Source organism: Kribbella sp. CA-245084, from assembly GCF_050942355.1.
Classification (GTDB): Bacteria; Actinomycetota; Actinomycetes; order Propionibacteriales; family Kribbellaceae; genus Kribbella.
Genome location: NZ_CP192053.1, coordinates 2142378 through 2197753 on the forward strand (window position 1 = coordinate 2142378; position 55376 = coordinate 2197753).

General features: G+C 68.2%; 58 protein-coding genes, 1 tRNA gene and 1 pseudogene (2 of these 60 cut by a window edge). 32 read left to right on the forward strand and 28 right to left on the reverse strand.

What is annotated here, in order from left to right; genetic code table 11:
- On the forward strand, window positions 1–173 hold the end of the coding sequence (locus ACQPYH_RS10455; RefSeq protein ID WP_432889506.1) for a TetR family transcriptional regulator. Its footprint begins 412 nt before the window's first position; only the last 173 of its 585 coding nucleotides appear in the window; its start codon lies off the left edge, out of view; the stop codon is at window positions 171–173.
- Here ACQPYH_RS10455 and ACQPYH_RS10460 read toward each other — a convergent pair whose 3' ends face one another.
- Complete coding sequence (locus ACQPYH_RS10460) at window positions 174–974, reverse strand: SAM hydroxide adenosyltransferase (protein ID WP_432889508.1); 801 nt, start codon at window positions 972–974, stop codon at window positions 174–176.
- A 163-nt stretch (window positions 975–1137) separates the two neighbouring features.
- Entirely contained in the window at window positions 1138–2310 is a 1173-nt protein-coding gene (locus ACQPYH_RS10465) for a Gfo/Idh/MocA family protein (protein ID WP_432889510.1), read from the reverse strand.
- 202 nt (window positions 2311–2512) lie between these two features.
- On the opposite strand from ACQPYH_RS10465, the gene ACQPYH_RS10470 reads away from it, so the two are divergent.
- Genes ACQPYH_RS10470 through ACQPYH_RS10485 form a run of 4 tightly spaced genes read left to right on the forward strand, consistent with a single transcriptional unit; the run spans window position 2513 to window position 5274 of the window.
- On the forward strand, window positions 2513–3352 hold the full coding sequence (locus ACQPYH_RS10470) for an SGNH/GDSL hydrolase family protein (RefSeq protein ID WP_432889512.1): 840 nt from the start codon (window positions 2513–2515) through the stop codon (window positions 3350–3352).
- 10 nt (window positions 3353–3362) lie between these two features.
- Entirely contained in the window at window positions 3363–4079 is a 717-nt protein-coding gene (gene rph / locus ACQPYH_RS10475; RefSeq protein WP_432889514.1) for a ribonuclease PH, read from the forward strand.
- A complete protein-coding gene (rdgB, locus tag ACQPYH_RS10480) occupies window positions 4076–4681 on the forward strand; it encodes an RdgB/HAM1 family non-canonical purine NTP pyrophosphatase (protein WP_432889516.1) in 606 nt (201 codons plus the stop codon). The genes rph and rdgB overlap by 4 nt, the downstream gene beginning before the upstream one ends.
- 2 nt (window positions 4682–4683) lie before the next feature.
- Window positions 4684–5274: a hypothetical protein gene (locus ACQPYH_RS10485; protein WP_432889518.1), complete on the forward strand. Its 591-nt coding sequence runs from the start codon at window positions 4684–4686 to the stop codon at window positions 5272–5274.
- Here the strand turns inward: ACQPYH_RS10485 and ACQPYH_RS10490 are convergent.
- Complete coding sequence (locus ACQPYH_RS10490; protein ID WP_432889520.1) at window positions 5271–5867, reverse strand: transcriptional regulator; 597 nt, start codon at window positions 5865–5867, stop codon at window positions 5271–5273. The two genes, ACQPYH_RS10485 and ACQPYH_RS10490, sit on opposite strands and share 4 nt — an antisense overlap.
- Window positions 5864–6235 (reverse strand): hypothetical protein, encoded by a 372-nt coding sequence (locus ACQPYH_RS10495; RefSeq protein ID WP_432889522.1) that lies wholly within the window; start codon window positions 6233–6235, stop codon window positions 5864–5866. Before ACQPYH_RS10495 ends, ACQPYH_RS10490 begins: the two co-directional genes overlap by 4 nt.
- 71 nt (window positions 6236–6306) lie before the next feature.
- Here ACQPYH_RS10495 and ACQPYH_RS10500 point away from each other — a divergent pair, with 71 nt between their 5' ends.
- Together ACQPYH_RS10500 and ACQPYH_RS10505 are read left to right on the forward strand one after the other, a co-directional pair.
- Window positions 6307–7713, forward strand: coding sequence for a PEP/pyruvate-binding domain-containing protein (locus tag ACQPYH_RS10500; protein ID WP_432889524.1), 1407 nt, complete (start codon window positions 6307–6309; stop codon window positions 7711–7713).
- 127 nt (window positions 7714–7840) lie between these two features.
- The gene (locus tag ACQPYH_RS10505; RefSeq protein ID WP_432889526.1) at window positions 7841–8491 is read left to right on the forward strand and encodes a hypothetical protein; all 651 of its coding nucleotides are present in this window, start codon (window positions 7841–7843) and stop codon (window positions 8489–8491) included.
- Between the two features lie 28 nt (window positions 8492–8519).
- On the opposite strand, the gene ACQPYH_RS10510 is transcribed toward ACQPYH_RS10505, so the two are convergent.
- The 4 genes from ACQPYH_RS10510 to bcp all read right to left on the reverse strand — a co-directional run bounded on the left by ACQPYH_RS10510 (window position 8520) and on the right by bcp (window position 11437).
- Window positions 8520–8849 (reverse strand): nucleoside triphosphate pyrophosphohydrolase family protein, encoded by a 330-nt coding sequence (locus ACQPYH_RS10510; protein WP_432889528.1) that lies wholly within the window; start codon window positions 8847–8849, stop codon window positions 8520–8522.
- Window position 8850: 1 nt separating this feature from the next.
- Window positions 8851–8931: transfer RNA gene (locus ACQPYH_RS10515), tRNA-Leu, on the reverse strand.
- Window positions 8932–8984: 53 nt separating this feature from the next.
- Complete coding sequence (locus ACQPYH_RS10520; RefSeq protein ID WP_432889530.1) at window positions 8985–10619, reverse strand: substrate-binding domain-containing protein; 1635 nt, start codon at window positions 10617–10619, stop codon at window positions 8985–8987.
- 350 nt (window positions 10620–10969) lie between these two features.
- A complete protein-coding gene (gene bcp, locus ACQPYH_RS10525; protein ID WP_432889532.1) occupies window positions 10970–11437 on the reverse strand; it encodes a thioredoxin-dependent thiol peroxidase in 468 nt (155 codons plus the stop codon).
- 54 nt (window positions 11438–11491) lie between these two features.
- Between bcp and ACQPYH_RS10530 the strand changes: the two genes are divergently transcribed.
- From ACQPYH_RS10530 to ACQPYH_RS10555, 6 genes are all read left to right on the forward strand, one after another.
- Entirely contained in the window at window positions 11492–13069 is a 1578-nt protein-coding gene (locus tag ACQPYH_RS10530; RefSeq protein WP_432889534.1) for a circularly permuted type 2 ATP-grasp protein, read from the forward strand.
- A 16-nt stretch (window positions 13070–13085) separates the two neighbouring features.
- Window positions 13086–14030, forward strand: coding sequence for an alpha-E domain-containing protein (locus tag ACQPYH_RS10535; protein WP_432889536.1), 945 nt, complete (start codon window positions 13086–13088; stop codon window positions 14028–14030).
- 47 nt (window positions 14031–14077) lie between these two features.
- The gene (locus ACQPYH_RS10540) at window positions 14078–14902 is read left to right on the forward strand and encodes a transglutaminase family protein (RefSeq protein ID WP_432889538.1); all 825 of its coding nucleotides are present in this window, start codon (window positions 14078–14080) and stop codon (window positions 14900–14902) included.
- 4 nt (window positions 14903–14906) lie between these two features.
- Window positions 14907–15950, forward strand: coding sequence for a glucose 1-dehydrogenase (locus tag ACQPYH_RS10545; RefSeq protein ID WP_432889540.1), 1044 nt, complete (start codon window positions 14907–14909; stop codon window positions 15948–15950).
- A 68-nt stretch (window positions 15951–16018) separates the two neighbouring features.
- Window positions 16019–16282 (forward strand): DUF3618 domain-containing protein, encoded by a 264-nt coding sequence (locus tag ACQPYH_RS10550; protein ID WP_137253290.1) that lies wholly within the window; start codon window positions 16019–16021, stop codon window positions 16280–16282.
- Window positions 16279–16617: a GroES family chaperonin gene (locus ACQPYH_RS10555; protein WP_432889542.1), complete on the forward strand. Its 339-nt coding sequence runs from the start codon at window positions 16279–16281 to the stop codon at window positions 16615–16617. The genes ACQPYH_RS10550 and ACQPYH_RS10555 overlap by 4 nt, the downstream gene beginning before the upstream one ends.
- Here the strand turns inward: ACQPYH_RS10555 and ACQPYH_RS10560 are convergent.
- Together ACQPYH_RS10560 and ACQPYH_RS10565 are read right to left on the reverse strand one after the other, a co-directional pair.
- Window positions 16608–17672: an FAD-dependent oxidoreductase gene (locus ACQPYH_RS10560; protein WP_432889544.1), complete on the reverse strand. Its 1065-nt coding sequence runs from the start codon at window positions 17670–17672 to the stop codon at window positions 16608–16610. The genes ACQPYH_RS10555 and ACQPYH_RS10560 overlap by 10 nt on opposite strands.
- Before the next feature lie 29 nt (window positions 17673–17701).
- Window positions 17702–18079 (reverse strand): DoxX family protein, encoded by a 378-nt coding sequence (locus ACQPYH_RS10565; protein ID WP_432889546.1) that lies wholly within the window; start codon window positions 18077–18079, stop codon window positions 17702–17704.
- Window positions 18080–18165: 86 nt separating this feature from the next.
- Between ACQPYH_RS10565 and ACQPYH_RS10570 the strand changes: the two genes are divergently transcribed.
- The 7 genes from ACQPYH_RS10570 (at window position 18166) to ACQPYH_RS10600 (ending at window position 25271) form a co-directional block, all read left to right on the forward strand.
- On the forward strand, window positions 18166–18636 hold the full coding sequence (locus ACQPYH_RS10570; protein WP_432889548.1) for a MarR family winged helix-turn-helix transcriptional regulator: 471 nt from the start codon (window positions 18166–18168) through the stop codon (window positions 18634–18636).
- A gap of 63 nt (window positions 18637–18699) precedes the next feature.
- Window positions 18700–19800: a succinyldiaminopimelate transaminase gene (gene dapC, locus ACQPYH_RS10575; RefSeq protein WP_432894372.1), complete on the forward strand. Its 1101-nt coding sequence runs from the start codon at window positions 18700–18702 to the stop codon at window positions 19798–19800.
- 84 nt (window positions 19801–19884) lie between these two features.
- Window positions 19885–21240 carry a M15 family metallopeptidase gene (locus ACQPYH_RS10580; protein WP_432889550.1) on the forward strand — a complete coding sequence of 452 codons (1356 nt, stop codon included), beginning with the start codon at window positions 19885–19887 and terminating at the stop codon, window positions 21238–21240.
- A complete protein-coding gene (locus ACQPYH_RS10585; RefSeq protein WP_432889552.1) occupies window positions 21237–22031 on the forward strand; it encodes a hypothetical protein in 795 nt (264 codons plus the stop codon). Before ACQPYH_RS10580 ends, ACQPYH_RS10585 begins: the two co-directional genes overlap by 4 nt.
- 42 nt (window positions 22032–22073) lie before the next feature.
- Window positions 22074–23228 (forward strand): amino acid deaminase/aldolase, encoded by a 1155-nt coding sequence (locus ACQPYH_RS10590; protein WP_432889554.1) that lies wholly within the window; start codon window positions 22074–22076, stop codon window positions 23226–23228.
- Window positions 23225–24523: a D-arabinono-1,4-lactone oxidase gene (locus tag ACQPYH_RS10595; protein WP_432889556.1), complete on the forward strand. Its 1299-nt coding sequence runs from the start codon at window positions 23225–23227 to the stop codon at window positions 24521–24523. Before ACQPYH_RS10590 ends, ACQPYH_RS10595 begins: the two co-directional genes overlap by 4 nt.
- 28 nt (window positions 24524–24551) lie before the next feature.
- Window positions 24552–25271 carry a PIG-L deacetylase family protein gene (locus tag ACQPYH_RS10600; protein ID WP_432889558.1) on the forward strand — a complete coding sequence of 240 codons (720 nt, stop codon included), beginning with the start codon at window positions 24552–24554 and terminating at the stop codon, window positions 25269–25271.
- Here ACQPYH_RS10600 and ACQPYH_RS10605 read toward each other — a convergent pair.
- From ACQPYH_RS10605 to ACQPYH_RS10620, 4 genes are all read right to left on the reverse strand, one after another.
- Entirely contained in the window at window positions 25261–25677 is a 417-nt protein-coding gene (locus ACQPYH_RS10605; protein WP_432889560.1) for a hypothetical protein, read from the reverse strand. The two genes, ACQPYH_RS10600 and ACQPYH_RS10605, sit on opposite strands and share 11 nt — an antisense overlap.
- Before the next feature lie 31 nt (window positions 25678–25708).
- The gene (locus tag ACQPYH_RS10610; protein ID WP_432889562.1) at window positions 25709–26638 is read right to left on the reverse strand and encodes an alpha/beta fold hydrolase; all 930 of its coding nucleotides are present in this window, start codon (window positions 26636–26638) and stop codon (window positions 25709–25711) included.
- 10 nt (window positions 26639–26648) lie between these two features.
- Complete coding sequence (locus tag ACQPYH_RS10615; RefSeq protein ID WP_432889564.1) at window positions 26649–27185, reverse strand: DUF6817 domain-containing protein; 537 nt, start codon at window positions 27183–27185, stop codon at window positions 26649–26651.
- A 353-nt stretch (window positions 27186–27538) separates the two neighbouring features.
- Window positions 27539–28453 carry a LysR family transcriptional regulator gene (locus tag ACQPYH_RS10620; protein WP_432889566.1) on the reverse strand — a complete coding sequence of 305 codons (915 nt, stop codon included), beginning with the start codon at window positions 28451–28453 and terminating at the stop codon, window positions 27539–27541.
- A 130-nt stretch (window positions 28454–28583) separates the two neighbouring features.
- On the opposite strand from ACQPYH_RS10620, the gene ACQPYH_RS10625 reads away from it, so the two are divergent.
- Together ACQPYH_RS10625 and ACQPYH_RS10630 are read left to right on the forward strand one after the other, a co-directional pair.
- Complete coding sequence (locus ACQPYH_RS10625; protein ID WP_432889568.1) at window positions 28584–29327, forward strand: glucose 1-dehydrogenase; 744 nt, start codon at window positions 28584–28586, stop codon at window positions 29325–29327.
- A 188-nt stretch (window positions 29328–29515) separates the two neighbouring features.
- Complete coding sequence (locus ACQPYH_RS10630; protein WP_432889570.1) at window positions 29516–30529, forward strand: alcohol dehydrogenase catalytic domain-containing protein; 1014 nt, start codon at window positions 29516–29518, stop codon at window positions 30527–30529.
- 160 nt (window positions 30530–30689) lie between these two features.
- On the opposite strand, the gene ACQPYH_RS10635 is transcribed toward ACQPYH_RS10630, so the two are convergent.
- Together ACQPYH_RS10635 and ACQPYH_RS10640 are read right to left on the reverse strand one after the other, a co-directional pair.
- Complete coding sequence (locus tag ACQPYH_RS10635; RefSeq protein WP_432889572.1) at window positions 30690–31133, reverse strand: DUF6319 family protein; 444 nt, start codon at window positions 31131–31133, stop codon at window positions 30690–30692.
- Window positions 31134–31174: 41 nt separating this feature from the next.
- Window positions 31175–31792 (reverse strand): TetR/AcrR family transcriptional regulator, encoded by a 618-nt coding sequence (locus ACQPYH_RS10640; RefSeq protein WP_432889574.1) that lies wholly within the window; start codon window positions 31790–31792, stop codon window positions 31175–31177.
- Between the two features lie 70 nt (window positions 31793–31862).
- On the opposite strand from ACQPYH_RS10640, the gene ACQPYH_RS10645 reads away from it, so the two are divergent.
- A complete protein-coding gene (locus tag ACQPYH_RS10645; RefSeq protein ID WP_432889576.1) occupies window positions 31863–33299 on the forward strand; it encodes an MFS transporter in 1437 nt (478 codons plus the stop codon).
- On the opposite strand, the gene gndA is transcribed toward ACQPYH_RS10645, so the two are convergent.
- The gene (gene gndA / locus ACQPYH_RS10650; RefSeq protein ID WP_432889578.1) at window positions 33227–34666 is read right to left on the reverse strand and encodes an NADP-dependent phosphogluconate dehydrogenase; all 1440 of its coding nucleotides are present in this window, start codon (window positions 34664–34666) and stop codon (window positions 33227–33229) included. The genes ACQPYH_RS10645 and gndA overlap by 73 nt on opposite strands.
- Window positions 34667–34821: 155 nt before the next feature.
- Here gndA and ACQPYH_RS10655 point away from each other — a divergent pair, with 155 nt between their 5' ends.
- Complete coding sequence (locus tag ACQPYH_RS10655) at window positions 34822–35343, forward strand: isochorismatase family protein (protein WP_432889580.1); 522 nt, start codon at window positions 34822–34824, stop codon at window positions 35341–35343.
- A 26-nt stretch (window positions 35344–35369) separates the two neighbouring features.
- On the opposite strand, the pseudogene ACQPYH_RS10660 reads toward ACQPYH_RS10655, so the two are convergent.
- From ACQPYH_RS10660 to tyrS, 4 genes and pseudogenes are all read right to left on the reverse strand, one after another.
- Window positions 35370–36212, reverse strand: a pseudogene (locus tag ACQPYH_RS10660) (hypothetical protein); the annotation flags it as partial.
- Between the two features lie 107 nt (window positions 36213–36319).
- Window positions 36320–37141: an NAD(P)H-binding protein gene (locus tag ACQPYH_RS10665; RefSeq protein ID WP_432889582.1), complete on the reverse strand. Its 822-nt coding sequence runs from the start codon at window positions 37139–37141 to the stop codon at window positions 36320–36322.
- The gene (locus tag ACQPYH_RS10670) at window positions 37138–38322 is read right to left on the reverse strand and encodes an aminoglycoside phosphotransferase family protein (protein ID WP_432889584.1); all 1185 of its coding nucleotides are present in this window, start codon (window positions 38320–38322) and stop codon (window positions 37138–37140) included. The genes ACQPYH_RS10665 and ACQPYH_RS10670 overlap by 4 nt, the downstream gene beginning before the upstream one ends.
- A gap of 4 nt (window positions 38323–38326) precedes the next feature.
- Window positions 38327–39520, reverse strand: a complete 1194-nt coding sequence (gene tyrS, locus ACQPYH_RS10675) for a tyrosine--tRNA ligase (protein WP_432889586.1) — start codon at window positions 39518–39520, stop codon at window positions 38327–38329.
- Between the two features lie 368 nt (window positions 39521–39888).
- Between tyrS and idi the strand changes: the two genes are divergently transcribed.
- Complete coding sequence (gene idi / locus ACQPYH_RS10680) at window positions 39889–40446, forward strand: isopentenyl-diphosphate Delta-isomerase (RefSeq protein WP_432889588.1); 558 nt, start codon at window positions 39889–39891, stop codon at window positions 40444–40446.
- On the opposite strand, the gene ACQPYH_RS10685 is transcribed toward idi, so the two are convergent.
- Entirely contained in the window at window positions 40423–41295 is an 873-nt protein-coding gene (locus ACQPYH_RS10685; RefSeq protein WP_432889590.1) for an NAD(P)/FAD-dependent oxidoreductase, read from the reverse strand. The two genes, idi and ACQPYH_RS10685, sit on opposite strands and share 24 nt — an antisense overlap.
- A gap of 80 nt (window positions 41296–41375) precedes the next feature.
- On the opposite strand from ACQPYH_RS10685, the gene ACQPYH_RS10690 reads away from it, so the two are divergent.
- Entirely contained in the window at window positions 41376–42284 is a 909-nt protein-coding gene (locus ACQPYH_RS10690; RefSeq protein WP_432889592.1) for a GNAT family N-acetyltransferase, read from the forward strand.
- Here ACQPYH_RS10690 and ACQPYH_RS10695 read toward each other — a convergent pair.
- The 6 genes from ACQPYH_RS10695 to ACQPYH_RS10720 all read right to left on the reverse strand — a co-directional run bounded on the left by ACQPYH_RS10695 (window position 42249) and on the right by ACQPYH_RS10720 (window position 48902).
- Window positions 42249–43241: a 2-dehydropantoate 2-reductase gene (locus tag ACQPYH_RS10695; protein WP_432889594.1), complete on the reverse strand. Its 993-nt coding sequence runs from the start codon at window positions 43239–43241 to the stop codon at window positions 42249–42251. The genes ACQPYH_RS10690 and ACQPYH_RS10695 overlap by 36 nt on opposite strands.
- Window positions 43242–43386: 145 nt before the next feature.
- Window positions 43387–44346: an ABC transporter permease gene (locus ACQPYH_RS10700; protein WP_432889596.1), complete on the reverse strand. Its 960-nt coding sequence runs from the start codon at window positions 44344–44346 to the stop codon at window positions 43387–43389.
- Window positions 44347–44349: 3 nt separating this feature from the next.
- Window positions 44350–45276, reverse strand: coding sequence for an ABC transporter permease (locus ACQPYH_RS10705; protein ID WP_432889598.1), 927 nt, complete (start codon window positions 45274–45276; stop codon window positions 44350–44352).
- Complete coding sequence (locus tag ACQPYH_RS10710; RefSeq protein WP_432889600.1) at window positions 45273–46289, reverse strand: ABC transporter ATP-binding protein; 1017 nt, start codon at window positions 46287–46289, stop codon at window positions 45273–45275. The genes ACQPYH_RS10705 and ACQPYH_RS10710 overlap by 4 nt, the downstream gene beginning before the upstream one ends.
- On the reverse strand, window positions 46286–47266 hold the full coding sequence (locus ACQPYH_RS10715; RefSeq protein WP_432889602.1) for an ABC transporter ATP-binding protein: 981 nt from the start codon (window positions 47264–47266) through the stop codon (window positions 46286–46288). Before ACQPYH_RS10715 ends, ACQPYH_RS10710 begins: the two co-directional genes overlap by 4 nt.
- A 7-nt stretch (window positions 47267–47273) precedes the next feature.
- Window positions 47274–48902: an ABC transporter substrate-binding protein gene (locus ACQPYH_RS10720; protein ID WP_432889604.1), complete on the reverse strand. Its 1629-nt coding sequence runs from the start codon at window positions 48900–48902 to the stop codon at window positions 47274–47276.
- Between the two features lie 331 nt (window positions 48903–49233).
- Between ACQPYH_RS10720 and ACQPYH_RS10725 the strand changes: the two genes are divergently transcribed.
- From ACQPYH_RS10725 to ACQPYH_RS10750, 6 genes are all read left to right on the forward strand, one after another.
- Window positions 49234–49917 (forward strand): response regulator, encoded by a 684-nt coding sequence (locus tag ACQPYH_RS10725; RefSeq protein ID WP_432889606.1) that lies wholly within the window; start codon window positions 49234–49236, stop codon window positions 49915–49917.
- Window positions 49918–49919: 2 nt separating this feature from the next.
- Window positions 49920–51329 carry a HAMP domain-containing sensor histidine kinase gene (locus ACQPYH_RS10730; protein ID WP_432889608.1) on the forward strand — a complete coding sequence of 470 codons (1410 nt, stop codon included), beginning with the start codon at window positions 49920–49922 and terminating at the stop codon, window positions 51327–51329.
- Window positions 51330–51444: 115 nt separating this feature from the next.
- Window positions 51445–53043 carry an ABC-F family ATP-binding cassette domain-containing protein gene (locus ACQPYH_RS10735; protein WP_432889610.1) on the forward strand — a complete coding sequence of 533 codons (1599 nt, stop codon included), beginning with the start codon at window positions 51445–51447 and terminating at the stop codon, window positions 53041–53043.
- 118 nt (window positions 53044–53161) lie between these two features.
- Window positions 53162–53644: a hypothetical protein gene (locus tag ACQPYH_RS10740; RefSeq protein WP_432889612.1), complete on the forward strand. Its 483-nt coding sequence runs from the start codon at window positions 53162–53164 to the stop codon at window positions 53642–53644.
- 18 nt (window positions 53645–53662) lie between these two features.
- Window positions 53663–54817, forward strand: a complete 1155-nt coding sequence (locus tag ACQPYH_RS10745) for a sensor histidine kinase (RefSeq protein ID WP_432889614.1) — start codon at window positions 53663–53665, stop codon at window positions 54815–54817.
- Window positions 54814–55376: the 5' portion of a response regulator gene (locus tag ACQPYH_RS10750; protein ID WP_432889616.1), read on the forward strand. The gene runs 70 nt beyond the window's last position; 563 of the gene's 633 nt are visible here — the first part of the coding sequence; it begins with the start codon at window positions 54814–54816; its stop codon lies beyond the right edge, outside the window. Before ACQPYH_RS10745 ends, ACQPYH_RS10750 begins: the two co-directional genes overlap by 4 nt.

The following is a 55376-nucleotide window of genomic DNA, read 5'->3' on the forward strand; positions in this document are numbered from 1 at the left end:
AACGCACCGGCCGGGCCCCGGACGACATCGCCGTACGGGCCTGGGCCGGAGCGGTCGTCGGCGTCGTGATGGCGACGTACCGGCAGCTGGAGGTCGACGGGCCGCTCCCGAAGTACCTCGAGACGATGGACCGCGCCTTCGACCAGCTCGGCGGGCTCCGGCTCGCACCGTAGTCAGGCCACCTTCTCGGCGACCTGCACGGACAACGGATCGCCCGGCCGCAGGCCGAAGGCGGCGGCCGCGGAGCCTCCGCGGATCACCAGCTCGGTGAACCCCGTGCCGGAGCTGCCCTGGATGATGCCGGGCGTGTTCCGCGGTACGGCGGTCAGGTGCGGGTAGCAGGTCACGTCCTTGCCCTGGGCAACAGTCACGACCTCGCCGGGGGTGAGCCCGAGATCGCGATCGAGTTTGCAGTTGCCGAAGTTGTCGACGACGGCAACGATCGGATCCTCGTCGAGGGTCTCGGGGATGGCGGTCTCGACCGCGGGTACGGCGCGATCGTCGGCGACCCGTTTCGCCAGCAACGGCAGGTACCACAGGCTGCGGAATTGCGTGCCGGCGATCTTCTCGATCTCGTCCGGCGCGAATCCGGCCGCGGTCACGGCGTCGCGGATATCGGTCACGTAGACGTGGCTGATGCCCAGCTCCCGGCGTACCAAGGAGAGGGCGCGGGCGTTGAAGGTGCTCGCTACCAGGTGCTTGCCGTACCAGAAGAAGCAGAACGGTACGCCGTTCGGCCAGACGCCGTCGCGGGGCGCGATGTTGAGCAGGGTGATGGTCGGGTGGCCGTCCTCGCCGAGGGACTCAGTGGCAAGCAGGCAGTCGAGCAGGGTCAGCGCGGCGAACGACTCCGGATCGGGTCCGTCGGCGGCGACGATGGTCGGCGACTGGCCGAACAGGGCGCCGATCCGGGTGCTGAGTCTGGCGCGAGCGTTACCGTCGTGACAGTCGGTGATGTAGGTGATCGGGTACATGGCAGGCTCCTGGTGGGTTGCAGCTCGTCTGGGAAACGAAAGAGGCCCCCGACATCGGGGGCCTCTCGCTGCAAGCACACGTGCCTACGCCGCTGAAGTCACCCGCATCGAGGGCTCAGCATTCGCATAGCGGCGTACCAGGTCACGTCGAGGATCGTAGCACTCAGCGCGTTTGGCCATTGTCGAAATACGCGACCAGGGTCGGGTCGAGCGGCGGGATGTCCTGCGGTACGCCGTTCGCGCGGAGCGACTGGGTCGCGGCGTAGCCGGCGGCGACCGCGGCGCGGGCGGCGACCGGGGATGTGAGCGTCGCGCCGCCGTCGCGGACGAAGTTCACGAACTCGGCGACCAGGTGCGGGTCGGCGCCGCCGTGGTGGTCGGTCTCGCCGGAGATCTCGACGACCTGGTCGGCGTCCTCGCGGTACCCCGAGCGACGGCTGTTCCAGACCTTCACCACGCCGCCCGCGGTGTCGCCGAAGTTCTCCAGCCGGCCGTGCGTGCCGATGACGGTGTAGTTGCGCCAGTAGTCCGGCGTGTAGTGGCACTGCTCGTAGTTCATCATCACGCCGTTGTCGAGCAGCAGGTTCACCTGCGAAATGTCCTCGACGTCCATCACCGGAGCCAGGCCCTTCTGCTCCAGCGGGGGCCAGTTCTTCTCGCTGACGAACTCCTTGAACCGCTGGTCCGAGCGATCCTGCCGGTCCTCGATCCCGCCGTACAGGCTGAGCGCACCCATCGCGTTCACCCGGGTCGTGTAGCCGCCGGCCAGCCAGTGCATCACGTCGATGTCGTGGGCACCCTTCTGCAGCAGCAGTCCGGTGGTACGGCGACGGTCCGCGTGCCAGTCCTTGAAGTAGAAGTCACCGCCGTGGCCGACGAAGTGCCGGCACCAGATCGCCTTGACGTCGCCGATCGCGCCGTCCTGGATCAGCTTGCGCATCGTCAGTACGACGGACATGTGGCGCATGTTGTGGCCGACGTACAGCCGTGCGCCGGAGTCGTACGCCGCCTGCAGCACGCGATCGCACCCTTCGGTGGTGATCGCCAGCGGCTTCTCCACGAAGACGTTGACCCCGGCCCGGAGGAAGTCGATCGCCGGCCCCTCGTGCAGGTCGTCGGGCGTCGTCAGGAACACACCGTCGAGCTTCTGGTCCAGCAGCTCGGTGTGCTCGGCGTGCGCCGTAGCTTGCGGGTACAACTCGAGCGTCGCGTCCCGCTGGGGTGCGGACGGGTCGGCGACAGCCACGACCTCCGACCCCTCGCCGGGCCGGTGCGCGTACTTCGCGATCCGACTCCGGGCCCCAAGACCCACCACGCCAAACCGAAGATCACTCATACCAGGCACTCCTGCACATAGTTGTTTCCAGAAGCCTAACTCCGAGCAGTTCTGATCCTCAATCACCTGCCTTTGACATGACGTTGCCCCACTCGTCATCCGCCGAACATCACAGTCTCGCTCCGTGCGCCCACCATGGCGGAATGTGAGCCTCCACTACGTGGCACTGGGGGACTCGACCACCGTAGGTGTCGGGGACCCGATGAACGGCAGCAGTACAACCGACCTGTCCGGTGCCGGTGCGCGCCCGGGCGAGGGGTGGCGAGGCTGGGCCTCGCTGCTCGCCGACTCCCTGGCCAGCTCCCACCGTGTGACGTTCTCCAACTTCGCGACCAGCGGCGCCACCGTGCCGATCGTCGCGACCGAGCAACTGCCCGAGACCGGTGATGGTCCGATCGACATCGCCTCCTTGATCGTCGGGGTGAACGACACCCTGCGGTCGACCTTCGACGCCGGCCGGATCCGGGATCACCTGCAGCAGATCGCGGACCAGCTGACCGCCCGCGGCGCGTTGCTGCTGACGGTCCGGTTCCACGACCACGGCAAGGTGTTCGGCCTGCCGAAATGGCTGCGGCGACCGCTGTGGCACCGGATCGAGCAGGTCAACGTGGTGTTCGACGACCTGCACGCGCGGTACGGCGGGATCCGGCTGGACATGGCCGATTACCCCGAGGTGTACCGGCGGGACTTCTGGAGCATCGACCGGCTGCATCCGGGGGAGCGCGGGCATCGCAAGCTCGCCCGCGCGTTCGCCGACGAGTTGGCGATCCGCGGGCTGCCGATCGAGGTACGGCCGGATCTGGACTGTGCCTACCGGCCGCCGAGTCGCTGGGCAGACGCGATGTGGCTGGTACGCGAAGGCGTGCCGTGGGTCGGGCGCCGGGCCAACGACCTGCTGCCGTGGGCGGCCAGGATGGCGGTCACGCAGGTCCGGCCGCTCAGCCGCCCGTCGCTTGTCCTCCCACCGTCGTCCATTGACCTGCCGTCGTCCGTCGCCCTCCCGCCTTCGTCCAATGCGGAGGTCCAGCGTCTGGAGGCATAGGGTCTGATTCATGGCCCGAATTGATGGACGTAACGCTGACGAGCTCCGCCCGGTGACGATCACCAGGAACTGGCTCGACCACGCCGAGGGCTCGGTGCTGGTCGAGTTCGGGCGGACCCGGGTGCTGTGCGCGGCGAGCGTGACCGAGGGCGTGCCGCGCTGGCGCAAGGGGTCGGGCCTCGGCTGGGTCAGCGCGGAGTACGCGATGCTGCCGCGGGCGACCAACACCCGCTCGGACCGCGAGTCGGTGAAGGGCAAGATCGGCGGCCGTACGCACGAGATCTCCCGGCTGATCGGGCGCTCGCTGCGGGCCGTGATCGACTACAAGGCGCTCGGCGAGAACACGATCCTGCTGGACTGCGACGTACTGCAGGCCGACGGCGGGACGCGGACCGCGGCGATCACCGGCGCGTACGTCGCACTGGCGGACGCGGTGTCGTTCCTGCGCGAGAAGAAGCTGCTGAAGAGCGAGCCGCTGACCGGGACGGTGTCGGCGGTGTCGGTCGGGATCATCGACGGGGCGCCGATGCTGGACCTCTGCTACGAAGAGGACGTCCGGGCCGAGACCGACATGAACCTGGTGATCACCGGCGACGGCAAGTTCATCGAGGTGCAGGGCACGGCCGAGGGCGCGCCGTTCGACCGTTTGGAGCTGGACAGCCTGCTCTCGCTCGGTGTGGCAGGCTGTGCTGACCTGGCGAAGCTGCAGCAGGAGGCGCTGGCATGAGTCAGGTGCTGCTCGCGTCGAACAACAAGAAGAAGCTCGAGGAGCTGCGGCGGATCCTGACGCCGATCGTGCCCGGCATCGAGGTGCTCGGGCTCGGCGACGTACCGGCGTACGACGAGCCGGCCGAGACCGAGCCGACGTTCGAGGGGAATGCGCTGCTGAAGGCGCACGCCGCGCTGGCCGCGACCGGGCTGCCGTCGATCGCGGACGACAGCGGCATCTGCGTCGATGCGCTGAACGGGATGCCCGGCGTACTGTCGGCCCGCTGGTCCGGGCCGTTGAAGGACAACCAGGCCAACAACCTGCTGCTGCTCGGTCAGCTGGAGGACGTCCCGGACGAGCGGCGCGGGGCGTCGTTCGTGGCGGCGGTGGCGTTCGTACGCCCGGATGCCGACGACGAGGTCGTGATCGGCGAGATGCGCGGGTCGGTCATCCACTCGCTGCGTGGGACGGGCGGCTTCGGGTACGACGTGCTGTTCCAGGCCGAGGGGTACGACCGGACCACGGCCGAACTGTCCATCGAGGAGAAGGACGCGATCAGCCACCGCGGCAAGGCGCTGCGCGCGCTCGCGCCGCTGGTCGCGAAGGCGTTGGGGAGCTAACGATGTTGTTCGCAGGATCGGATCGGGACGGGGTTGCGGACGGGAAGATCACCGTCGCCTACCGGCGGTGGGCCGAGCCGCGGGTGGTCGAGGGACGGATCTACCGCACGAACGCGGGCCGGATCGAGATCGACAGCATCCGCACGGTCAATCCGGAGTTGATCGCGGACACCGATGCCGAAGTCGCTCTGGCTGACCGCCGCAACGCCAAGGATGTCCGGCGGCGGTTGCGCGGTGACGAGTCGATGCCGACATTCCTGATCCGCTTCCATCTCGTCGAGGGACCGGATCCGCGTGAGGAGCTGGCGGCGCAGACGTCGCTTGGCCTTCAGGATCTGGATGATCTGCGCGCTCGGCTGGCCCAGTTCGACCAGCTGAGCCATCACGGTGCATGGACCACGGAGACGCTCCAGCTGATCCAGTCTCGGCCTGCTACCCGGGCGGCAGATCTTGCAGCCTCGGTCGGGCGGGAGACCGCACCGTTCAAGCTCGACGTCCGCAAGCTCAAGAACCTCGGCCTGACCCACAGCCTCGAGATCGGCTACGAGCTCAGCCCTCGAGGCGCGGCGTATTTGGATGCTCTGGGCAACTAGCGCTTGAGGTTGAGGGTTGCTATCAGGTCCTCGTGGAGTTCGAACCAGACGCGGTGACAGGAGTCGACGTCGGACCGATCGACCCAGGCCGTCTCGCCTGCGGTGGCGCGTTCCAGTGCGGCAGTGAATCTGGTGTCGTAGCCCTGGAAACGGGGCAGGACGCTGGTGAGTCTGGCGGCGATCGGGGCTAGGGCTCTGTCGATCATTTTCAGCTCGTGGAGGATGCCGGCGTCCCAGGCGGGGTCGGTGTGGTCGTTCGCTGCGAGCGGGTCGGTGGGGGTTGGGCGTAGTTGCCAGTCGGTGCAGGCCTGTTGGAGAAGGGCGTTGAGCGGCAGGAAGTCGGCGTACACCGTGCTTATGTCCGCTTTGTCGGCAAGCTCCGCCGCGAGTCGGCGCTCGTTCTCCGCGCGGCCGGCCTCTGTCAGCGACCAGCCAGAGGTGCCGGCGAACGTACTGCGGGTTGTCCAGCCCTGCGCCTCGGAGTCGTTGAGCGCTTCCTCGACTGCTTGCTGCGGGAGGTCGAAACGCTTGGCGATCTGCGGGGTGTCTGCGAATCCCAGCAGCCGTACGGCGTGCAGCACGAGATGCATCATGAGTCCATCCGCGCGGCGAGCCGGTTGAACCGCTGCTGACAGGCCTGCGGCGAACTGAACCCCATCGCGTCGGCCATCTCCGCCCAGGTCAGCCCCGAGCTCCTCGCCAGGAACAGCAGGCCCGACTCGACCTCCTCCACCTCAGCGCGTGCTGCTGGCAGAAGCGCGAGCGCAGCCAACAGGTCGTCGTCAGTCAGGTCAGCTGACCGCCAGGCCGCAAACTGAGTCAGATCCACCGCCGACAACGGCACCGGCGCCGGCCGCCACGGCCGAGCCGCCAACTCCTTCGCACCCCTCGTCAACAGCCGCTCCCGAGCCTCGCGCTGCCGCTCAGCCTGCCCCTGATCCGCATCCTGCTTGCTTCGCATCCACCAACAGTGGATCATCAACAAAACGTTGTCAACATTCCGTTGTCAACGCTCCGTTGATAGGGGAAGCCATGCTGGTCCCGCTGGCAGAAGCGACCGCAGACCAGCACGGCGGCAAGGCCGCCGGCCTAGCCGCCCTAATCCGCGCCGGCCTCCCGATCCCAGCCGGTGTGGTCGTCCCCGCCGACGCTCTCCTGAACGCGCCCACCGACGCTGTCGTGGACCGTGCTGTCGTGCCTCGTGGCGCGGTTGCGGATGAGCTTGGGGAGTGGCTTGAGCGGATGGGTGACCCGCTGGTCGCCGTACGGTCGTCGGCTGCGAACGAAGACACCGCACACACCTCGGCAGCGGGTCAGCACGACAGCTTCCTCGGCGTACGAGGGTTGGCTGCGGTTCTGGACGCCATACAGGCTTGCCGTGCGTCGGTGTGGTCGCCCCGCGCGGTCGCTTACCGCAACGGCTCCGAGGCCCCGCCGATGGCCGTGATCGTCCAGCTCCAACTCGACTCGGACGTCTCCGGCGTCATGTTCACCACTGACGGCACGACGACGATCGAGGCCTCCTGGGGTCTGGGCCCGAGCGTCGTCGAAGGCCGCGTGACCCCCGACAGATACGAGGTGGCCGACGGCAGAGTCACCCGCACGATCGCCGACAAACAAACCACCCTCACCCTGACCGGCACCCACCAGGTCCCCACCACCCGCCGCGGGATCCCCACCCTCTCCGACGCAACCGCCGTACACCTAGCCATCCTCGCCCACCAGGCCGCAACCGCCCTAGGCACCCCCCAAGACCTCGAATGGGCCATCGCCGCCAACACTCCCTGGCTCCTACAATCCCGCCCCATCACCGCCCAGCCCCCACCCACCCCAACGTCCCCACCCACGCCCGCAACCCGCACCCCAGCCCCGCCCACCGGCACCCCAGGCACCCTCACCGTCACCGTCACCGCAGGCACGGGCACCGCTGGCACCGGCACGGGCACCGCTGGCACGGGCACCGCTGGCACCGGTACGGGCACCGCTGGTACCGGCACGGGCAGCGCAGGTACGGGCAGCGCAGGTACGGGCAGCGCAGGTACGGGCGGCGCAGGTACGGGCAGCGCAGGCACCGGCACCGCAGGCACCCTCACCGGCATCCCAGGCACCCTCACCGGCATCCCCGGCACCCTCACCGGCACCCCGGGCAGTCACGGCACTGCGGCCGGCCCCGCGAGAGTCGTCCGTGGTGCGGCCGACTTTCCTCAGGTTCGCGCCGGGGACATCCTCGTCTGTCCCTTTACCGACCCGGCCTGGACGCCACTCCTGTCCATCGCTGCCGGCGTTATCACCGAGCAAGGGGGCGTTCTTTCCCACGCCGCCATCATCGCGAGGGAACGAGGCATCCCGGCCGTGCTGGCCGTCCCGGACGCCACCACCCAGATCCCCGACGACACCCCGCTAACCATCAACGGCACTACCGGCACCATTCACCTGTGACCGAAAGTAACGAATCGACTGACGTTTCGATCTGGAGGCTCTTTCGGTCTAGGCAGCAACTGTTACTCGCCGTTACTGTCTGGCCGTGGATCCCGAGGGGGGCTCGGGGACCGGGGGAGGAATCATCATGTCTCAGCAATACCCGCAGTACACGCACGACCCGAACCAGCAGTTCCCGGCAGGCCACGGAGCCGCCACCCAACCGCCGTTCAATCCGCAGTACCAGCAGCAGTTCCCGCCACAGCAGCAGCCACAGCAGCCGCAGCAGCCGCCGCAGCAACCGCCGCGACCGCCACAGCAGCTGCAGCCGAAGAAGCCGCGACGCTGGGTCCCGTGGGCCGTTGCCGCCGGCACCTTCGTACTCGGGCTGATCATCGGCTCCGCGGGGAGCGGCAACAGCGTGTCACCCTCCGCGAGCGCCGGTGCGCCGCAACCGACGGTGACCAAGACCGTTCCGGGACCGGCCGGCGCCACCGTCCCAGGCCCAACGATCACTCAGACCGTGCCCGGACCGGCGAAGACGGTGACGGCGCCACCGCCCGCACCGAAGGCCGCCATCTCCGAGGACGGCGTGTACCTGGTAGGCGCCGATATCAAGCCTGGCACCTACCGGAACGGCAACGAGGGCGACTGCTACTGGGCCCGCCTCAAGAGCACCAACGGCGATCTCGACGCGATCATCGCCAACGGCAACGGCGGCAACCAGGTCATCACCATCAAGAAGACCGACAAGGCCTTCGAAACCCGCTACTGCGGCTCCTGGACCAAGATCGGCTGACCATCCGCCAGGCCTGAACCCGCAAGGCTCAGCGGTTGTCGCCGCTGCCGCTGAGCATGTTTCGGGCCTGGCGGTCGGCGAGTTTGGTGAGGTTGAGCTGGGCGACTTCTTCGAGTGGTACGTCGAAGAAGTCGGCGAGCACTGCGACGTACCAGAGGGTGTCGCCGAGTTCCTTGGCGAGGTCTTCGGGGTCCCACTGGGTGAAGTCGCTGTCCTGGTCGCGGACGATCTTCTTTGCCTTCTCGGCGAGTTCGCCTGCTTCGCCGACCAGTCCGAGTAGCAGCTGGAAGACCTCGTTGGGCTTGTCCTTCGGGGCGGCGGTCCGGAGGGCGGCCTGCTGGTACTCGTTCAAGTGCATGTGCCAGAGGCGGGAGTTGAACCCGCACGCCCGGGGGCGCCGGCACCTAAAGCCGGTGTGTCTGCCGTTCCACCACTCTGGCTGAAGAGGCGCGGACGCCTCCCCTAGACGAACATCCTAGGGGAGGCGACTGCGTCAGCGGCTCTGCAGGGCGTCGATGAAGACGCTCTTCAGGTCGCTGGGCTGGCGGGCGACGTACGCCTGGCCGCCGGTGGCCTGAGCCAGGGCGCTGAGCTCGTCGGCGTTCACCTCAGGGCCCATACCGAGGGCGATGATGCGGACCGGGCGGCCGGGGTCCTGCAGACCGCGCAGAATGTTGACGGCCTGAGCGAGGGTCGGGCTGCCCGGGTCGTCGTTCTTGCCGTCGGTGAACAGCAGGACCGAGTTCACCGCGCGCTGGTCGTAGCTGGCTCGGACGGTGCGCACCGCGGAGATCGCGGTGTCGTACAGGCCGGTGCCGCCGTTGGCGATCGGGTGCTGGATCTTCAGCTGGTCGACGATCTTCCCGCGCTGCCGCTTCGACAGCGGTGAGATCGGAACCAGCTCCTTGTAGTCGGCCACCCCGTCAGAGCCGATCTTCGTCGAGAACGTCCACAGGCCGAGCGAGGCGCTGTCCGGGAACAGGCTGAGGCCGCCGATCGCCGCCTCGATGGTCAGCTGCATCCGGGTCTTGGAGCCGACCTTGTCGGCCATCGAACCGGATACGTCGATGACGGCCAGCGAGTGCGTCAGCAGCGACAGCCGGGTCCAGTTCTGCAGCGTGGTGTCGATCGCCTCGCTGGTCGGCTTGGTCAGCTGGTTGACGTCGCCGACACCACGCCCGCCGCTGAGCGGGCTCAGCTGGGTGTCGCGGAACCCGGCCTGGTCACGCGCCTGCCCGGCCGAGTCGGTCAGCAGCTCACCGGCCAGCGCCTGGGCGGCGTTGGACGCGGCGTCGGTGTCGGACTTGGTGGTGACCACGATCGGGTAGTCCAGGTACAGCGTGCCGGTGGTCGGCTGGATCGCCTTGAGCTGGGCGTCCGGGTGGTCTTCCTGGTACTTCACGAAGCTCTGCTCGGACGCCGGCACGATGGTCGTGCTGCCGTCCTGGTCCGCCCGGCCGAACAGCGCCTCGGCGTCCGTGTACGGCTTGGCCATCGAACCGAGGCGCTGGGCCAGCGGAACGATCACCTGCGACACCTGGGTCTCCGACGCGGACGTCTTCGCCCGCTCCGCCTGCACCGCGAGCAGCGCGAGCGCGCCGGGCGAGGTGCTGAGCGGGTCGAGCAAGGCCGGCTGGGTCTTGCTCATGATGCGCAGCCACGAGGACGTGTCGGCGAAGTTCGTCCGCCGGCCGACGAGCACCAACGGCGAGGTCGCGATGGACTGGACCGCGATGGTCGGGACGCTCTGGCCGTCGTCGGCCTGGGCGACCCACAGCGAGGAGTCCGGCACCCAGAGGTCAGGCCGGTTGTCGCTGCCATGTGCGACGTCGCGAGCGATCTGGGACGACGGGGCCGCCGTGATGGTGAACTGCAGGCACGGGTTGCCGTCCTTGCCGCCCTTGGCTGCCAGCGACTTGGCCGCGGCTTCGAGCGAGGACTGCATCTCGGGCGTGGTCGCCATCTGGATCTGTGTCGGGTCGTCACACGCCTTGTTGCCGCCGAGGAATCCGTCGGCTCCCGACTCCGATCCGAAGGAGCGGACCACGAACACCGCTCCCAGTGAAAGCACCAACAAGCCGACCGCGGTGATGTACACCGAACGGCGGTTGTTGTTACTTCCCGTCACCGCAGAGGAATGTTTTCCCATCGCGGCAGGTCCCTCCCTCCCAGAGGCTGACTGCGCGCGCAGATTACCCGGTTTCGGCAGGTCAGGGCGAAGGCCGTGACGATTCTTGACACAGCTGTGGTTGAACGCGGGTGGTCCCCGCAGTACCGCTCTTTCACAAGAACGCTGTAAAACTCACCGACCGTATCGGCGCCGTCGCGGTCCGGTGAGATCCTGGTGTGATCCAAATCACATCAACCAGTTTGGTCAAACGACCGTTCCATGGACCATCTCCGTGAAACTGTCGAAGGTTTCCCTCCGGAACAGCCCAGGGCAGGGTGCCTTTTCACACTGCTCTTAACAGCGTGGATTCACAGGCCCAGGTCGCGGCGCAGCTTGGCGACGTGCCCGGTGGCCTTCACGTTGTACTGCGCGACGGCGATCTTGCCGTCCGGGTCGACGACGAACGTGGACCGGATCACGCCGGTCACCTTCTTGCCGTACATCGTCTTCTCGCCGAAGGCGCCGTAGGCCTGCAGGACCTCTTTGTCGGGGTCGCTGAGCAGCGGGAACGTCACGCCGTCGCGCTCGCGGAACTTCGCCAGCTTGGCCGGCTTGTCCGGGGAGACCCCGAGTACGGCGTACCCGTGGGCCTGCAGCGAGTCGAGCGAGTCGCGGAAGTCGCAGGCCTGCTTGGTGCAGCCCGGGGTCATCGCGGCCGGGTAGAAGTAGACGATCACGCTCTTCCCGCGCAGATCCTTCAGCGCCACGTCGTTGCCGTCGGCATCGGGCAGGGTGAAGTCGGGTGCGGTGTCGCCGACGGACAGACGATCGGACATCAGGTCCTCCAGGAATTGATTGAAGTGCCGCAATCGTACGGGCAAGATGCGCCCATGAGTCCCCGCCAACTCTTCGACGGCTATCTGGATCCGCGCCGCCCGCACGCGGGGGCGTACGACGAGATGTTCGACCCGGTCGACGGTGTGCGTACGGCGTACAAGCGGCTGCACGACTCGCTCAAACCGCTGCAACCTGCGGACCTGACTACCCGGTCCGAGGCGCTGGACCGGGCGCTGGTCGACCAGGGGATCACGTTCAGCCTGTCGGGGGAGGAGCGGCCGTTCCCGCTCGACCTGGTGCCGCGCGTGATCACTGCGGCGGAGTGGTCCCGGCTGGAGCGCGGCGTGGTCCAGCGGGTGCGGGCGCTGGAGGCATTCCTCGCTGACATCTACGGCGACCAGCAGATCGTCGCGGACGGGGTCCTGCCTCGCCGGCTGATCACCTCCTGCGAACACTTCCACCGGCAGGCAGCCGGCATCGCACCGCCGAACGGCGTACGCATCCACGTGGCCGGCATCGACGTGGTCCGCGACGAGCAGGGTGACTTCCGCGTGCTCGAGGACAACCTGCGCAGCCCGTCCGGGGTGTCGTACGTGATGGAGAACCGCCGGACGATGGCGAGGGTGTTCCCGGACCTGTTCGCCAAGCACCGGGTGCGCGCGGTCGGCGACTACGCAGTTCACCTGCTCAGGGCCTTACGGGCCGCGGCTCCGACCAGTGCGACCGATCCGAACGTCGTAGTGCTGACACCGGGCGTCTACAACTCGGCGTACTTCGAGCACTCGCTGCTGGCTCGCCAGATGGGGGTGGAGCTGGTCGAGGGGCGCGACCTGTTCGCCCGCAACAACGTCATCTACCTGCGGACCACGGAGGGCGAGCAGCGAGTCGATGTGATCTATCGGCGGATCGACGACGAGTTCCTGGACCCGGTGCACTTCCTGCCCGACTCAGCGCTCGGTGTGGCCGGCCTGGTCAATGCAGCGCGGTCAGGCAACGTCGTGATCGCCAACGCGATCGGCAACGGTGTGGGCGACGACAAGCTGATCTACACGTACCTGCCCGAGATCCTGAAGTACTACCTCGGCGAGACGCCCCTGCTGCCGAACGTCGACACGTACCGGTGCTGGCTGCCCGCGGAGCAGACCGAAGTACTGGACCGTCTCGACGAGCTGGTCACCAAACCGGTGGAGGGCTCTGGTGGGTACGGCATCGTCTTCGGGCCGGATGCCTCGCCGAAGGAGCTCCAGGCGCAGCGGCGTCGGATCAGGGCCAATCCGCGCGGCTGGATCGCGCAGCCCGTCGTACAGCTGTCCACTGTGCCCACGAAGGTGGGTGAACGGCTGCAGCCGCGCCATGTGGACCTACGGCCGTTCGCGGTCAACGACGGCGACGACGTGTTCGTTCTCCCAGGTGGGCTGACCAGAGTGGCGATTCCCGAGGGCAGTCTGATCGTCAACTCGTCACAGGGCGGTGGCTCCAAGGACACGTGGGTCCTGGCGCCCAGAGCGTCCGACGAGGACGCCGAGCTCCGCGGACCCGGTCTTGGTACGGCGACGGTGAAGCAGGACAGCGCATCGACGCCGGAGCGCGGTCCGGAACTGAACGTCGCCCAACAGCAGCAGCAACAGTGATGGGGAGGTGCTGACGATGCTCGCACGCAACGCCGAGTCGCTGTACTGGATCGGCCGGTACGTCGAACGCGCGGACGACACCGCGCGGATCCTCGACGTCTCGGTCCACCAACTGCTCGAGGACGCCACCGTCGACGCGGACACGGCCAGCCGCAGACTGCTCTCGGTCCTCGGCATCACCCCGCCCGACGGCAGCACGCTGGACGTGTGGGGTCTGACCGAGCTGGTCGCGATGTCGCCGGAGACCGGGTCGATCGTGTCCTCGATCGGCAGCGCTCGCGAGAACACCCGCGTCGCGCGCGAGGTGGTGTCCAGCGAGCTGTGGCAGTGCATCAACGCCATGTGGAACGCCGTACCCGAGCGGCAGCGGGCTGCGCGGCGCGTGGGGCCGCATGAGTTCTTCACGTTCGTGGAGAACCGGGCGGCGATGTTCGCGGGGCTGGCCGACTCCACGATGAGCCGCGACGACGGATGGCGGTTCCTCGTGCTCGGTCGCTCGGTGGAGCGCGTGGACATGATCGTCCGGATGCTGATGTCCCGAGTCGGCGACCGCCCGACTTCACCAGGCTGGGTGACCGTACTGCGTTCTGCGGGTGCCCAAGACACCTACTTGCGGACGTACCGCGGGGCACTGGATGCGTCGCGGGTCGTGCAGTTCTTGCTGATGGACCGCCTGTTCCCGCGGTCGGTGTTCCATGCGCTGCAGCAGGCGGAGTCCTGTCTCGACGACCTTGACCGCGGGCCGGCCGCGCGGATCGGTGCTGGTGCGGAGGCAGCCCGGTTGCTGGGCAAGGCCCGGAGCGATCTGGAGTTCCTGCGACCTGCGGACCTGCTGGACAACCTCACCGGCAGACTGCAGGACCTGCAGACCACAGTCCGCGAAGTGGGGGAGGCCGTGTCCCGCCAGTACTTCCATGCGGTGCCGTGGATCGAGTGGAACAACGCGGAGGTGAACCTGTGACCGGGGTGGTGGGGCGGGGAAGGAATCAAGCACAGTGGCGTCTCCGGGTGGTGCATACAACGGGCTACAGGTACGCGACTGCTGTCACGCAGTCGTACAACGAGGCCAGGCTGACCCCGCGTCACGACGATCGGCAGAACCTCATGGTGGCGCGGCTGGAGACAGTCCCCGCGACCCGTGCGTACAAGTACACGGACTACTGGGGTACTGAGGTCAACTCGTTCGACCTGCACACTCCACACACCGAGCTGAAGGTCATCGCAGCCTCCGTAGTCGAGACGACCGACCAGACTGCCCCGTCCATCGACGCAACCTGGTCCCAGCTCAAGTCACCCGAGGTACTGGACGCGTATGCGGAGTACCTGGAGTGGACCAGCTACGTCCCGAAGCACCGTGAGCTCGCTGCGGTTGCGCGCTCGCTACGGAAGGGCCGTACGGCGCAGGCGACCGTGCTTGCTGTGTCGAAGTGGGTGCACGACACGTTGAAGTACCAGCGTGGCACGACTGGTGTGCACTCGTCGGCTGTCGACGCCTGGCAGGCCGGTGAAGGCGTCTGTCAGGACTACGCGCACCTGACGCTGGCAATGCTGCGGGCGGTCGACGTACCGGCCCGCTACGTCTCTGGCTACCTGCACACCAAGCCGGACGCGGCAGTGGGCGAGACGGTCGTCGGTGAGAGCCATGCGTGGGTGGAGGCGTGGACCGGTGAGTGGTGGGGATTCGACCCGACCAACGACATCCCGATCGGTCACCGGCACGTCTGGGTGGCGACCGGGCGGGACTACGGCGACGTGTCACCGCTGAAGGGCATCTACTCCGGTGGCGCGGCGACGGCCATCGAGGTGACCGTCGACATGACCCGGTTAGCCTGAGCTCATGCGGGCCATGACAGTGACGCCGGGCAAGTCCGACTCGGCGACAGTAGGCGAGGTCTCGGAGCCTCCCGTTGCCGACGGTTCGATCCTCGTGGAGGGCCTGCTGACGGGCATCTGCGGGACCGACCTCGAGCTGGTTTCCGGTGCGTTCGGCAGCGGACGTCCGGGATCGGACCACCTCGTCATCGGACACGAGTCGCTCGGACGCGTGCTGGAAGCACCTGTGGGCTCTGGCTTCGCTGCCGGCGACCTGGTGGCCGGAGTGGTCCGCCGACCGGACCCCGTGCCCTGTCCGGCGTGTGCGCGCGGCGAGTGGGACTTCTGCCGCAACGGGCAGTACACCGAGCGCGGCATCAAGGAGATGGACGGGTACGGCGCAGAGCGCTGGCGGGTCGACCCGTACTTCGCCGTACCGGTGCCTGCTGAGCTGGGAGAGCTCGGCGTACTCGTGGAGCCGGCCAGCATTATGACCAAGGCGTGGGAGCAGGTGGATCAGGTCGGCGGGCGGTCGTGGTTCGGCCCGCAGCACGTGCTTGTCACAGGTGCTGGTCCGATCGGGCTGCTCGCAGCGCTCATCGCCCGGCAGCGCGGGTACGACGTACATGTGCTGGACAGGGTCACGGACGGACCGAAGCCGGAGCTGGTGCGGGAGTTGGGCGGGACGTATCTGACAGACCTGGGCCAGCTCGGTGTCGTACCGGATGTGGTGATCGAGGCGACCGGAGCCGGGCAGCTGGTGTTCGACTGCGCGTCGCTGCTCCCACCGGCCGGTGTGATGTGCCTGGCCGGGATCCACCCCGGGCCGGCGACTGTCGACGTACAGCTGGACGCACTTGTCCGGCAGCTCGTGGTGCGCAACGCCGCGCTGGTCGGGACCGTGAATGCGGGCAAACGGCACTACGCGGACGCTGTCGAGGTGCTGCTCGCGGCTGACCGGGCCTGGCTGCAGCGGTTGATCACCCGGACCGTGCCGCTGTCGCACTGGCCGGATGCATTGGTGCGGGAACCGGATGACATCAAGGTGGTCGTGGACTTGCAGGGATGACCTGCGAGGATGGTGGGTGACGAGGGGCAGATCGGGGCATGCCCCGCGGATGGAAGGAGCGTCGACAGGTGTCGGACACGAAGGCTCGGACCGCCGAGCAGATCGAGGCGGATATCGCCGCTACCCGGTTGCGCCTGGCCTCGACCGTCGACGAGCTGGTCGACCGCGCGAACCCGAAGAACGTTGCCCTGCGGCAGGTCGAGCAGGCCAAGTCCCAGGTCTTCGACGAGCAGGGTCAGCTGCGGACCCAGAAGATCGTCGCGGTCGCCGGTGCGGTGGTCGGCGTGGTCGGCGTACTGCTGGTGATCCGCCGGCTGGTGGGTCGCCGGTGACTCCACGCAAGCGGCTGTCCGACGACAAACTCCCGATCCGGATGCTGCACGACCGCGTCCTGGTCTCCCTCGAGCAGGAGGGCGAGCGCAAGTCGTCGGCCGGCATCTTGATCCCTGCCACCGCGCAGATGGGCCGCAGGCTCGCGTGGGCGAAGGTGGTGGCGGTCGGCGCGAACGTAAGGACCGTGGAGATCGACGACCGCGTTCTCTTCGACCCGGAGGACCGGGCCGAGGTGGAGGTGCGCGGCGACGACTACATCCTGCTGCGTGAGCGCGACCTGCACGCGGTGGCGGCCGGCCGTCTCGAAGACGGCCAGACCGGCCTCTATCTCTGAAACCGGAAATGGGTCGGGGTCGCCGGCCCACCCGTGACCAGGTCACGGATGAACGCGCCCACCAGCGGCACGAACTTGAAGCCCTGCCCGGAGAACCCAGCTGCCACGGTGATCGGTCCGGCCCGGTCGATCACGAAGGTCGACGAGGGCGTGTTGTCGTAGAGGCAGCTGATCGCAGTGGACAGTGTCGGGTCCAGTCCGGGGTACCACTGCTCGACGTACCGCAGCAGGGCTGCGTCCCGCTCCGGCTCCGGCCGGAAGTCCCTGGTGTCGGGGTCCACCTCCGGCCCGCTCGCGTGCAGTCCGACCTTCACTCCGGACCCTGGCTCATAGAGGCCATAGCTGTCAGGCCCCCAGTGCACGAAGCTCGGCCACTCCAGGTCCTCGGACAGCGGAGTGAAGAACCGAGGCTGCTCCTGTGTCACCCTGAACGGCGGCAACGGTGCCAGCCCACGCAGCAGCTTCGGAGTCCACGGTCCAGCAGTCACAACGACCTGCTGGGCCCGCACGGCCCCACCAGGTACGTCGAGCTCCACCAGCTCGTCATGCATCCGCAGCGCCCGCACTGGCGACTGCACGCGGAACTCCGCGCCTAGCCGAGCAGCCACCGTCTGCAATGCGTGCACGGCCCGCTCGGCGTACAGCCGACCTGAACCGGGCTGGTAGAGCACCGGACTCTCGAACCGGAACCCGGGCCAGCGCTCGGCCGCCTCCTCCGGGGCGAGCACCGACCCGGTTGCCGCATGCAACAACCGGAACGTCTCGACCGACTCGTCACTGAGTCCGTGGTCGATCCCACCGGTCTCCTCGAGCAGGGTCTCGCCGGAGTCCGCCTCCAGCTCACGCCACAACGGCCGGGCCCGCTCGGTCAGCTCGGCCACCTCGGCGTCATCGGCCGCCGGACGGAACAACCGCGTCCCGCCGTGCGATCCACCCCGCTCGTGCCCGAGCGTGAACTGCTCCAGTACGACGACCTCCCGCCCGACCGCGGCCAGCGCACGAGCCGCCGCCGAGCCCATCGCACCGGCCCCCACCACCGCCACGTCGTACGTCATTGCAGCAGCGTACGGAGACCGGGGCAGCCTCAGAAGCTGTTGGGACCGAACCGGAAGATCGCCACCAGGACGGCCAGGACCAGGATGACCGCGTTGATGGCGATCGGCGGCAGCTCCTTGCGGCGGCCGTGGGTGATGATCGCGCCGGCCATGATGACGGCGAGCCCGGTCGCGGCGAGCGGGACGAGCACCGGCGCGATGTCCAGAGCGCCCGGCAGGATCAGGCCGATCGCGCCGAGCACCTCGGCCGTTCCGATCAGCTTGATCGTGCCCGCGGAGAAGTCCTCGACCCACGTCATGTTCGGGTTGGCCAGCAGCTTGCGCCGGCTCTGGCTCAGCTTGGTGGCGCCGGCGGCCAGGAAGAAGGCGGCCAGCACTCCGGCGACGATCCACAGAAAGACGTTCATGTCCCACTCTCGGTCATTGGTTGATGCGTCAACTCAAAGCTAGAGGTAAATGACTTGAAGCGTCAAGTATTCGGTAGAATGGCGTCATGGCGGGGGATGCGCAGTGGCTCGAGCGGGAGGAGCTGGCGACCTGGATGTCGCTGGCCGCGTTGCTCTTCAAGCTGCCCGGAGTGCTGGACTACCAGCTGCAGCGGGACTCCGGGCTGACTCATTTCGAGTACCTCGTGCTCGCCGGGCTGTCGGAGTCGCCGGGGCGGTCGCGGCGGATGAGCGACCTGGCCGGCTTCGCGAACGGCTCGTTGTCGCGGCTCTCCCATGTGGTCAAGCGCCTCGAGCAGCGTGGTTTCGTCGAACGCCGGCCGGCCGAGGACGACGGGCGGATCACCGTCGCAACCATCACCGACAGCGGCTACGAGTTCCTTGTGGCCGCCGCGCCGGGGCATGTCGCGACCGTTCGCGAGTACGTCGTCGACGTGCTCAGCCCGGAGCAACTGGCGCAGCTGAAGGACATTGCCGACACGATTCTCGCCAAGGTCGACCCGGGCAAGGACTGCTGAGTTTCTCGCGGAGCGGGCAGGCGGAGGCGGCTCGATCGACGGACGGGGGAGAATGGGCCAGTGATCTTCGAGACCTCCAGCCGGTTGCCAGACTTCCCGTGGGACAAGCTCGCCCCTTACAAGCAGAAGGCGGCTGAGCATCCCGACGGCATCGTCGACCTGTCCGTCGGCAGTCCGGTGGACCCGGTGCCCGAGCTGGTGAAGAAGGCGCTGGCCGACGCCGCGGACGCCCCGTCGTACCCGACGACCCTTGGTACGTCGGCTGCGCGGCAGGCGGCTGTGGACTGGATGGCCCGGCGTCTCGACGTGACCGGAGTGGACCCGCAGAGCGGCGTACTGCCCGTGATCGGCACGAAAGAGCTGATCATGATGCTGCCGACGCTGCTGGGCATCGGCGCTGGCGACACCGTCCTCATCCCGGACCTGGCGTACCCGACGTACGAGGCGGGCGCTGCGCTCGCCCGCGCGACCAGCGTGCCGGTTGCGGACCCCACGACGTACGACGGGCCGGTGCGGGTCGCGTACCTGAACTCTCCGCGCAATCCGTCGGGTGAGATCACCCCAGCGGACGATCTGCGCCGTGCGGTGGAGTGGGCGCGGGCGAACGACGTACTGCTGGTCAGCGACGAGTGCTACACCGAGTTCGGCTGGGACGAGAAGCCTGTGTCCGTGCTGCACCCGGACGTGTCTGGTGGCAGCTTCGACAACCTGCTCGCAGTGCACTCGCTGTCCAAGCGGTCCAACCTGGCCGGGTACCGCGGTGGCTTCGTCGCCGGTGACCCGACCGTGGTGACCGAGCTGCTTGCCGTACGCAAGCATGCCGGGCTGATGGTGCCGTCGCCGATCCAGGCTGCGATGGCTGCCGCGTTCGCGGACGACGTACATGTCGAGTCGCAGCGTGCCCGCTACCTCCGTCGGCGTGCGGTACTGCGGGACGCGCTGACCGATGGGGGCTGGGAGATCACGCTGTCCAACGGCGGGCTCTACCTGTGGGCCTCGCACCCGTCGTACGACGCGTACGGTTCTGTCGGGGCTCTGGCGGACCGGGGCATCCTGGTCGCTCCGGGTGCGTTCTACGGAACTGCTGGTGAGCGGCACGTCCGTGTCGCGCTCACTGGGACCGACGAGCGCATCGATTCCGCGGTCAAGCGGCTGCAGGAGTAAACAAAGTCTGCGCTCCCCTGTGACATCTCCCGGTGTGGCCGCCTCTTATAGGGGGTAGGAGTCGTCAAGGGGAGGGTGAGGCGGATGAGACGCTTCGTTGGGGTCGCTGTTGCGGTGCTGCTGGGTCTGGGGCCGGTGGGTGTCGCGTACGCGGACGATTCCCCGTCGCCGAGCGTCACACCGACCGAGACGCCTGCGTCGACCGCTGTGTCGACTCCAGCGTCGACGCCTACGCCCAAGCCGGTGGTGACGCCGGCGGCTACTCCCACGCCGGCAGCCACTCCCACACATGCTGCGACTCCCACGCCGGCCTGGTCGATCACGCTGGATCAGCCGGCCGCGTCCTGGGAGGACAAGCCGACGATCTTCACCGGCAAGATCAGCCAGCCGATCACCGGGTCGTACATCACGCTCTGGCAGCGCGTCCCCGGCGCCTGGGTGCTGCGTGCGTCGACCCGCACCACTGCCGGCGGCGTGTACCGCTTCAGCTACATCTCGGCGTACACCGGGACCTGGGCGTTCCGCACGATGATCGGAGTGAAGGCGGAGACGGCGCTCGCCATCTCGGCGTACCGGACCGTGCCGATCCAGGACCGGAAGATCCTGATCAACACCCCGGCGTCCTGGTACGCCACGCTGACCGGCGTCTCGGTCACCGGCCGGATGGTGCCCGCCGAGCCGGGCAAGGAGCTCGCGCTGCAGAGCTATCTCGGCAGCGGCAAGTGGCAGTTGCTCAACATCGGGGTCATGGATGCCAAGGGCAACTTCCGGCTCCGGGTCCCCGACGACCTACCGGCCACCCGGACGGTGCGCGTCGTCACGAGGTATGTCAGTCAGGCCGCGATGGAGTACTCCGGCCTGGCCACGATCGTCATCAAAGCTGCCCTGAACCCCAAGGTGTACGCCGTCTCCGCCGCGATGGTGCCGAACACGTACCGGGCCGGGTGCCCGGTCGCGCCGGCGTCGCTGCGGCTGCTGCAGCTGAACTACTGGGGTTTCGACGGCCACGTACACCGCGGCGAGCTGATCCTGCGGGACGCCGCCGTAGCGAAGATGATCACGGTCTGGACCACGACGTTCGCGTCGAAGTTCCCGATCCGGCAGATGCGGCGGGTGGACGTGTTCGGCGGCAGTGACGTGAAGTCGATGGCAGCTGACAACACGTCGGCGTTCAACTGCCGGAGGGTGACCGGTGATCCGTACTCGCTGTCGCCGCACTCGTACGGGTGGGCGATCGACATAAACACCGTCGAGAACCCGTACCTGGCCGCGAACGGCGTCTGGTACCCGTCGAACGGGCTGGCGTACCGCACGCGGACGCCGGCACGTCCCGGCATGCTGTTCGCGAGCAGTGTCGCCACGAAGGCGCTGGTTGCGCAGGGCTACTTCTGGGGCGCCGGCTGGGCCAAGCCCGACTACCAGCACTTCGAGCCGAAGTGAGCCGCGTTGGCCTGCGCCTAGGCGCCGCCGGCGTGCTGCTGGTGGTGCTTGCAGGCTGCACCTCAAACTCGGCTGCCCAGCAACCGGGTGTAGTCCAGCAGTCCGCGACGCCGGTCATCCCCAGCACTGTCGGTGGGACTGTGCCGGTGCCGCCCGCCACTATGAGCACCGCTAAGCCCACGGACGCGGCCGTCCCACCGGAGGTGCCGGAGCAGGCGACCGCACCGCCACCTGCCAACGCCGGACCGCTCACAGCCCACAACCTGCCGACTCCTGACAAGCTCGGCCCCGGCTGGAAGACCTACACCGACCCGGGCGGCGCTGAGGCCGGATTCATCGGCAACAACACCTGGACCCGCCGCCGCGACCCCCACCAGGCCTCCTATGAAGCCCTACCCTCCGGCTGCGCAGGCAAGCCCGTCACCGGCACGCTCCCCATCCCGGCGTACGCCCTGACCGGCAGCTACCGCACCGCCGACAACCAGCCCGCGACCGCTCTCCTCCTGCGCTTCAAAGACTCCGGGCAGGCGACGAGCTACTACGCCGGGTACCAGGCCCGGATGAAGGCATGCGGGTCGGGCGGCGACCTGTCTGTCAAACAGCTCTGGACAACCACCACAGCAACTGCCGCTGTTCGTTCGTACGCCGCAGCCGAGTCCTACGTCGACCTGTCCGTAGTGCACGGCTCAACCGTGGCCCTCCTGGCAACCACCTCCGCCAACCCCGACCAGCAGTCCGACTGGGCACACACCGTCGTACCTGCCCTGGAACTGGTGATCGACGAATCCTAAAGTTGTATTACCTTTCAGTATTTCGTGACCTACACTCCGGTTATGGGTGACTTCGACCGGTATGCCCGTCTGACCGCGGGCCTCGACGCGCCGTACGCGGTGATCGACCTCGACGCCTTCCGCCGGAACGCGGACGACCTCGTCAGCCGCGCCGGGGGTACGCCGATCCGGATCGCCTCCAAGTCGGTCCGTTGCCGCGCGCTGATCACCGCTGCGCTGGAGCGCCCCGGCTTCCACGGCGTGATGAGCTATGCGCTCCCCGAGGCCCTCTGGCTCGCGCGCAACGGCGTCGACGACATCCTCCTCGGCTACCCGACCACCCACCGCTCCGCTCTGAGCGAGCTCTCCGAAGACCCCGAAGCGGCGTCCCGGATCACGCTGATGATCGACTCGCCGGAGCACCTCGCGTACATCAAGGCGGTCGCGGCCGGCAGCGCCCGCGTCCAGGTCTGCCTCGACGTCGACGCCTCGCTCCGCGTCTTCGGCCAGCATCTCGGCGTACGCCGCTCGCCGCTGCGCACCCCCGCCGACGTCGCGGCCCTCGCCCGCACCGTCGCCGACGACGACGCGTTCGAGCTGACCGGCGTGATGTTCTACGAGGCGCAGATCGCCGGTCTGCCCGACACCTCACCGGCCGTCCGCTGGGTCAAGCGCCGTTCGGCCGCCGAGCTCGCCGATCGCCGTGGCGCGGTCGTGGACGCGGTCAAGCAGGTCGCCGGGCTCCGGATCGTCAACAGCGGCGGAACAGGCAGCCTGGAGATCAGCAGCGCCGACCCGTCGGTCACAGAGGTCACCGCCGGCTCCGGTCTCTACGGCCCCACCCTCTTCGACAAGTACGACGTCTTCCAGCCTGAGCCCGCGATGGCCTACGCCCTCGACGTCGTACGCCGTCCCGCGCCCCGCATCGCCACGCTCTTCGGCGGCGGATACGTGGCGTCGGGGCCGGCGAAGAAGTCGCGGTTGCCGTTGCCTGCTTGGCCGTCCGGCCTGAAGCTGCTCGGGACCGAAGGCGCCGGCGAGGTACAGACTCCGGTCCAGGGACAATCAGCCGATCGGCTGAATCTCGGCGACAGAGTATGGATGCGCTACGCGAAGGCGGGCGAGATGCTGGAGCGGTTCGACGTCGTGCACGCGATCGACGCCGATCAGGTGAGTGAGTTCGTCACCTACCGCGGCGAAGGGAAGAACTTCGGATGAGCACCTGGCGGAACTGGTCCGGCACGGAGTCGGCGACCGGTATCGAGACCCTGCGGCCGGGGTCGACCGACGAGCTCGCGGCTGCGGTCAAATCCGCCGCCGAGCAGGGCAAGAAGCTCAAGGCAGTCGGCTCGGGGCACTCGTTCACGGGTTGCTCGGTGCCGCAGCAGGTGATGATCCGCCTTGACGGCCTGTCGGCGATCACCCACGCCGACAAGGATTCCGGGCGGGTGACAGTCGGCGCGGGGACCGATCTGCGGAAGCTCAACGCGGGGTTGGCCGCGTTCGACCTCGCGATGGCGAACCTCGGCGACATCGACAAGCAGACGATCTCCGGCGCGATCTCCACCGGCACGCATGGGACCGGCGCGGGGCTCGGCGGCCTCGCCACGCAGGTCGTCGCGCTCGACCTGGTCACCGCGGACGGCTCAGTCCTGCACTGCTCGGCCGAGGAGAATCCGGACGTCTTCGCCGCGGCCCGGGTCTCGGTCGGCGCGCTCGGCGTGATCAGCTCGCTGACGCTGCAGTGCGTGCCGGCGTTCCTGCTGCGCGCGCAGGAGATGCCGCTGCCGCTGGCCGAAGTACTGGACGGTTTCAATGAGCTTGCCGACGGCAACGATCACTTCGAGTTCTACTGGTTCCCGCACACCGACATCGCGCTGACCAAGCGCAACAATCGGGTCGCGGCGGGCGTCGACGCGTCGCCGGTCGGCCGGATCCGCGGCTGGGTCGACGACGAACTGCTGTCCAACAAGGTCTTCGAGCTGACCAACCGGCTCGCCGTGCGGCGGCCTGGGATGGTTCCCCGCATCAACCAGCTCGCCTCGCGTGCATTGTCGGCGCGAGAGTATGTCGACTCGTCGTACAAGGTGTTCTGTTCCGAGCGCAACGTGATCTTCCGCGAGTCGGAGTACGCCGTACCGCGCGAGCACGTGGTCGACGTGATCCGCCGGCTGCGCGACTGGATCGACACCTCGGGGTCGCGGATCCCGTTTCCGATCGAGGTCCGGGTGGCCGCGCCGGACGACATCTGGCTGTCCACGGCGTCGGGGCGCGAGACGGCGTACATCGCGATCCACCAGTACCACCGGTTGCCGCACGATCCGTACTTCCAGGCGTTCGAGAACATCGTCGCGGAGTACGACGGGCGGCCGCACTGGGGCAAGCTGCACACGCTCACCGCGACCGACCTACAAGCGCGGTACCCGCATTTCGACGATTTCCTCGCCGTCCGCGACCGTCTCGACCCGCAACGCACCTTCGAGAACCAGTACACCCGCCAGGTCTTCGGCTGACGCCCCGCCGGAGGCTAGCCTTCGGTGCATGAATGCTGCGGAGGGGCTCGAGCCATTGGCCGAGGATTGGCAGAAGGCGCTGGCGATTGTCGCGCACCCGGATGATCTCGAGTGGGGATCGGCGGCCGCGATCGCGCGCTGGACCGGTCAGGGCAAGCAGATCGTGTACTGCCTGCTGACTTCCGGCGAGGCGGGGATCGACGGCGTCGACCCGGCCGAGTGCGGACCGCTGCGGGAGGCCGAGGAGATCGAGTCTGCCCGGATCGTCGGCGTGTCCTCGGTCGAGTTCCTCGGCCAGCCCGACGGGACGATCGAGTACGGCGTACCGCTGCGGCGCGTCATCGCCGCCGCGATCCGCCGGCATCAGCCGGAGATCGTCATCACCGGCAACTTCCGCGATACCTGGGACGGCGACGTGGCGCTGAACCAGGCCGACCACATCAACACCGGCCGCGCGGTCGTCGACGCCGTCCGGGACGCCGCGAACCGGTGGATCTTCCCGGACGCCGGCGACAAGTGGGACGGCGTACGGCAGGTCTGGGCGGCCGGCTCACCCAACTCGCGGCACGGGGTGGACACCACCGACAGCTTTGACCTCGGCCTGCAGTCGCTGAAGGCCCACCAGGCCTACATCGACGGGCTGAACCGCGGGTTCGACCCGGAGGAGTTCCTCGAGGGCGTTTCGCGTCCGACCGGCACTCAGCTGGGCACGAAGTACGGCGCGCGGTTCGAGGTCTTCACTCCGTAGGTAGCTCGCGGTACGCGTTCAGGTGCGGAGGCATCGGCTTCGGGCGCCGCGGCTCACGATCGCCGGCGGTGTCCGGGCCGGGCGGGTTGCCAGGGCCGACCCATGAGCGGACCAGCGCGCGACCGCCCTTGCGGGTCATTCGGACCAGGTCGATCTGCTGGACCTGGCCGGCCGGGATCCCGAGCTGGGCCAGGCTCCGGTTCGCCATCGCACACGCGGCGTCGTGCTTGCGCGGCGAGAGGTTCTGCTGGAGGACGATCGCGATCGTCCCGTCCGGAAGGTCTTCGACCCGCTGGAACCGCATGCCCTTGTCGAGCGACCAGGACTTGAGGGCGAGCTCGAGGTAGGCGGAATTGGTCAGTCGTCGATCGGTCTTCGCACGCGCAACCACTTCGTAACGGGCCATGAATCGATCATCCGTCGCCGGTTTCCAGGAATCAACGAAGTTCGTTGATCGCTGCCGCCACCTCGGTCGGGTTGGAGATCAGCGTGAGGTGATTCGCGTTCGGGATCAGCGTCGGCGCAGGGGCTCCGATGCGAGTGGCCGTCTCGGTTGCGTTGCCGCCGTTCGTGTCGAGCGCCCCGAACACGACCGACTTCGGGACGGGCAGGTCGCGGAGCTTGGCCAAGCGATCAGCCGACACGGCCGGGATCCCGTGCGCGGTCATCTGCCAGACCGCCTTCTCGGCGCCCGGCTGCCGGAACGGCCGGGTCCAGTCATCGACGTTCATCGCCGGGCAGTCCGGAGAGCAGACGCTGCTGTAGATCTTCTTGAGCAGCCAGCCCTGGTCGAGCACCAGCCGGAACAGCGAGGTCCGGTACGGCGGGACGATCAGCCACCGCGGCGGCCCGGCCTGCCCGCCGGGTAACGGCAGGGCGTCCCCGTCGAGGAACATGATCCCGGCCATCCGGTTCGGCGCCTCCAGCGTCGCCTCGGCGGCGACGCCCGCACCGAGCGAGTGCCCGACCAGGATCGGCCGCGGTTCACCAGGCCCGCCGAGGTGCATCGCGTCGAGGAATCCGAGCAGCTGCGCCGCGAGATGCTCGATCGTGTACGGCGCTTTGCGCTCGGAGTACCCGTAGCCGGTGATGTCGTAGGCGTAGACGCGGTGGTTCGTCGCGAGCAGCGGAACGAGTCGTGACCAGGTGTCGACGGATTCCGCGGCGCCGTGGACGAGTACAACGGGCGTGCCCGACGTACCCCAGGTCTCGTAGCGGGTGTTGATGTCGCCGGTCTCGACGTACTTCAGGCCGGGAGGTGGTGCGGCGGTCCCGTTGGTGGCGAGGTTGTAGCCGAGCGATGCCGCGGTGACGATCAGCCAGAGCCCGAGAAGTCCCAGGAACCCCCGCCACAGGAACCGTTTCACGCCCCCAGTCTTACAGCTGCAGGATGCGCTGCGACTCGCTGAGGACGGCGGGGGAGGCCAGCGACTGCCAGCGCGGGATCTGCTCGGTGAGGAACGGACCGAGCTTGACCGCCCGCTTGGCATCGTTGTCGAGGACGTCGAGCTCGTTGACGATCGTCAGGTCGACGAAGTCGCGGAGGTCTTCGGAGCCGAGCTCTTCGGACGTACCGGTGAAGCGGTCGGTGACCGTGCGGTGCTCGGCGAGGTCGCGCCACGTGGTCTCGCGGTCGCAGGCGCCGTACCGGTAGACGATCTGCTCGGCCCCGGTGCCGATCACCGACTCCAGGACCGGGCGTTCGGTCTGCCAGTCGAAGAGGTGGGTGGGGAAGCCGTCCGTCCCGTACGCCGCGTGGGCCAGGCCGGCGGTCACCAGCGTGTCGGAGGCGCCGAGAGAGCGCAGGCGCTTGGCGACCCGGTGCAGGTGGACGTACAGGCTTCCGCCCGCGTGGTCGATCTCGTCGGCGCCGCGCACCAGCAGCAGCGAACCCAAGTCCTCGAAAGTGCTCATCTGACCCCTTCTCACCCCGGAGCGGCCAAATCGCTCGAACAGATCAGGGCCTTCGGACCGACCCAGGTCACCCACGGTAAGGCCAACCACCCGCCCCCGCCCACAGCACCGGCGTGCCGTTTCGGTCACACCCCGTTCATTTCCCGTTCCCCGAGGTGGCGGCCGAGGCTTCGGCAGTCAGGACTTCACCGGACCGCACCCCGGACCGTCCCCTGAAACCCCGGCTCAGCCATTCCCACCGGCGATGCCGCTGCCGACCATGAATCCATGAGTAACGCCGCAGCCCGCTGGACCCTGATCGCCGTCATGGCAACGATGACCCTGCTCACCATCACGCTGACCACCGCGCTGAGCTAGGTCGTTGCCGTCGGCAAGGGATGCAGTGCGCGGCGGGTCTCCTCCAGGAGCCGGTGCAGGAGCGGGTTCGCGGTGTGTTTGGGCCAGATCAGGGCCAGCACGTTCGGTGTCGCGTCGACGAGCGGCAGCCACGTCAGCTTCGGGTGGGCGAAGTACGTGACGGTCGACGCCGGCGCGATCCAGCAGCCGTGTCCTGCCGCGACCAGGTGCAGGCACTCCTCTGGAGTCCGTGCCTGCGGCCCGAAGACCGCACGGCTGCCGTCCGGCCGCGGGTCGATGAACCAGAAGTTCACCACGGCCTCCGGCATCCCGTCCCGCGGCCCGACCACCGGTACGTCGGCGAGATCCTCGACGTACAACGATGTACGTGTCTCCAGCGGATGGCCGGGAGGTAGCGCGACCCAGCGATCTTCCTCGAGCAGGGGATGGACGGTGAAGCGCGGGTCGTCGCCGATCGGCAGCCACAGGAACGCCGCGTCAGCCCGTCCTTCGACGAGCGCGGCGATCTCGTCCGGCAGCGTGTGCGACGCGATCGGCCGTACGTCGACCTCGGGCTCTCCTCGTCGTAGCGCAGCCTCGACCGCGGGCATGAAGTGCGCCGTACTCTGCGCCTTGAACGTGATCCGCAGCGGATCCGGCCGGCCTGCCGCCGTCAACCGCGCCTCGGTGACCATCGCCTGCGCGGACGACAACAGCGCCGCACCCTGCTTGAGGACGACCTCGCCGGCCGCGGTCAGCTCGATGCCGGTCGGGCGCCGCTCGACCAGCGGGGTCCCGATGACCCGCTCCAGTTGACGGATCTGTCCGCTGACTGCCTGCTGCGTCAGGTTCAGGACTCCGGCCGCGCGCGTCATGCTGCCCTCGGCCGCAACGGCTTCGAGCGCCTCCAGCAGCCGCAGGCTCAGATCCACGCCGTCCTCGCATCCACCCGGCCATCGTGCCACAACGATCTGTTGTGCCTGCGCCAACAAGTCTCTGTTTCCACCCACTGCGATCTGGCAGGACGATCGAAGCAGGTCTCGTGAAGGGAGAAACAAGAGGATGACGCTCAAGGGGAAAACGGCGCTCGTCACCGGGTCGTCGAAGGGGCTGGGCCGGGCGATCCTGCTCCGCCTCGCCGCCCAGGGCGCGAACGTCGTGGTCAACTACTCCCGCGACGAGTCCGCCGCGAACGAGGTACTCGACGCGGCCAAGGCGCTCGGCGTGCAGGCCATCTCGGTCGCGGCCGACGTGTCCCAGGTCGACGGGATCCAGCGGCTGTACGACGCGACGGTGGACGAGTTCGGCCAGGTGGACATCGTGGTCGCGAACGCCGGTATGGAGAAGGTGAACGTCCCGGTCGCAGAGGTCACCGAGGAGGATTTCGACCTGCTGTTCCGCGTCAACACCAAGGGCCCGTACTTCGTCCTGCGCGAGGCGGCCCGCCGGATCGCGGACAACGGCCGGATCATCACGATCTCGTCGAACACGACGACGGTCCCGCAGTTGGGCGTCGGACTGTACGGCACCAGCAAGGTCGCCACCGGTTACCTGGCCCGGGTGCTCGCGCTGGAGTTGGGGCCGCGCGGGATCACGGTCAACACGATCGTGCCGGGCCCGATCGACGGCGCGGGGATCTTCACCGACCCGGCGAACGACGAGTACAAGCAGAGCCTGATCGCGATGGTGCCGATCGGGCGGCTGGGCACGACCGAGGACGTGGCCGGGATCGCGTCCTTCCTCGCCAGCGACGAGGCCGGGCTGATCACCGGCCAGCAGATCGTCGCCGACGGCGGAATGCACTAAGGGCATGTCTGATGATCCATCGCCTACTGCGGGGCACTCGGCACGGCACCTCGCCGCACGGGTGCAAAGGGAACGATGCTCCGCATCGACCCCTTCGCCCCCGCGCGCCGATGCACCGCACCGAGCACCTCCTCGCTACGGCGCTGGATCATCAGACATGCCCTGGCCGAACCTACTGAGGGAGAGAGATGACTGGAACGATGCGTGCCGCCCAGGTACAGCAGGCCGGCGGCCCGTTCGTAGTGACCGATGTGCCGATCCCGGAACCCAAGGCCGGGCAGATCCGGGTGAAGGTTCATGCCTGCGGGATCTGTGGCGGTGACGCGATTCCGCGGAACGCGCTGTTCGGCACTGTGCTGCCGCGGATCCCCGGGCATGAGATCGCCGGGGTCGTGGACGCGGTCGGCGAGGGCGTCACGGTCTGGGAGGTCGGTCAGCGGGTCGGCGTCGGCTGGTCCGGTGGAGTCGACTTCACCTGCGAGTACTGCAGGCGCGGCGATTTCACGAACTGCGTGAGCCGCACGATCGTCGGCATGTCGTACGACGGCGGGTACGCCGAGTTCATGGTGGCGCCGCAGGACGCGGTGGCGCGGATCCCGGAGGGACTGTCCTTCGAGGACGCGGCGCCGTTGATGTGCGGCGGGATCACGGCGTTCAATGCACTCCGGCATGCAAAGGCGGGGCCGGGGGACACGATCGCGGTGCACGGCGTCGGCGGTGTCGGACACCTGGCGATCCAGTTCGCCGACAAGATGGGCTTCCGGACGGTGGCGATCAACCGCGGCCGGGACAAGGAGAAGCTTGCTCGTCAGCTCGGGGCGGACGAGTACATCGACAGCAACGAGGGGGACGCCGGCGAGGCGTTGCAGGCGCTCGGGGGTGCGGCCGTCGTACTCGCGACCGTCTCTCGCGCTGACCTTCAGTCGGACCTGGTCAAGGGTCTGCGCCCGAACGGTGAGCTCATCGTGCTCGAGGGCAGCGACCCGATCCAGGTCACCGGCCACGCGCTCTCCGAGGGCCGGCTGTCGGTGTCCGGCTGGTACTCCGGGGTCGCACAGGACTCCGAGGACACGTTGAACTTCGCGGTGCTGAAGGACATCCGGCCGATCATCGAGACGTTCCCGCTCGAGCAGGCCGAGGACGCCTGGCAACACCAGCCCAAGGCGAACCTCCGCATCGTGCTCAAGACCCAAGCAGGGTAGATCAGGGTAGATCCCCAGAACCCGTCCGCAACCACCTCACACAGTTGCGGACGGGTTCTGCATTTGCTGCCCGTGGTGATCAGGGAAGGTGACTACCACGGGGAGTCGTGCGTCGGGATCGGTTCAAGCTGAAATCGGGTCTGGCTCAATCAGGTCAAGCTCAGTCCAGGTCGGCGAGAGCCTTCTTGGCGGCTTCCAGCTCGGCCTCGAGCGCGGCCACCTTGGCGGCCTGCTGGGAGCGGGCCTCCTCGATGACCTCGTCGATCGGGGTCGAGAGGTCCTCGTGCAGCTCCTTGGCCGCGCGGGACACCGCGGCCGCGGCAACGGCCAGGTCGCGGGCCAGGTACGTCGTGCCCTGCTTGAGCTCGGCGTGCCACTCGCCGTCCGCCGTCCCGGTGACGGTGAGCGTGAGCTCGATGGTCTTCGCCTTCTTGCCGACGGCCTTCTTCGCCGGCGCCTTCTTCGGCTTCGGGGCCTCGACCGGAGCGGACGTGGCTTCAGCCGTTTCGGGCGTCGTTTCAGCCGCGGCCGCCGACGGGTTGATGAGGTCGGGAGTGTCGGCGAGGTCGGACGGCGTCTCTACTGCCAGAGTGTCTACAGTCATCGTTGCGGCGATCTCCTTCTGGGACTGGCGCTGTGTGACTATTAGAACACATGTTCGATTCGTAGGCCAACCAGCTTCACCAGGAAGCGGTCGATCTGGTCTGCCAGCGGCGGTAGGTCGGCCTCCGGCTCGTTGATCCGGATCGAGACCGCGCCGTGCACCGCGGCCCGCAGATCGAACGCCACCGCGGTCGCGTCGTCGGCGGGTGCCAGGCCGGCATCCATACAGGCCTGCACGGCGGCCTTCGCCCGTATCCCCAACTCCTCCTTGAATGCCAGATTCATCCGCCGGTTCAGCGTGCTCTCGTGCAGCACCTTGTAGAGACCGGAGTACTCGCGCACCCACGTGCCGAGGAAGATGAGCCGCGCGCGGAGCCGGCGTACTGGATCGTCGCCGGCGCTGTCCTCTGCCTGCTCGAGGTCGCGGAGGAGGTCGGTCGTGGACTTCTCGAGCGCCGCGAAGACGAGCTCGTCGCGGTCGGCGAAGTGGATGTAGACCGACGTCGCCGCGATCCCGACCTCCCGTGCGACTGCGCGTAGCGAGAGCGCCTCGTCGTCACCGAGCTCGTTCAGCATCCGCAGCGCGGCCTCGATGATCTCCTGCCGCAGCAGTTCACCCTGCCCGCGACGGTTCCGGTTCCGCGACGTTCCAGCGTCCATAAAGCCGATTGTATTGCAACGCACGTTGCCTTACAGTCGTAGCACTACAGCTGTTCACTTAAGGATGACGATGAGCGTACACAAGGAACAGATCGCGCCGCCGGAGCTCGACGTGCGGCGGTGGTGGGCACTCGGCGCGGTGGCCACAGCTCAGTTGATGGTCGGGATTGATCTGACCATCGTGAATATCGCGCTGCCGTCGATGCAGCGGGCGTTGGGGATGTCGGACCCGGCGCGGCAGTGGGTGATCACGCTGTTCGCGCTCGGGTACGGCGGTCTGCTGCTGCTCGGCGGACGGATGAGCGACCTGATCGGGCGGCGCCGCGCGCTCCTCGTCGGGCTGACCGGTTTCGCGGCAGCGTCAGCGCTAGGTGGTGCTGCGACCGGTCCGGCGATGTTGCTGACCGGACGTGCATTACAAGGGGCCTTCGGCGCGCTGCTGACCCCAGCGGTGTTGGCGACGCTGGCTTCGTCGTTCCCGTTGCCGGCTGAGCGCGGGAAGGCATTCGGCATCTACGGGACGGCGATGGGCAGTGCGTCCGGTCTGGGCGTGCTGATCGGCGGCGTGCTCACGCAGTACCTCGACTGGAGGTGGTGCATGTTCGTGAACCTCCCGGTCGCCGCACTGGCAGCAGGAGGCGTCCTTTACGCCGTGCGTCCGGTCCCGCGTGCTAGCGGAGTGCGAGTCGACCTAGTAGGTGCGTTGCTGGCGACCGCGGGGCTGATGGCGGTGGTGTTCGGGTTCGCTCGGGCAGAGTCGGACGGCTGGAGCGCACCGGCGACGTACGCATCGCTGGCAGGCGGAGTGGTGTTGCTGGCGGGTTTCTTGGCCGCGCAGGCCCGCGTGAAGTCGCCACTGCTGCCGTTGAGGGTTCTGGCGAACCCCAGGCGGAGCGGTTCGTACCTGGCCGTGTTCAGCCTGGCGATCGGCATGTTCGCCGCGGTGTTCTTCCTGACGTTCTATCTACAGAACATCCAGCACTACTCACCTGTGAAAGCCGGTCTGGCCTTCCTGCCGTTGACCGTGGGGCTGATGGTCGGCGTGCGTGCGGTGAGCCGTCTGCTGGCCAAAACGCCAGTGCGGTCCCTCATCTGCCCTGGCCTGCTCACCATCGCCGCAGGGCTCGCACTGCTCGGGCTGCTCAGGGCTGACAGCAGCTACTGGCTGCACGTCATGCCGGTGTTCTTGCTCGTCGGTCTGGGGACCGGATGGGTCCTGATCGCCGCAAACAGCACTGCGACGCTCGGCGCCGGCCCCGACACTGCGGTGGCCGGCGCCATGGTGATGACCTCTCAGCAGGTCGGCGCATCACTCGGGACTGCGCTGCTCAGCACAGTCGCAGGCACGGTCGCCGCCCACTCCGATGCTGTCCACGGGTTCAACGTGGCGAGCCTCGGAGCGGCCGGCTTCCTGTGCGTAGCTGCGGTAGCCGTCTACTGGGTGCTCTCGGAGCGGTCGCCCGACCACTCCAGGTGGAAGCTGCCCTCACGGTCGACGCGCTTGTAGGTGTGCGCGCCGAACAGGTCGCGTAGACCCTGGATCAACGCAGCCGGCAGTCGCTCGGCCCGCAGGCCGTCGTAGTACGACAGCGCCGCCGAGAACCCCGGAGCCGGTACGCCGACCGTCGCGGCGGCAGCCACCACCCGACGCCAGGCCTCCTGCCCGTTGGCGACTGCTTCCTTGAAGTAGTCGTCGACGAGCAGCGAGGGCAGGTCCGGGTTCCGGTCGTACGCCTCCTTGATGCGGTCGAGGAACCGCGCCCGGATGATGCACCCGCCGCGCCAGATCGTCGCCATCGCACCGAGGTCGATATCCCAGTCGTACTCGTCGCTGGCCGCCCGGATCGCGTCGAAGCCCTGCGCGTACGCGACCAGCTTCGACGAGTACAGCGCGTGCCGTACGTCGTCGATGAACGCCTGCCGGTCGATGTCCAGCTTGGCCTCCGCGGGCCCGGGCAGTACGCCGGCCGCCGCCTCCCGCCGTACGACGTCACCGGACAGGGACCGGGCGAACACGGCCTCGGCCATGCCGCTGACCGGGATGCCCAGGTCGAGCGCGGACTGCACGGTCCAGCGGCCGGTGCCCTTCTGCTCCGCCTGGTCGAGGACGATGTCGATGAACGGGCCGCCGGTGGTCGGGTCGGTCTGGCTGAGCACCTCGGCGGTGATCTCGATCAGGAACGACTCGAGGTCACCGGTGTTCCAGTCGCGGAACACGTCGGCCAGCTCCGACGGGTTGAGGTCGAGCACGTGCCGGAGCAGGTCGTACGCCTCCGCGATCAGCTGCATGTCGGCGTACTCGATGCCGTTGTGAAGCATCTTCACGAAGTGGCCCGCGCCGTCCGGACCGACGTGCACGCAGCACGGCTCGCCGTTCACGTGCGCGGAGATCTTGGTCAGCATCGGCTCCAGCGCCGCGTACGACTCCGGCGAACCGCCCGGCATGATGCTCGGGCCGTTCAGCGCGCCCTCCTCACCGCCGGACACGCCGCTGCCGACGAAGTGCAGACCCTTCTCCTTCAGCGCGCTCTCCCGGCGCCGGGTGTCGAGGAAGTGCGCGTTGCCGGCGTCGACGACGATGTCGCCCTCGTCGAGCAGCGGCACCAGTTCGTCGATGACCGCGTCGGTCGGCGCACCGGCCTTCACCATGATGATGACCTTGCGCGGCTGCTCCAGCGACTCGACGAAGCCGGCCAGGTCCGTCGACGGGACGAAGTCGCCCTCGGAACCGAACTCCTCGACCAGCGAGTCCGTGCGGGCCTGGGAACGGTTGTGCAGAGCGACGCTGAACCCGTTGCGCGCGAGGTTCCGGGCCAGGTTGCGACCCATCACCGCGAGTCCGGTGACACCGATCTGGGCTTTGGCAGAACTCATGGAATCTCCCGCAGTCTCAAGTTGTGTGCGAGCACCAGTCTGCTGCCCCTGCCAACCCCACCGTCCAGCGGGTGCCAGGTGGTGGACAGCAGCTCCCTCTGGGCGGCAGCTTTTTCACTCGGCGGCGTGGACGGGCCGGACCTTAGGCTCGGCTCGTGAATCCTCTCGAGTCCCGTCGTACTGCCCTCATCCTGATCGACCTGATGCCGCGAATCATCGCGCTGGACACCGCGCCCTTGAGCGGGCCGGTGGTGCTCGAGCGGTCTGTTGCGCTGGCCGCGGCGACCCGGGCGGCGGGTGGGCTGGTGGTCAATGTGCGGGTCGAGCGACCTGGTGTCGACGTACAGCCGGAGGGGAGCTCGTTCGCGGCCGAGGTCGTCCCACAGCCGGGCGACCTGGAGATCGTGAAACGCGCAATCGGCGCCTTCGGCCGCTCACCCCTCGACGCCGAACTCCAGTCGCGGGGGATCGCCAACGTCGCCCTCACCGGAATCGCCACCAACTTCGGCGTCGAGTCCACAGGCCGCGCCGCGTCAGACCTCGGCTACGAAACCTTCTTCATCACCGACGCAATGACCGGCCTGGACGCAGCGTCACACGAGTTCGCGGTCTCCCACGTCTTCCCCCGCGTCGGCGAGGCCTGCACCACCACCGAGTACCTGAACGCACTGAAGTAGCCCACCGCGGTACTACGCGAGCCCACCGCGGTACTGCGCGAGCCCACCGCGGTACTGCGCGAGCCCACCGCGGTACTGCGCGAGCCCACCGCGGTACTGCGCGCGGCTCCTGCGCGCCGTGCTACGCGCCGCCCCACCCACCCTCCGGCGACCGCCGGCGCATCCTTTCCGGCTACCGCCGAGAGCTGCGTGCGCCGCCCGCGGTCCGCTCGCTGCTGCTCGCGGGTGACAGCTAGCCGGTCGTCTGCTGGACGGCTGGACAGGGGCTGACTGCAGTGCCGGGCTGATCGGGTGGGCTGACTGGGTGGGCTGGCCGGCTGGGTCTGCCGCGATGGGACCGGTGGGCTGACCGGGTGGGACTGGCCCGGCTGGGCTGCCGGGGTGCGACTGGCCCGGCTGGGCTGACGGGGTCGGGCTGGCCGGGTGGGGCTGGCCGGGTGGGGCTGGCCGGGTGGGGCTGGCCGGGTGGGGCTGGCCGGGGTCAGACCACCTGCGGTGGAGCCGACTGTGGGTAACTGCGGTTCGGCTAACTGGGCCGTGCTGACTGCGGTGGGCGCCGACTGACGCCGACTGGCGGCGGGTGGTGTGGCGCGGACTGCGGGGGACGCGGTGGGCCGGCTGGTGTTGGGCGGGGTGGGTGCGGCCGAGTGGGTGCGGCCGGGTGCAGACCGCCTGTGGTGGAGCCGGCTGTAGGTGAAGTGACTGTGGTCCGGCTGACTGGGGTCGGGCTGACTGCGGTGGGCCCCGGCTGGAGGCGACTGGCGTGGGGCGGATTGCGGGGGAACGCGGTGGGGCCGGTTGGGGTTGGGCGGGGCGGATGCGGCCGAGTGGGCTGGGTGGGCTGGGATGTGCCGGGCTGCAGTGGGCACTCCGGGATGACCTGGCTGAGAGCCCGCGCCGGTGGTGGCCGGAGCGTGGGTGGGGCGGCGCCTAGCACGGCGACCAAGGAGTCGCGCGTAGCACCGTGCGGGCTGTACTAGGTGAAGAGTGCGGCGTTTTGCTGGACCCAGGTTTGTAGGGTGCGCGCGGGTTGGCCGGTGAGCGAGGTGACTGTGTTGTTGACGGAGGTTTCGTCGATGGTGCGGTCGGCGAAGAAGGATTCGATGGCTTCGGCGTATGGCGCGGGCATTGAGGCGTGTAGTGCGTCGTGGGTTTCTGAGCGGGTCATCGGGTACGCCGTGAGAGGGCGTCCGATGGCTTCGCCGAGGATCGCTACCTGCTCAACAGGTGTTAGTGCGACCGGGCCGGTGAGTCGCAGTACCTTGCCATCCGACGAGCCCTGCAGGGCTTGGACGGCAACGTCTGCGATGTCACGGGGGTGGATGGTCGACACTGCAACGTCAGGGAATTGCACCCGCACCTCGTCGCCGGCGTGAAGCTGGTCCAGCCAGCGCAAGGTGTTGGACATGAAGGAGTTCGGGCGCAGGAAGGTCCACTCCAATGTCGTCGCGCGGACTGCTTCTTCCGTTGCGTGGTGGTACGCCGCGACCGCGTTCGTCAGCTCGCCGTCGAGGGAACTGCTCGACAGCACCACGACTTTCCCAACCCCCGCATCGACTGCATTCGCGAGTAATTCCTCGAGGCGGTCGTAGCCGCTCAGCAGGAAGATCGCGCTGACGCCGGTCAGCGCGTCCGCGAAGGTGTCCGGCTTGTTCAGATCGCCAAGAACCGGCTCGACGCCGCTCGGCAGGGTGGTTGCGGAGCGGATCAGCGCCCGGGCCGGGATGCCTTGTTCTGCAAGCGATTGCACGACCGCGCCACCCGCGTTGCCGGTCGCGCCCGTCACCAGAATCGTCATAGCTCGCAGCCTGCCATATCGAGGGCCGACCGCAGGCAGATCCCCGGATCGTCCTCGTGGTAGATCCGTTCGTCAGGCTCGATGTTGTCGAGGAAGCGCTGGTACATCAGCGCATACGTCAGCGGCCCCAGCACACTCATCGGCCGTAGCGCGCGCAGCGGCTCACACCCGGGGAGCTCCCGCCGCCAGGCCGCTGACCACACCTCGCGTGCATGCTCGCGCTTCTCCGCCGGCAGGAAATCGTGCAGGCGCCTGATGTCGGTCGCGGGGTGACCGATGAACGTGTCGGCCCAGTCAACGATCACCCGATGCGTACCGTCCGACCGCCAGTTCCCCGGATGGAAATCCCCGTGCACCAACGAGATCGGCAGCCCCGCGGACTCGAGCTCACCGACGATCGACGGCAGCCGATCGACCAGCTTCAGCAGCCCGCTCACCTCGTCGTCGGACAAGGCCACCCGCGGAATCAGCGCCGCGATCTCGTCCGCTAACTCGTCCGGCAACAGCCGAGGTGCGTCGAGCTCGTCCACCTCGCCGGCGAGAGCAGCCTGGGCCGCGACCCAACGAGGTACGACGCTCTCGACCGACGCCCGGTCCGGCTCCCAGCAGTCCGTCCCCGGCGCATGGGCGAGGAGCGACCAGCGGTCGACACGCGACGTCGCAAGTACGGCCGGCGCAAGCGTGTCGTCGTACAGCCGGACATGCTCGATGATGTCCGCGTCCACACTGCAGAACCGGCTGGTCGCCTTCGCCCACGCGCCCGGAAGCCGCACCAAACACGACAGATTCCACGTCTTCACCTGCACGGCGTCGACTGGTCCGATGACGCTCCGAGCCCACGCGATGAGCCGAGCCGGTCCGCCGACCTCGGCCCAGGTCGACCGGAGCGGTTGCGCCGCGATGACCGAATCCCAGTCAGGCAACGGAGTCTCATCGAGTACGCCGGAACGCGGCTCGCCCATCGCCTCGACGTGATACACGACCCGCCCGCCGCGTCCGATCACAGCCTCGTCCGCCTGCACCAAGCGCAGTACGACGGTCGGAACGCCCAGCAGTTCATCGAGATGCCGGGTGATGGCCTCGACCTCGGACCACCACCCAGGCTCCACGTCGAACGTCGGCGCCCGGCCGACGTACCGGGCGCCAACGCTCACCAAGGCCTCTACTGTCTTGAATTCCACCGGCCTACTGTCGCGTGATCCGGTGCCAAGTGCGAGCGCCCGACTTCAGTACGACGTCGGCACTGAGATCGACAGACGCCGCCGGATCGTCCGTCCGTACGCCGTTGATCGTGACCGCGCCCTGCCGCAGCAGGCGACGCAGCTCGGAGTTGCTGTCGTCAGGCCGAGCCGCGCGCAGCAGGTCGAAGGCGGTCGCAGCCGAACCGGCAACCACCACCGAAGGCATCTCCGCAGGCTGGCCGCGATCCGAGAAGGTCTGCCGGAAAGCGGCCAGCTCTGCGCGCGCAACGCCCGCGCCGTGGTACCGCGTGACCACCGCAGCGGCCAGCCGTAGCTTGGCGTCGCGGGCCGCCGGACCACCCGTCGCCGCGGAGTCCGCAAGGGCAGCGACCGTCTCCAGCGGCAGCTCGGTGTAGACCCGTGCGTAGGGCTCGACCAGTTCGTCCGGGATGCTCATCAGCTTGCCGAACTTGTCCCGCGGGCTGTCGGTCAGCCCGATGTAGTTGTTCAGCGACTTGGATTGCTTGGCCCGACCATCAATTCCGGGCGTGATCGTCGTCGTGATCACCACCTGCGGCGGCGCACCCAGCCGTTGCTGGAAGTGCCGTCCCAACTGCTCGTTGAACAGCTGGTCCGACCCGACGATCGTCAGATCGCTCTCCATCGCAAAGCTGTCGTAGCCCTGCAGCACCGGGTATACCAATTCGTGCACGGCGATCTCCCGCCCGGCCGCAACCCGTTCGCGGAACATGTCGCGGCTCATCAACTGCGCCTGCGTCACCTGTGCGAGCAGGCTCAGCAGCTCGGCCACCGGCATCCCGTCGTACCACTCGGAGTTCCGCCGTACTTCGAACACCTCGGGGTCGGTGCGCAGGACCAGCGACACCTGCTCGAGGAACGACGCGGCGTTGGCGTCGATCTGCGATGGCGTCAGCACCGGACGGGTCTCGGAGCGGCCGGTCGGGTCGCCGACGCGGGTGGTGAGGTCGCCGAGCAGGAACACGACCCGGTGCCCGAGATCCTGCAGTTGCCGCATCATCCACAGGTTGACCGCGTGGCCGAGATGCAGATCCGGCGCGGTGCAGTCCACGCCGTACTTGATCCGCAGCGGGCGTCCGGAGCCCAGCCGTTCACGCAGGTCGTCTGCGCCGATGACGGTGTCGGTCGTACGGCGTAATCGCTCGATCACAAAGTTCACGTGAGGGTTCCTCTCAACGGCGAGGCACCGCCAGTGCCTCCGGCAACGGAAAGAGGCAGGAACCGGACGGTTCCTGCCTCGGAGGCTCTGGGTGGAGCGAGTGCGGGTACTACCGAATACCGGCTCCTCCCAGAGCCGGTCGATATGCCACGCGTCGCTTGATCACGCGCTCAGATTAACAGACCCAACTGAGGCCCTGTCTGGTGATCCAGCGCCTACTGCGGGGTACTCGGCACGGCACCTCGCCGCACGGGTGCAAAGGTGACGATGCTCCGCATCGACCCCTTCGCCCCCGCGCGCCGATGCACCGCACCGAGCACCTCCTCGCTACGGCGCTGGACCACCAGACAGGGCCTAAGCTTCACCGCGTGAGAGACGAGCGGGTAGTGCTGGTGGACGAGGGCGGGCACGCGATCGGGACCGAGGCGAAGGCAACGGTCCACCACGCGGCGACGCCGCTGCATCTCGCGTTCTCCAGCTACGTGATCGACGCGGCCGGTCGCGTGCTGCTGACACAGCGGGCGTTCGAGAAGCCGACCTGGCCCGGCGTCTGGACCAATAGTTGCTGCGGGCACCCACTTCCGGACGAGCCGGTCGAACAGGCGGTACGGCGACGGCTGGCCGACGAGCTCGGGATCGTCGTGGACTCGGTGGACCTCGTGATGCCGGAGTTCCGGTACCGCGCCGAGATGCCGACAGGCATCGTCGAGAACGAGATCTGCCCGGTATACCGGGTCAGGTGGACCGGCGACCCCAGACCGAACCCGGCCGAGGTCGCGGCGTACCGCTGGGTCGAATGGCACGAACTGCGCGACTTCCCCGACCTGTCGCCCTGGTGCCTCCTCCAACTGGACGTGCTCAGCACACCGCCGGCCGACTGGCCGATCGCCGACCCGACCCGCCTACCACCCGCCGCCCAGATCTAGCTCGAGCAGATCGTTGTGTACGGCGACAGCCGCCGTGCTCGCGTGACCCGCTGCCCCGATCGCGAGCAGCGCCGGCGCCGTCGTCGTGCCAACCGCGTAGACGCCAGGCACCGTCGTACGACCGCCCTCGTCCGCGACGACCGCTCCGTCCGCGACCTGGCAACCGAGTCGCTCGGCGAGATCGCTCTGCTGATGCTGACGCACCACGACGAACACCCGCTCCGGTGCCAGCACCTCGCCACCGGCGAGCACTACCCGAGGCGCTGACACCTCCGCGACACGCTCGGTCCGCACCTTCACCCCGGCAACGGCCAGTCGATCCAGCTGCGCGTCGGTCAGTTCGTCTCCGTCCGTGCACAGCACGACGTCCGAGCTCCAGCGGCTGAGCAACAACGCCCGCGCGACCGAGCGATCCGGCGTACCGCGCATCCCCAACTGCACCAGCGGCTGATCCCGCACCTCCCACCCGTGGCAATGCGGGCAGGCCACCACCGACCGGCCCCATCCCTCAGCCACGCCGGGCACATCGGGCAACTCGTCCCACAACCCGGTCGCCAGCACGACGGCCCGAACCTGCACCCCGTCGACCACGAACCCGTCATCGTTCACGGTCACGTCGTCGACCCGCGCGTCCCGGATCTCAACGCCGTACGCCGCGATCTGCCGTCGCCCGGCTGCGAGCAACTCACCCGGCGCGGGATCCTCCGCGCCCAGGTAGTTGTGTACGTGCTCAGCCGCCCGGTTCCGCGGCTGCCCGTCGTCGAACAGCACCACCCGCCGCCGCGCCCGGCCCAACGTCAACGCCGCCTGCAGTCCCGCCAGGCTCCCACCGATCACCGCTACATCCATCTGATCAATATACGAGAAGATTCGTCTCATACTCTAAAATTAGCGAGCGATGAGATGACCGCAGGTTGCCTAATGGGCGAATGATCGAGATCCGGCCGGTGACGACGGACGCCGATTACGAGGCCTGGCGTCAGGTCCGTATCGCCGTCCTCCCGCACGAGCGGTGTGCGAGCGTGGCCGAGCTGCGGGAGTTGGAGACGGAGGAGCGCCTGCTGGTGCTCGCCGTGCTGGACGGCGAGGTCGTCGCCAACGGACTCGCGGACAGCTCCGACGAGGCCGGGCGTGGGTTCGTGTCGCCACGGGTTCGGCCCGAGGCGCGCCGGCGCGGGGTCGGCACGAAGTTGCTCGAGGTGCTGGCGGATCACGCCGGTGCGTTGGGCTTCGAGGTCGTCGGATCGGGTGTCGAGGATGAGGGATCGTTCGCGTTCGCCCAGCGGTTCGGCTTCGTCGAGACGGGGCGTCAGGTCGAGCAGGTACGCCGGATAGGCGACGAAGCTTGGCCCGCGCGACCGACGGAGTACGACATCGTGACCGTTGCGGAGCGCCCGGAGCTGTGGGCGGCGGCGTACGAGCAGGTTGCGTTGCCGACGTTCCCGGACATGGACACTCCGACGCCGCTCGACGTGTCGGCGGAGGAGTGGGCGACCGAGTGGATCAACGAGCCGGCGGCGATGTTCGTGGCTGTGGTCGGGGATGACGTGATCGGGGTGGCCGGGCTGATGCTCGATACCGACAAGCCGGAGCGCGCCGAGGTTGCCTACACCGCCGTACGCCGGGATTGGCGCGGGAAGGCGGTCGCGTCGACGCTCAAGCGGACGAGCATGGCGTGGGCGGCCGAGTACGGCATCAGTGAGGTCTACACGTGGACCCAGCAGGGCAACGCGAACATGCGACGGCTCAACGAGCACCTCGGCTTCAGCTACGCCGCGGTGAGCATCAACGTCCGCGCGAACCTACCGCTGGAGTTCCCGGAGCAGCTCAGCTCCTGACCAGGCCCGGCGATTGGTCTCGGCCGCGCGGATCAGCTCGACCAGCCTGCTGTTGACCGGCGCAGATCGCCCGAGCGACTCCGCGAGCCGGACGACCTCGCCGTTCAGGTAGTCGATCTCGGTCGGCCGTCCTGCCTCCAGGTCCTCCCACATCGAGGTCCGCGCGAGCGGGTCGATCGCGAGCATCTTCGACGCGACCCGGCGGAACAGGAAGTTGGGCAGTCGCAGGATCGTCGGGAACCGGTGCATCGGAACCGCGAGCAACTGTGCCGGCTCGATCCCGGCAACCTCCAGAATCCCGAGCGTCTCGGCCTGCGCAGCGGCCAGGCAACGCCGGTACGCGCGCTGGGAGAGCTCGTCGCGCAAGGGCAGGTTGGACAGCGCGTTGATCGGGTTGTTCAAGTTCAGCAGGAGCTTCGCCCACTGCACCGGCAGGATGTCGTCGTGCTGCGTCAGCGGCAGCCCGGCCCATTGGAACGCCTCGAAGTACGGCGCCAACGCGGCATCCCGCCGTACATCGAGCGCCCCCTCGGTGCCTTGGTGAAACACGCCGGCGCCCCGGTTGAGCACGTTGAACGGAACCATCCCGGGCACCACGATCTGCTCGGTCAACCGCGACCGCAGCAGCTCCCCGTTCCGTACGCCGTTCTGAAAACTCACCACCACCGCACCAGGCTTCAACACCGACGCCAGCTCAGCAGCCGCACCCTCGGTAGCAGCCGACTTCACCGTCACCAGAACCAGATCTGCGCCCGCAGCAGCCGCCGCAGTCGTCTCGAAGTCAACGTCAGCCACCCGAAGATCCGCACCGAGATAGTCGGTCAGATGCAGCCCGTGCGCCGCCACCTCATCAGCCATCCGCTGCCTGCCGACAAACGTCACCCGAGTCCCGGAAGCCGCGAGCCGTCCGCCCACATAACACCCGATCCCGCCGGCGCCGTACACAACGATCTTCACCGAAACAACGTAGCCGACGTACCTAAGGACAGGAGGTGTTCGGGAGGTTCCGCCTGGCGCCCGCCCAAGACCGCCAGGTAGAACGCACACCTCCTGTCCTTCGGTTACCACCCCAGGGCGAAACCCGACCAAGGAACCCCGGGAGCTAATGCAGTCGAACGCGTGGATCGAGTACGGCGTACCCGATGTCCACCAGGATGTTCGCCACCACGACTGCCGCCGAGGCGAACAGCACGATGCCGATGATCACCGGTAGGTCCTGCTGGTTGATCGCGACCACGGCGGTCTGACCGAGCCCGGGCAGGCTGAACACGGTCTCGGTGACCACCACGCCGCCGATCAGCTGACCGAGGTCGATGCCGAACTGCGTGATCACCGGCGTCAGCGCACTCCGCAGACCGTGGACCACGACCACCCGGCTCTCCCGGATGCCCTTCGATCGCGCGGTCCGGATGTAGTCCTCGCCGAGCACGTCCAGCATCGAACCGCGGGTCAACCGGGTATACGTTGCCGCGAGCAACAACGCCAGCGCGATCCACGGCAGCACCAGGTGCTGGACCCACGGCCCGATGCCGCCGGCGATCGGCGAGTAGCCGCCGGCCGGGAACCAGTTGAACCCTGCGAGGGTGAGGCGGAAGTACAGGAAGTACAGCAGCAACAGCCCGAGCAGGAACGACGGGAACGAGTAGAAGAACAGCGCGAACAACGTCAGTCCGCGGTCCGCCAGCGACCGTGGGTGCGTTGCCGAGATCACGCCGTTGAACACGCCCAGCAGCAACCACAGCACGGCCGCACCGAGCGCCAGCGACACCGTGATCGGCAGCGCCTGCGCGATGATCTTGGTGACCGCCACCTGGTGGTAGTAGTCGTAGCCGAGGTTGCCCTTCAGCGCGTTGCCGAGGAAGTGGAAGTACTGCTTCCAGACCGGCAGATCGAGCCCGAGGCGGTGCTTGATCAGCGCGATCGTCTCCGGCGTCGCCTGCCGGCCGGCCAGCGTCTGCGCGACGTTGCTCGGAGCAACGAAGAACAGGCCGAACACCGCGACGCTGATCAGCCACAGGACCAGGATCCCGTGACCGATCCGGCGAATCAGGAACATGGCCATGGTTCAGGTCCGATCTGCGCGGGGGTCGAAGGCGTCGCGGACGCCGTCACCGAACAGGTTGAAGGCGAGCGTCGTGATCAGCAGCGCCAGACCGGGGAACAGGATGAACCACCACGCGGTCGTGTAATAGTTCTGCGACGAGCTGATCATCCCGCCCCAGTCCGCGGTTGGCGGTGGCAGACCGAGCCCGAGGAACGACAACGTCGCCTGGGTGACGATCACGACCGGGATCAGCAGCGTGGTGTAGACGATCACCGGCGCCATCACGTTCGGCAGTACGTCGACGAACATGATCCGGCCGTCGCCCGCCCCCAGCGAGCGCGCCGCCTCGACGAACTCGCGCTCCCGCAGCGACAGCACCTGACCACGCACGATCCGGGCCACGGATGCCCAACTGAAGCAGCCGATCACCAGCACCGTGACGGTCAGACTGGGACCCGTCACCGACACCAGCGCGATCGCCACCAGCAGGAACGGAACCGACAGTACGACGTCGATCAGCCGGGCCAGGACGGTGTCGGTGATCCCCCCGAGGAACCCCGCAGCCAGCCCCAGCACGACTCCGATGACGACGGTGATCGCGGTCGCGATCACGCCGACGAGCAGCGAGACGCGGGCGCCGTACGCGATCCGGACCAGGATGTCCCGGCCGAGATCGTCGGTCCCGAGCCAGAACGTCCCGGTCGGCCCGCGCGGCAGGCCGTCCGGTGTCAGCCCGATGTCGCGGTACTGCTCGTTCGGCGGATGCCCGGTGAGCGCCGTGAACACCGGCGCGAAGATCGCCATCAGCACGATCAGCAGGATCACGACGAGCGAGATCATCGCCACCTTGTCCTTGCGCAACCGATGCATGGCGAGGACGAACGGACTCCGGCCCTCGATCGCCTTCGGCTCGTCGAGGACATCAACCATCTCGATGGCAGCGGTCATGATGCCTTCAGATCAGGTACGGCGGTGGACAGGTCCTCGCCCACCGTCAACGGGTAGAAGCAGGCGGTGCGGTGTTGCCAGGAATCGTCGAGCACGGCCTCGAGCGGCGGCTCCTCGGCCGCGCAGTCCAGCCTCGCCTTCGGGCACCGCGTGTGGAACCTGCACCCCTCCGGCGGGTTCGTCGCGGAGGGGATGTCGCCCCCGAGGATGATCTGCTCGCGACTGTCCGCCGTGTCCGGGTCCGCCACCGGCAACGCCGACAGCAGCGCGCGGGTGTACGGATGCCTGGTCTGGCTGAACAGTTCGTCGGTCGGCGCCAGTTCGACGATCTTGCCCAGGTACATCACAGCGATCCGGTTGCTCACGTGCCGGACCACCGACAGGTCGTGCGAGATGAACACGTAGGTCAGGTCGAACTCCTTCTGCAGGTCCGCGAGCAGGTTGATGATCTGCGCCTGGATCGACACGTCCAGTGCCGACACCGGCTCGTCGCAGATCACCAGCTTGGGCCGCAGCGCGAGCGCTCGCGCCACCCCGATCCGTTGCCGTTGGCCACCGGAGAACTCGGCCGGGAACCTGTTGTAGTGCTCGGGGTTGAGCCCGACCAGCTCCATCAGTTCCTGGACCTTCTTCTTCCGTTCATTGCCCGAGGCAATGTTGTGGATCGCGAACGGGTCGCCGATGATGGATCCGACCCGGCGGCGCGGGTTCAGCGAGCCGTACGGGTCCTGGAAGATGACCTGTACGTCGCGCCGCAGCGGCCGCATCGCCTTGCGGGAGAGCTTGGTGATGTCCCGGCCCTCGAACGTCACCGAGCCAGACGTCACGTCGTACAGATGCGCCATGCAGCGGGCCAGCGTGGACTTGCCGCAGCCGGTCTCGCCGACCAGGCCGAGCGTCTCGCCCTTGTGTACCTCGAGCGAAACGCCGGCGACTGCCTGCACCACTTCTTTGGAGTGCGTGGGGAACTCCTTGCGGACGTTCTCCACCTTCAGCAACACATCCTCGTTCATGAAGCGATCGCCTCGCTGTTCTCATGCGGTAGCCAGCAGGCCGACTGGTGCCGGGGATCGCGGGCGACGTCGATGAGCGGCGGCGCCTCGGTGCGGCACTTGTCGAACACGTGCGGGCAGCGGGTCGCGAACGGGCAGCCCTTGGGCAGACTGATCAGGCTCGGCGGTGTCCCCGGGATCGGGGTCAGCCGGTCACCGCTGCGGGCCGGCAACGACGCCAGCAGGCCCTGGGTGTACGGGTGATGGTTGCGGTAGAAGATGTCCCGGCGCGGTGCCCGTTCCATCACCGCACCGGCGTACATCACGACGACCTCGTCGGCCATCTCGGCCACCACGCCGAGGTCGTGCGTGATCAGGATGATCGCCGTACCGAACTGTTCCTGGAGCCGGCGCATGACGTTCAGCACCTGGGCCTGCACGGTCACGTCGAGCGCGGTGGTCGGCTCGTCCGCGATCAGCAGGGCCGGGTCGAGCGCCATCGCCATCGCGATCATCACCCGCTGCCGCATCCCGCCGGAGAACTGGTGCGGATAGTCGTCGATCCGCTCCGCGGCCCGGGGGATGCCGACCAGGGTCAGCAGTTCGGCGGCCCGTTTCCGGGCGTCCTGCTTGCTGATCTCGCGGTCGTGCGCCCGGATCATCTCCACGATCTGCCAGCCGATCCGGTACTGCGGATGCAGGCTGGACAACGGATCCTGGAAGATCATGCCGATCTGGGCGCCCCGCAGCCGGCGCAACGTCGACTGGTCCGCGGTGATCAGGTCGGTGCCGTCGAAGAACGCCGTACCGGAGACTGTGGCGCCGCGGGTGAGGCCGGTGATGGTCTGGGTGGAGACGCTCTTACCGGAGCCCGACTCGCCTACTACGGCGAGCGTTTGGCCGGCTTCGACGTCGTACGACAGCCCCCGGACGGCGCGGACGGTGCCGTCCGGGGTGTCGAAGGAGACCCTGAGGTCCCTTACTTCAAGCAGAGCCATGAGGTTGTCAGCCGCCCTGCTTGTCCTTGGACAGCCACACGTTCGTCGGGTCGTAGTTCTGCATCGACGGGACATAGACGGCGTTGTGGACCTGCGAGGCGTGGTAGTTCGCCTGCTTGTTGCTGGTCAGCGGGTAGAACGCGGCCTGCTCCATCACCCGGGCGTCGGCCTTGGCCCACAGGTCGGCGGCCTGGTCGTCGGTCGGCGCCGCGATCGCCTGCTTGATCATCGTGTTGGTCTCCGGGTCGTTGTAGAGCCCGAAGTTGCTGCCGACCGGCGGGAACGACGGCTCACCGGAGAACAGCGGGTTGAAGAACGACAGTGCCGCGTTGCCGTACCAGTCGGCGCCCCAGCCGGCCAGCGACAGGTCCCAGACGCCGCGCTGGGCGACGGTCGGCACCTGCAGGTACTTCACGTAGAAGTCCGCGTTCGGCGACGGCACGCCGACGACCGTGATGCCGACCTTGGACAGGTCCTGCTGGATCGTCTGGAAGGACTTGCTGCTGCCCTCGGTCGCGTTGCGGTACAGGAACTTCAGCGTCAGGTGCGGGAACCCGGCTTCGGCGAGCATCTGCTTGGCCTTGTCGGGGTTGTACGGGTACGGATCGATCTGCTTGGAGCCGAGGATCACGTCCGGCAGCACGTGGGTCAGCGGCGGGTTGAGCGTCTTGCCGCCGAGCACCTGCAGGATGTGGTCGCGGTTGATCGCGAAGCTGATCGCCTGCCGCACCTTCGGGTTCTGCAACGCCTTGTTGTTGTTCGGCGATGCGGTGTTGTAGATGACGTACGGGTTCGAGCTCGCCGTGTCACCGATGTTCAGGTTCGGGTCCTTCTTGGCCTGCAGCGCGGGCAGCTGGGACGGCGGCGGCGCGACGTCGAACTCCATGTCGGCCGACGGCGATCCGGTCTGCAGCTGCTGCTGGACCGAGTCCTGCGTGACGGTCTCGTTGACCAGGATCTTGTCGACGTACGCCTTCCGGACCGGGTCGGTGGCCGGGTCCCAGGCGGAGTTGCGGGAGTACGAGATCGACTTGGTCGGAACCCAGGAGTCGACCTTGTACGGGCCGTCGGACGGGAAGTGGTTACCGAGCTCGGTGCTGGCCGGCAGGTAGTTGAGCGACTCGACCGGGGCGGGGGAGAAGGCCGTCAGCGTCAGCATGCCGGTGAAGTACGCCGCCGGCTGGTTGAGGTGGAAGACGACCGTCGTGGCGTCCTTGGCCTCGACGCCCGGGAGCGGCGTCTTGTCGATGTAGTCCTTGATCCCGGCGATCGTCTTCGGCGCCTTCGCGAACCCGTCGGCGAACGCCTTGTAGCCGACGATCAGGTCGGCGAAGTCCGGGATGCCGCCGAACGGCTGGACCGGGTTGGCGGTGCGCTTCACGCCGAGGACCATGTCTGCCGCGGTCACCTGGCGGGCCGGCGAGGTGTTCCATTTGGCGCCGGGCCGGATCTTGAACGTGTACGTCTTGCCGTCCTTGCTCACCCCGCCGTTGTCGACGGTCGGGAGCTCGGTGGCCAGGTCGGCGACCGGGGTGGTGTTCTTGCCACCCGGATCCGCCGGGTAGGTGAACAGCTGCCTGCTCCACATCCGCAGGTTCTGATAGCCCACGGCGTAGTAGCTGAGGTTGGGATCCATGTAGTCGACATCGCCGGCCCCAAGGATGTTCAGGGTGCCTCCGCTGACGGGGGTGCCGGCAGAACCTCCGGATCCGGATACTGTTCCACCGCCGTTGCTACAAGCCGCGAGCACTATGCTCGCGGCGGCGGCAAGGGATAGCGCCGCCAGCCGTCTTCTGGCCATTGGTCCTCCTCCGGGACTCGATAGCGCCGAAGTTAGGACTTCCGGGCCCAGCCGGAACCGCGGTCACGCAACCGTCAAACAGATGTCAATCGCCGCCCGCCCGAACATGACGGATTCATGACAGCCGTAACGGCCATTGCGCCCGTCCGTGAGCGACACTGGGTCCGTGGCACACAGCTTGCTGCTGGTCGACGACGAGCCGCGGATCCGGCGGGTACTGCGACTTGCCCTGGAGGACGAGGGCTACGAGGTGGCGGAAGCGGCCAACGGGTACGACGCCCTGGCCGCGCTGCGCCGGGAGCCGCCGGACGTGGTGCTGCTGGACCTGATGCTGCCCGACCGGGACGGATTCACCGTCTGCCGGGAGATCCGGCGGTCCAGCGACGTACCGGTGATCATGGTGACCGCGCGGACCGACAGCCACGACGTGGTCGCCGGGCTGGAGGCCGGCGCGGACGACTACGTGACCAAACCGCTCGTCGCGAAGGAGCTGTCGGCGCGGATCCGGGCGTTGCTCCGCCGGGTCGAGCCGTCCAACGCGCGGCAGGCCGAGCTGGTCGAGATCGGCGATCTGCGCATCGACGTACCGGGTGCCGAGGTGACGCGGGACGGCGAGGCGCTGCCGTTGACGCGGACCGAGTTCAAGTTGCTGGCCGAGCTGGCCGGCGCCGAGGGCAAGGTGCTCAGCCGCGAGCAGCTGCTGTCGAAGGTCTGGGGCTACGGGTACTTCGGTGACAGCCGGATCGTCGACGTCCATATCCGCCGGCTGCGGCTGAAGATCGAGCGCGACCCGGCCAGCCCGAAGCATCTCGTCACCGCCCGCGGCCTGGGCTACCGACTGGTGAGCTGACCTTGCTGGGACGGTTCAGCCTGCGGAATCGCGTCATGCTGGCGTACGGGCTGCTAGCGCTCGTGCTGTCGACCGTCCTGGCGATCGTGACCTGGGGCGTGGTCTCCGACTACCTCAACAACCAGCGGGATTCGTCGGCGGTCGCGGTGACGGCGGACAACGCGGCGGCCCTGCGGTACGGGCTGTTCGGCGTACCGCAGCCGTGCAACCCGGCGCGGATCCGGGGCGAGTGCGAAAGCCTGGAGAAAGTGCCCGGCGTGCAGGTGATGGACCTGCTGAACAGCCTGCCGTCCTCCGATGCTGCGGCGTCGATGATGTACTTCGAGGGCCACTGGCACGCATTGACCGGCAAGCCGTCCGACCTGCCGCCGGACCTGATCCAGACAGCACTCGACGGGACCGTCGTAAGTCGCCGGATCGAGGTCAGCGGTCAGCCGGTGCTCGCGGTCGGCGTACCGATCGGGCGTCCGGAAGAGGCGTTCTTCGAGTGGCATCCGCTGACGGCTCTCGACAACACGCTGCTGAAGCTGAAGCTCACGCTGATCGCGGCGGCGATCGCGACGGCGCTGGTCGGGCTCGCGGTCGGGCGGCTGGCGAGCACGCTGGCGCTGCGGCCGCTGGCAGAGCTGACCCGGGTCGCGGACGCGGTCGCGCGCGGCAAGCTGGACGCGCGGCTGCTGGCCGAGGAGGACCGGGATCTCGGCGGGCTGGCGCGTTCGTTCAACCAGACGGCTTCGGCGCTGGAACGCCGGGTGGCGGCCGACGCGCGGTTCGCGGGTGATGTGAGCCATGAGCTGCGGACGCCGTTGATGACGATGCTCAACTCGATGCAGCTGATCCAGAACCATCGCGCTGAGTTGCCGGCCGCCGTACGGGAGCCGGTCGAACTGCTCGGCGACGACCTGGATCGCTTCCGCCGGTTGGTGATCGACCTGCTCGAGATCTCCCGCGACGACGGCGGTGACCGTGGGAGCCGGGAGATCGTCCGGATCGCCGACCTGGTTCGCGCGGCGGCCGACGCGACCGCCGGACGCGAGGTGACCACGGTCGAGCCCGAAGCCGAAGGGCTCACGCTGCAAGCCGACAAACGCCGGCTCGAGCGGGTGATCGCGAACCTGGTCGAGAACGCCGAGGACCACGCCGGCGGCTGCAAGGGCGTCGGCGTCGAGGCCGGCGGTCTGGGCGTCATCATCACCGTCGACGACGCCGGACCCGGTATCGCCGCCGAGGACCGCACCCGCATCTTCGAACGCTTCGGCCGCGGCGAAACCTCCGGCCGAGGCCGCGGCGTAGGCCTGGGCCTGGCCATTGTCGCCCGGCACGTCCAATGGCACCACGGCACCATCCAGGTAACCACCCGCCCCGGCGGCGGCGCCCGCTTCATCGTCGAGCTCCCCGCGAAAAGCAGCTGACGGTTCTTCGGCCCCCGGCTACTCTGGGGGCATGGCTACTTGCCTCTGTGTCTAGCTGGCGCACTCCATCTGACAGGTGAAGTGCGTCTACTAGTAATCACGGAGAGTAACCATCATGATCACCGCTCGCGGTGTTGATATTCGTGTCGGCGCTCAGCTGCTGCTGGCCGATCTTTCGTTCACAGTCGGTGCGGGCGACCGCGTCGGGCTCGTCGGCCGCAACGGCGCCGGCAAAACCACCCTGCTCACCACGCTGGCCGGCGAACGTCGCCCGGCGGCGGGCACCATCGCCGTGACCGGCTCCGTCGGCTACCTGCCGCAGGACCCGCGCGCGGCCGATCCCGCGATCACCGTCACCGATCGCATCCTGTCCGCCCGCGGCCTCGACACCGCCGTACGGGATCTCCGCGCGGCCGAGACCGCGATGAGCACCGCGACCGGCGAGGCGCAGGAGAAGGCGATGGCGGCGTACGCCCGCGCCGAAGCAGCCTTCCAGGCCGGCGGCGGCTACGCGGCCGAAGCGGAGGCGGCCCGGCTCGCGGCCGGTGTCGGCCTGCCCAACCGTGCGCTCGAACAGCCGGTCGGTCACCTGTCCGGCGGTCAGCGCCGCCGGGTCGAGCTGGCCCGGATCCTGTTCGCGCAGCATGAGATGCTGCTGCTCGACGAGCCGACCAACCACCTCGACGCCGATTCGGTGCTCTGGCTGCGGCAGTTCCTGCAGTCGTACGCCGGCGGCCTGATCGTGATCAGCCACGACACCGAGTTGCTCAAGGCAACGGTCAACCGGGTCTTCCACCTGGACCCGCAGCGGCTCACGATCGACATCCACAACACCGGCTGGAAGAAATACCGCGAACAGCTGGAAGTCGACGAGCGGCGCCGGCAGCGCGAGCGTGCCGTCGCCGAACGCAAGGCCGCGGTCCTGCACGCCCAGGCGGCGAAGATGCAGGCCGGTGCCAGCACCGCCATGGCGGCCAAGAACATGGCCCGTCGCGCGGACAAGCTGCTCTCCGACCTAGAGCCGGTACGCCGGTCCGCGCGCGTCGCCAAGATCCGCCTGCCCGCACCGGCGCCGTCGGGCAAGACCCCGCTGTCGGCCGTCGGCCTGAAGAAGGCGTACGGCGGACTGCAGGTCCTGAACGGTGTCGACCTGTCCGTCGACCGGGGCAGCCGGGTCGTCATCCTCGGGCTGAACGGCGCGGGCAAGACGACCCTGCTCCGGCTCCTCGCGGGCCGCGAACAGCCGGACGCCGGTCGCGTCGTACCCGGTCACGGCCTGCGGCTCGGGTACTTCGCCCAGGAGCACGACACGCTCGACCTGGCCGGCACCGTCCGGCAGAACCTGGCGGCGGTCGCACCCGGGCTGACCGACGGCGAGGTCCGGAACGTGCTGGGCTCGTTCCTGTTCAGCGGCGACGATGTCGACAAGCCGGCCGGCGTACTGTCCGGCGGCGAGAAGACTCGGCTCGCGCTCGCCGGGCTGGTCCACTCCAGCGCGAACGTGCTGCTGCTGGACGAGCCGACCAACAACCTCGACCCGGTGTCGCGGGACGAGGTCCTGGGCGCGGTCGGCAGCTACCCGGGCGCGATCGTGATGGTCACGCACGACGAGGGCGCGATCGAGGCGCTCCGTCCGGATCGAGTGCTGATCCTGCCGGACGCGACCGAGGATCTGTGGTCCGACGACTACCTGGAGCTGGTGTCGCTCGCATGAGTCAACCCTGGGGTTGAGGCTCGGGTTCCACCCGGGTCTCACCTCCGGGCTGACGTTCGGGCGGCCGGTTCCGAGGAGTGTTGTCATCAACAACAATTCCTCGAAAGGAACCACAGAAATGTCGGCCGTGATCGGTATCTTGGTGGGTCTGCTGGTGCTGGTGCGCGTGATCGGCCGGCAGGTGACCGGTTCGCTCGTCACTCAGAAGTCGCTGTTCCTGATGCCCGTGATCCTGCTGGGCGTCGGCCTGCTCTCGCTCTCGTCGGCCGTGCACAACGCGACGTCCGGTGAGCTCGCCTTCCTCGCCCTCGACAGTGTTGTGCTCGCCGGCTTCGGTGTCGCCCGCGGTGCCAGCGTCCGGCTCTCGCCGACCGACCAGGGCCTGTTCCAGAAGGGCACCGCTGCGACGCTCGTGCTCTGGCTGGTGACGATCGCGCTCCGAGTCGGTACGTCGTTCGCCTCCGCCGCGCTCTGGCCGCACAACAGCTTCGGTACGTCGACCCTGGCGCTGACCATCGGCGTCACGCTCGCCGCCCAGAGCGCGATGATCTACCGCCGCTCGCTGGCGATGAACATCCCCTTCGCCGCCGAACGGGTCTGATCCGGGCATGATGAGGGCATGAGCTCCAGGCTTGCCGACCAGGTGCGGACTTCCTCCGTGCCTGGTCTGCTGCTGCGGGCGGTCCCCGCCGTCCTGACGATCGTCACGGTCGCCTTCGCCGGCCGGGACAACGACCAGCAGCGCCTGCCGTACGGCGTGATCGTCGCCCTCGGCGTGATCGTTGTCGCCAGCAACATCTCGCTCTTCCGGCTGAGGTACGGCGAACCGCCCGGCCGGACTGCCTACGCCCTGCTGGCGTTCGCGATCGCCGGGTCGCTGCTGTGGTACGCCCTCCCGCAGAGCGTGATGCTCTTCGTCCCGTTCTGGGTCAGCCGGATAGCGGTCCGCTACTACCGGGCCGGGCTGCTCGAGTGGATCGTCGTGTCGATCGCCATCATCGGTGGAAGCGTGCCGCTGTACATCACTACGCGTTCGGCGCCGGGTGCGATCGGGGCGGCCTTCGGCGTGGTCGCGTTGACCCTGGCCGCGGTCAACCGGCGGAACCGGGAGCAGCAGCTGGAGGACCTCGAGGTGTCGCTGGCTCGTAAGCAGGCCGCGATCGAGGAGCATGAGCGGGCCGCGGCGCTGGCCGAGCGAGCGCGGATCGCGCGCGACGTGCACGACGTACTCGCTCATTCGCTGGCCGGGTTGTCGCTCAGTCTGCAGGGTGCGCGGTTGATGCTCGTGCGGGACGGCGCGTCGGCGGAGGCAGTCGAGCAGGTGACGCGCGCGCAGGGGCTGGCAGCTGATGGGTTGGCCGAAGCGCGGCGGGCGGTCGCGGCGCTGCGGGAGGACGCGGTTCCCGACGTACGGGCGCTCGGCGACCTCGTCACGGCGTACCGGCTGGAGAGTGGGGCGACGGCGGAGTTCGACGTGGAAGGTACGCCGCGGGAGCTGCCGGCTGACGTGATGAGCACGCTGTACCGGACTGTGCAGGAGGCGCTGGCGAACACCCGCAAGCACGCGCCGGGTGCGCCGGTGCAGGTCAAGCTGTCGTACGGCGACAGGGTCGGCCTGACCGTGGAGGACAGGCCGGGCAAGCGACCGGATCGCGCGGCGCCCGGCGGCTATGGTCTGGTCGGGATGCGCGAACGGGCCGACCTGGTCGGCGGATCAGTGGACGCCGGGCCGACATCCACCGGCTGGCGAGTCGAGCTCAAGGTGAAGGCATGACAGTGCGAGTGGTGGTCGCGGACGACCAGACCGTGGTGCGGGACGGGCTCGTCACGCTGCTCAAACTGCTGCCCGGCATCGATGTGGTCGCGGCGGCGTCGGACGGCCAGGAGGCGGTCCAGTTGGTGGCCGAGCACGGCCCGGACGTGCTGCTCGTCGACCTCCGGATGCCGACCATGGACGGCGTCGAGGCGACCCGGCAGGTGCGCGCGGATCATCCGCGGACCGAGGTCGTCGTCCTCACGACGTACAGCGATGACGACTCGGTGCTGTCCGCGCTCCGGGCCGGCGCCCGCGGATTCCTCACCAAGGACGCCGACGCAGAGTCGATCGGCCGCGCGTTGGAGGCCGCAGCCAACGGTCAGTCGATCGTCGACGCCGAGGTCCAGCGCCGCCTGATCGAAGGCACCACCGTCAAACCGCCCGAGCCCACCGACACCGGTCTCACGCCCCGCGAACTCGAGGTGCTCCGCCTGATTGCCGAGGGCCTGTCCAACACCGAGATCGCCAGGCATCTCGTCGTCAGCGAAGCCACCGTCAAGACCCACATCAACCACCT

Coding starts and splice junctions, on each gene's coding strand:
- ACQPYH_RS10460 (WP_432889508.1), bottom strand. CDS start 974: ATGTACCCGATCACCTACATCACCGACTGTCACGACGGTAACGCTCGC.
- ACQPYH_RS10465 (WP_432889510.1), bottom strand. CDS start 2,310: ATGAGTGATCTTCGGTTTGGCGTGGTGGGTCTTGGGGCCCGGAGTCGG.
- ACQPYH_RS10470 (WP_432889512.1), top strand. CDS start 2,513: ATGAACGGCAGCAGTACAACCGACCTGTCCGGTGCCGGTGCGCGCCCG.
- rph (WP_432889514.1), top strand. CDS start 3,363: ATGGCCCGAATTGATGGACGTAACGCTGACGAGCTCCGCCCGGTGACG.
- rdgB (WP_432889516.1), top strand. CDS start 4,076: ATGAGTCAGGTGCTGCTCGCGTCGAACAACAAGAAGAAGCTCGAGGAG.
- ACQPYH_RS10485 (WP_432889518.1), top strand. CDS start 4,684: ATGTTGTTCGCAGGATCGGATCGGGACGGGGTTGCGGACGGGAAGATC.
- ACQPYH_RS10490 (WP_432889520.1), bottom strand. CDS start 5,867: ATGATGCATCTCGTGCTGCACGCCGTACGGCTGCTGGGATTCGCAGAC.
- ACQPYH_RS10495 (WP_432889522.1), bottom strand. CDS start 6,235: ATGCGAAGCAAGCAGGATGCGGATCAGGGGCAGGCTGAGCGGCAGCGC.
- ACQPYH_RS10500 (WP_432889524.1), top strand. CDS start 6,307: ATGCTGGTCCCGCTGGCAGAAGCGACCGCAGACCAGCACGGCGGCAAG.
- ACQPYH_RS10505 (WP_432889526.1), top strand. CDS start 7,841: ATGTCTCAGCAATACCCGCAGTACACGCACGACCCGAACCAGCAGTTC.
- ACQPYH_RS10510 (WP_432889528.1), bottom strand. CDS start 8,849: ATGCACTTGAACGAGTACCAGCAGGCCGCCCTCCGGACCGCCGCCCCG.
- bcp (WP_432889532.1), bottom strand. CDS start 11,437: ATGTCCGATCGTCTGTCCGTCGGCGACACCGCACCCGACTTCACCCTG.
- ACQPYH_RS10530 (WP_432889534.1), top strand. CDS start 11,492: ATGAGTCCCCGCCAACTCTTCGACGGCTATCTGGATCCGCGCCGCCCG.
- ACQPYH_RS10535 (WP_432889536.1), top strand. CDS start 13,086: ATGCTCGCACGCAACGCCGAGTCGCTGTACTGGATCGGCCGGTACGTC.
- ACQPYH_RS10545 (WP_432889540.1), top strand. CDS start 14,907: ATGCGGGCCATGACAGTGACGCCGGGCAAGTCCGACTCGGCGACAGTA.
- ACQPYH_RS10560 (WP_432889544.1), bottom strand. CDS start 17,672: ATGACGTACGACGTGGCGGTGGTGGGGGCCGGTGCGATGGGCTCGGCG.
- ACQPYH_RS10565 (WP_432889546.1), bottom strand. CDS start 18,079: ATGAACGTCTTTCTGTGGATCGTCGCCGGAGTGCTGGCCGCCTTCTTC.
- ACQPYH_RS10570 (WP_432889548.1), top strand. CDS start 18,166: ATGGCGGGGGATGCGCAGTGGCTCGAGCGGGAGGAGCTGGCGACCTGG.
- ACQPYH_RS10580 (WP_432889550.1), top strand. CDS start 19,885: ATGAGACGCTTCGTTGGGGTCGCTGTTGCGGTGCTGCTGGGTCTGGGG.
- ACQPYH_RS10590 (WP_432889554.1), top strand. CDS start 22,074: ATGGGTGACTTCGACCGGTATGCCCGTCTGACCGCGGGCCTCGACGCG.
- ACQPYH_RS10595 (WP_432889556.1), top strand. CDS start 23,225: ATGAGCACCTGGCGGAACTGGTCCGGCACGGAGTCGGCGACCGGTATC.
- ACQPYH_RS10600 (WP_432889558.1), top strand. CDS start 24,552: ATGAATGCTGCGGAGGGGCTCGAGCCATTGGCCGAGGATTGGCAGAAG.
- ACQPYH_RS10605 (WP_432889560.1), bottom strand. CDS start 25,677: ATGGCCCGTTACGAAGTGGTTGCGCGTGCGAAGACCGATCGACGACTG.
- ACQPYH_RS10615 (WP_432889564.1), bottom strand. CDS start 27,185: ATGAGCACTTTCGAGGACTTGGGTTCGCTGCTGCTGGTGCGCGGCGCC.
- ACQPYH_RS10625 (WP_432889568.1), top strand. CDS start 28,584: ATGACGCTCAAGGGGAAAACGGCGCTCGTCACCGGGTCGTCGAAGGGG.
- ACQPYH_RS10630 (WP_432889570.1), top strand. CDS start 29,516: ATGACTGGAACGATGCGTGCCGCCCAGGTACAGCAGGCCGGCGGCCCG.
- ACQPYH_RS10635 (WP_432889572.1), bottom strand. CDS start 31,133: ATGACTGTAGACACTCTGGCAGTAGAGACGCCGTCCGACCTCGCCGAC.
- ACQPYH_RS10640 (WP_432889574.1), bottom strand. CDS start 31,792: ATGGACGCTGGAACGTCGCGGAACCGGAACCGTCGCGGGCAGGGTGAA.
- ACQPYH_RS10645 (WP_432889576.1), top strand. CDS start 31,863: ATGAGCGTACACAAGGAACAGATCGCGCCGCCGGAGCTCGACGTGCGG.
- gndA (WP_432889578.1), bottom strand. CDS start 34,666: ATGAGTTCTGCCAAAGCCCAGATCGGTGTCACCGGACTCGCGGTGATG.
- ACQPYH_RS10665 (WP_432889582.1), bottom strand. CDS start 37,141: ATGACGATTCTGGTGACGGGCGCGACCGGCAACGCGGGTGGCGCGGTC.
- ACQPYH_RS10685 (WP_432889590.1), bottom strand. CDS start 41,295: ATGGATGTAGCGGTGATCGGTGGGAGCCTGGCGGGACTGCAGGCGGCG.
- ACQPYH_RS10690 (WP_432889592.1), top strand. CDS start 41,376: ATGATCGAGATCCGGCCGGTGACGACGGACGCCGATTACGAGGCCTGG.
- ACQPYH_RS10700 (WP_432889596.1), bottom strand. CDS start 44,346: ATGGCCATGTTCCTGATTCGCCGGATCGGTCACGGGATCCTGGTCCTG.
- ACQPYH_RS10705 (WP_432889598.1), bottom strand. CDS start 45,276: ATGACCGCTGCCATCGAGATGGTTGATGTCCTCGACGAGCCGAAGGCG.
- ACQPYH_RS10710 (WP_432889600.1), bottom strand. CDS start 46,289: ATGAACGAGGATGTGTTGCTGAAGGTGGAGAACGTCCGCAAGGAGTTC.
- ACQPYH_RS10715 (WP_432889602.1), bottom strand. CDS start 47,266: ATGGCTCTGCTTGAAGTAAGGGACCTCAGGGTCTCCTTCGACACCCCG.
- ACQPYH_RS10720 (WP_432889604.1), bottom strand. CDS start 48,902: ATGGATCCCAACCTCAGCTACTACGCCGTGGGCTATCAGAACCTGCGG.
- ACQPYH_RS10735 (WP_432889610.1), top strand. CDS start 51,445: ATGATCACCGCTCGCGGTGTTGATATTCGTGTCGGCGCTCAGCTGCTG.
- ACQPYH_RS10740 (WP_432889612.1), top strand. CDS start 53,162: ATGTCGGCCGTGATCGGTATCTTGGTGGGTCTGCTGGTGCTGGTGCGC.
- ACQPYH_RS10745 (WP_432889614.1), top strand. CDS start 53,663: ATGAGCTCCAGGCTTGCCGACCAGGTGCGGACTTCCTCCGTGCCTGGT.